This window comes from Collibacillus ludicampi (assembly GCF_023705585.1).
In the GTDB taxonomy this organism is placed as follows: Bacteria; Bacillota; Bacilli; order Tumebacillales; family BOQE01; genus Collibacillus; species Collibacillus ludicampi.
In genome coordinates, this window is sequence record NZ_BOQE01000001.1 from 2,302,486 (window position 1) to 2,360,156 (window position 57,671).

The following is a 57,671-nucleotide window of genomic DNA, read 5'->3' on the forward strand; positions in this document are numbered from 1 at the left end:
GGGCCACCGAGGGATTGCTTGAAAAATACGGATCGGCCCGCGTGGTGGATACGCCTTTGGCGGAATCAGGAATCGTGGGTTCAGCCATCGGACTTGCCTTAAATGGAATGATTCCGGTGGTGGAAATCCAGTTTCTGGCGTTCATTTATCCGGGATTTGAACAAATCGTTTCCCATGCGGCGAGGATGCGGTTCAGAACCCGTGGTCAGTTCCATGTACCGCTTGTGATTCGCACCCCATACGGAGCCGGTATTCGAGGGCCCGAACTTCATTCGGAGAGTGTCGAGTCGTTTTTTGTGCATACACCGGGACTGAAAGTGGTTGTTCCGAGCAACCCTTATGACGCGAAAGGGATGTTAATTTCAGCGATCGAAGACCCCGATCCGGTCATTTTCCTTGAACCCACCCGTACCTACCGCGCTTTCAAGGAGGAGGTTCCGGAAGAAATGTACAGGGTTCCTCTCGGCAAAGCCAGAGTTATACAGGAAGGAAACGACCTGTCTATTTTCGCCTGGGGAGCGATGTTGCGCGTTGCGATGAATGCGGCCAAACAAATCGAGCAGGAGAAAGGTTGGTCCTGTGAGGTGATCGACCTGCGTTCCTTGTATCCTTTGGATCGCGATACAATCATTCAATCCGTGCAAAAGACCGGGAGAGCCTGCGTGGTTCATGAAGCGCATAAAACGATGGGCGTGGGTGCTGAAATCATTTCTCTCATTAATGATGAAGCGCTTATGTATTTGAAGGCTCCCGTGAAACGGATCACCGGGTTCGATGTTCCGGTTCCGCAATTCACGATTGAAGACAGTTATCTTCCGACTGAACAACGCATCAAAGAAGGAATTGTCGAAACGATTTTGTTCTAAGGAGAGAAGGGTTTCATGGTTGAATTCAAACTACCGGACGTTCTTGAAGGGATGCACGAATGCGAAATTTCCAAATGGTTGGTGAAAGAGGGGGAACGGGTACAGTCTGATCAGCCGATCGTGGAGATTCAGACGGATAAAGTAAATACGGAAATCACTTCCCCAGTAACAGGAACTGTCGCAAAGATCCTCTTTGCCGAAGGGGATGTAGTCAAGGTAGGCTCTACTCTCCTTATGATTCTTCCCGAAGAGGAAACGGCGGCTTCGTTAGCTCCGGATGTGGAAGCCACGGTATCGCCGGTTCCAGAGGCGGCAGTGACGCAACAAGAAGCCTCTCCTCTTCCCAGACGTGTCATTGCCACACCTTATGTACGTCAGTTAGCGAGGAGGATGAATATTGATATAGAACAGGTGAAGGGAACGGGCCCTATCGGACGGGTGACAGTTGAAGATCTTCACCGCTTTGCCCAAGAGCAGCAAGGTGAAACGACCATTCGGCAAAATAAAAACAATTCCGTCTCCGTTGAGGATATCCCGTTCGCTAAAGGGGACGAATCTGTAAACGGTTCTGCCGACAAAGGGCTTGAGAGAAAACAAGTAGAACTCGAAACTGTTTCCTTGAGCGGTGCGGGTATACCATCAACTCTAGAAGCGGAAGAGAGGATTCCGTTAAGGGGGATCCGCAAGAAAATCGCCCAACATATGGTGAAATCCGTAACGATTATCCCTCATGTGACCCATGTCGATGAGCTGGAAGTGGACTCTCTCTGGGCTTTAAGGGAACGTTTGAAGGATTATGCGGAAGAACGTCAGGTCAAGTTGACTTTCCTACCCTTTTTCATCAAAGCGATTGTGATCGCTTTGAAGGAGTTTAAAACGTTGAATGCTTCGATCGATGATGATACGGGTGAAATCATTCTGAAACATTACTATCATATCGGAATTGCAACTGATACTGATGAAGGTTTGATCGTCCCCGTCATCAAACATGCAGACAGGAAGACGATCATCCAGTTAGCAGAAGAGATCAGCCAATTGTCAACTATGGCGCGGAATGGAAAACTCTCCAGGGATCAGGTCACTGGCGGCACATTTACGATCAGCAATGTGGGACCAATCGGAGGGCTTCATGCAACACCGATCATCAACCATCCGGAGGTAGCGATTTTGGCGTTACACAAGATGGAACAACGAATGGTTGTACGCAATGGAGAAGGTGTGATCCGATGGATGATGAATATGTCCCTGTCTTTCGATCATCGCTTGATCGATGGCGCGACTGCGGTACGCTTCACCAATCGGATCAAACAACTATTAGAGAATCCAGACCGATTATTAGCCGAGATGACCTAAGAGCGTTTTGGAAAAGAACTTGATCAACATTGATGAGATGCCCCCCTCAATTGGATGACCGTGAGGGGGAATTTTTTTGGAATTTTAGTAAGTGCCACTGTAAGGAACAAGCAAGAAGAACAGGACGAAAATAATGAGAAATACAACAGCCCAACGGGTATACGCACCGAAGCAACCGTACATGGAGGTTCCTCCTTTCATGTAGTCTCATCTTTAGTAAATGAAGCGGAAAGCGAGTAAGACACGTATATCAGACTAGGAAAATGGCGGATTGTTCCTTGACATGGCCAGCACGTAGCGAAGGGTACTTGCATTTTCTCTCTTCCATCATTCATATCCTCATGACGAAGGGAGATGTTGATAAGAAACACACTCCACTGATGATTTAGAAAATCACGGCTTTGACGTCTTGAACGAATCAACTAAAAGTTATATACTTATTAATAGTTAGTTTATAACATGATCGAAAGAGAATCGAAATAGGGGGATGACCCAATGCTTCCTTCATTTTTTCTTGCACACGGAGCACCAACGCTTGTTCTTGAGAACAACGAGTATACAAAATTTTTACGAGATTTAGCGAATGAATTACAGAGACCGAAAGGAATCGTGCTGTTTTCCGCTCACTGGGAAGAGCCCATTCAATCGATCAGCGGCGTTGAAACGTATGACATGATTTATGATTTCTACGGTTTTCCGGACGAAATGTATCAAATCACGTATCCGGCGACCGGAAACAAGCAAATGACCAAGGAGATTCAAGCATTATTGACGGCTCAGGGCATCCCTTCACGAATTGATGAGAAGCGCGGTTTAGACCACGGTGCGTGGGTGATCCTCCGTCTCATGTACCCGGATGCGGATATTCCCGTTACGACATTGTCGGTAAATCCGGCGCTTCCTCCTCAAGAGCAATATCAAATCGGGCGCGCGCTTGCTTCATTGCGTGATAAAGATATTCTGATTATTGGCAGCGGTGGCACCGTGCATAATTTGCGACGTTTGGAATGGAATGGCACGCACCCGAATGAATGGGCGGTTGCATTTGATCGTTGGCTAGCCAATCAGTTAGAAGAGTGGGACTTGGAATCATTATTCCAATATGAGAACAGGGCCCCGTACGCGAAAGATGCGGTACCGCGAAATGAGCACTTTATCCCTCTGCTAATAGCGATGGGTGCGGCCAATGACCAACGAAAAGCGAATCTTTTGTATCAAAATTATCAGTATGGAACATTGAGTCTCAGTTGTTGGCAATTTGGAGAATAGATTGAAAGATTCGAGTATCCTTACAAACGAGTTGCGCAAAATTCGTGAAATAGGGGATAATGAAGTAAGCTATGGTGAATAAAAGCGAAGGAGGCTCCTCTGGTGAGTGAAACGCAAAAGTCGATTGAACAACTCGCAATAGATACGATTCGCACCCTCTCGATTGACATGGTGGAACAAGCGAATTCGGGACACCCTGGTATGCCGATGGGGGCAGCTCCGATGGCATACACGTTATGGACCAAGTACATGCGTCATAATCCGAGTAATCCATCTTGGCCCAATCGTGACCGTTTTGTCTTATCTGCCGGACACGGCTCGGCGCTTCTATATAGCTTATTGCATTTAAGCGGTTACGATCTTCCGATGGAGGAGCTCAAAAGCTTTCGTCAGTGGGGAAGCCGTACGCCTGGACATCCGGAGTACGGGCATACACCGGGCGTAGAAGCGACGACGGGTCCTCTCGGCCAGGGCATTGCTATGGCTGTAGGTATGGCCATGGCAGAACGTCATTTGGCGGCAACATATAATCGTGATGGATTTCCAGTGATCGATCATTATACATATGTCATCTGTGGTGACGGTGACCTCATGGAAGGCGTTTCGGCGGAGGCATCATCATTGGCTGGCCATCTGCGTTTGGGAAAGCTGATCGTTCTCTACGATTCCAATGACATTTCATTGGATGGGGAAACTTCTTACACGTTTACGGAAGATGTCGCCAAACGTTATGAGGCCTACGGGTGGCAAGTGTTGCGCGTAGAAGACGGCAACGATATCGAGGAGATCGGACGCGCACTTGAGGAGGCGCGTGCAGATCAAGTCCGTCCGACCCTCATCGAAATCAAAACGACGATCGGTTACGGCAGTCCGAACAAAGCGGGCAAGTCGGCCGCCCACGGTTCTCCTTTGGGGGGAGATGAAGTCAAGCTGGCCAAGGAAGCGTATCAATGGCCCTATGAGGAACCTTTCTTCATCCCTGATGAGGTGCGTGAACATTTTGCCTCGTGGAAGAAACATGCCGAACAGGAAGAAGCTCGTTGGCAAGAGATGATGGCGAACTATAGGTCTGCTCACCCGGATTTGGCTCAACAGTTAGAGCTTGCCCTGAAGGGAGAATTGCCGCAGGGGTGGGACGCCGACTTACCTGTTTACGAAGCGGGAAGTGCGAAAATGGCTACCCGTCAAGCATCGGGAGCCGCGATCAACGCACTGGCCAAAAGAGTTCCGTTCCTTATCGGCGGCTCGGCCGATCTCGCATCTTCCAATAATACGACGATGAAAGGGATCCCCGTGTTCCATGCGGAAGATTACAGCGGGCGAAATCTCTGGTTTGGCGTTCGCGAGCATGCGATGGGTGCTGCGATGAACGGCATGTCCTTGCACGGCGGACTGCGCGTATATGGAGGTACGTTCTTTGTTTTCTCCGATTATTTGCGCCCAACTATGAGACTTGCGGCCTTGATGAAACAACCGGTGATTTATGTGTTCACACATGATAGCTTCGTCGTCGGGGAAGACGGTCCTACCCATGAGCCGATTGAACATCTCCCTTCTACGCGCGCGATTCCGGGCATGACTGTCATTCGACCGGCGGATGCCAACGAGACGATTGCCGCTTGGCGATATGTCATCAGTCACCAGGAAGGTCCTTACGCGCTTGTGCTGTCTCGACAGGGATTGCCGATCCTTCCGGGAACGGCTGAGAAGAGCCGCGATTCTCTTCCGCTCGGCGCGTATGTTCTGTCTGATCCTGCGGAAGGAAGTCCGGAAGCGATCCTGATTGCGACCGGATCAGAAGTGAGCTTGGCGATGGAAGCGCAGAAACAACTCGCAGAAAAAGGGATTCCCGTGCGCGTGGTCAGCATGCCAAGTTGGGAATTGTTCGAGAAACAACCGCAGGAGTACAAGGATTCTGTCTTGTTACCGCATGTCAAAGCGCGGGTGGCAATCGAGATGGCGAATCCTCTCGGCTGGGAACGTTACGTGGGCGAACAAGGGACGGTCATCGGCATCGCTCATTATGGCGCCTCCGCCCCGGGAGACCGCTTGATCAAAGAGTTCGGCTTCACTCCGGAACACGTAGTCACGGCAGTGGAAAATGTTTTGGGTAAGTGAGATCGTCTGTATAACGGAATACCGTTGATATTATAAAGGGGACTCAAAAGGTCGATACCATGCGACTTGATGAGTCCCTTTTATTACTGGTGTTTTTAAACAAATAAAATCAGCTTTATTGGTATGAACGATCGACTGGAACCTCCGCGAGAGTGTCCGAGCGCAGATGCGTATCACCGTAAAACGACTGCTCAAGAAGTACGGCTACCCGCCGGATCTGGAAAAGATGGCAATTGAAACGGTGTTGAAACAGGCTGAATTGATGTATCAAAATGAGGTTGAAGAGTTTACATATTGATCAGTATCTGGCGTAGTGACAGGATGGGGAAAGTCTGTGTATTACGCCTTTTGCTAATTAGCTGTTTTTCACGGACTTCTATTATTTTTGCTTTAATTTCCAATTATCATACAATTTATTCTATACAATGTCATACTCTTGTTTGCCCTTTACCATAATGAATTCTTCTACCGTTCCGCAGATATGGCATACAGCTTCGTACTTTCTGAACACTATCTCTTGATTGTTAGTAACAAATATCTCAAGCGAATCACCGACATCGATCTTGAATGTATCATGAAGTTTTTTCGGTAAAACAACTCTTCCTAAATTATCGAATATAAATATCCCCACGATTGCCGATCGTTTCCACAATGATCAACTGTCGGTCATGATCGACAAAAAATAATACCCGAAAGGTTCCAATACGAAGCCGGAACAACCCTTGTTCACCCTTGAGCTTTTTTATATCACCTTGGGGTGGAACATTTTTTAGCCCTTCCAGTGATTCCAAAATGCGCATTTGCAATTTCTTGTCCTGCTTCTTGATAAACTTAATGGCTGGTGGCTTTAAGATGAGATTATAGATTAAGCTCACTTTTTAAATCCTCCAAAGATATGGATTCGTCATCTTCTTTTGCACGAGCCAACTTTGCTTTCTCTTCATCGGTTAAAGGCTCATCCACCTCTGGAATATCATCCCATGCTTTTTTAGCTGCACGTGCAACCAGGTATTCCATGTAATCAAGTAAACTTTTTTTGTCCTGCTCAGGAAGCTGATTAAAAAGGTGATCAAATTGGTCCTTGGGAAGTGCCATTTTTATGCCTCCTCATATATCCGATAAGGTATTGGATAAGCTGAGAATACCCAACCACTGTCATACGGACAAAAATAACCCGTAGGTGTTTTTTCTATCGTTTTGTGTATAAGACATTACCTTTCTCAGAAAAACATAACATATCAAGGGTTTATTCGCAAAACTTAGCTGCGAAAGTTGAATAACTCACCTGAATCATTTGACTTTCAGTAGAATACACATTTTTCCATAAAAATAATTTCCGACGCTTTTCGACATAAAATTCTCCATAGCCCCAGTCCGATCAAGGATATTGTCGATTATTAACAAACTTCGACAACCGCGAAAGACATCTTGTGAGTCTGAAAGTTATGCTATAGAATAAGAGAGGGAAATGTACAAGGGTAAATTATTCGTGTACGGAAACATAGTGGTAAATGAAAGTTTTGATTCTCGATACGCATCGAAAAAGAAATAAGAGATTGTGAGATAAAAAAAGCCCCCTGAAAAAGGGGGTACAATGGGATTCTATCTCCTCGTTTTCACGAGAAGAAGAAACAAGGGATATCTCTATTATACATATAAACATTAGGAATTTTTATAGAGAAAAATTGGTGAATATAGAGATCGTTGTAAGAGACTAGTTGAATATACATTCTTTTTTCGATGCGTATCAAGGTGTCGATCAAACGAAACGAAAGTTAAACGATAATATCTTATGTGTATGGACACTTACTGATAACACCGGAATCCTTCTTGCCTGAAGGCATGGAGGATCCCGGTGTTTTTTATTTCCTTTTCGAAGCTACATCGAACCCAAGCGCAAAGCGATACACCCACCCAAGCACTAGTTCTCAAGATAGATTCTTTCGTATAACGAGGCACTCTCAATAGGGCTGTTCTGAAATATGAGAAACACAATATTTATGTAACGAGGAGCAATCAGGGAAAGATTACTTGAGGGAGAGCGGTACTCATGAGTGAGGAGGGGAATTATGGCTTGTAAAACAGGGGTTAGGTTTGACGCTCAAGTAACGGACTATAACTGGTCATGGCGGTACTGGAAAATGGACGAAAAAACCTGAATGTGAAAAAAACAGAACATATCTTACTTACGGATTTGACGCAATCACTTCTCGTTAGGAGGGGGAAGGTGTGGGAAGCAGCTTCTGGTTGCCGCAACCGATCACGGATCTGGCGAAAAGCGTGGATTCCCTTTTTTATATTATCACATGGGTCGCGGTCGTTATTTTTCTTTTAGTAGAGATTTTACTCGTCACTTTTGTCATTCGGTATCGCAGAAAACATCCAAAACAAGAGGGTCCCGCCATCCATGGAAACCATCGATTGGAGATTATTTGGACGGCGATTCCCGCACTGATTCTGGTCGTCATTGCCGTGATCAGTTTTCCTCTAGTAAACAAGATTCAAACTCCGCCTAAAGACTCAATGGAAATACAAGTAACAGGGCGTATGTGGTCATGGGAATTCCGGTATCCGAATGGGGTGACCACATATAATGAACTGCGTCTTCCGGTAGGAAAAGATCTATTGTTCCGCATCACATCCAGCGATGTGATTCACAGCTTCTGGCTTCCGGAGTGGCGTATCAAGCAGGATGCAGTCCCAGGAAGGGAAACGCAAATATGGGCACGTATCGATAAACCGGGAACGTACGAGGTAAAGTGCGCGGAGTATTGCGGTACGAACCATTCACAAATGCTCGCCAAAGTGATCACCATGAACGATTCCGAGTTCGATGCGTGGATGAATGAACAAAAGAAAAAAGCAGAATCTCAAGGAGTGAATGGTCAGCAATTGGTGCAGACACTCGGTTGTCTTTCCTGTCATTCGACGGACGGCAGCCAATCGGTCGGGCCCACGTGGAAAGGTTTATTTGGTTCGAAGGTGACTTTACAGGACGGAAGTACGGTGACAGCAGATGAAGCGTACTTGAAAGAATCGATCGTACAACCGGGAGCAAAAGTCGTTCAAGGATATTCCAATATCATGACGCCCGCCCAACTGAATGATCAACAGGTGAAGGCGATTCTCGACTACTTAAAGTCTCTCAACTAACAGTCAGATTGGGACGAGAGGAAGGAGTGAGAGTATGAATACATCAATGTCCCGGCGCTCGGTTATTCGCGAATGGGTATTTACTGTCGATCACAAAAAGATCGGTATCATGTACGGAGTGACAGCGCTATTCTTCTTTTTGCTTGGAGGGCTCGCCGCTTTAATTATTCGCACCAAACTTTTAACGCCGGGTCCGGACGTGGTGAGTGCCGATACGTTTAATCAAACGTTTACATTACATGGAACGATCATGATTTTCCTGTTTATGATTCCTATGCTCACAGGGTTCTTTGGCAACTATTTGATCCCTCTGATGATCGGTGCGCGGGATATGGCATTTCCCCGCATGAACGCTCTCAGTTATTGGCTTTTTTTGTTAGGGGGACTCATATTGATCATCAGTCCCATATTTGGAGCGATCCCCGACGCGGGATGGACGGCGTATCCGCCTTACAGTGTACGCTCCCCCGGTGCGGGAATCGACCTCTGGATATCAAGTCTTCATATTTTGGGAATTTCGTCCATTCTCGGTGCCATTAACTTTATCGTTACCATATGTACCATGAGGGCTCCTGGAATGACATGGAACAGACTTCCGCTCTTCGTCTGGTCATCCCTCGTTACCTCATTCATTCAATTGTTCGGTATACCTGCACTTGCAGGAGCGATTACAACATTGTTAGCCGATCGGCATTGGGGTACGGTCTTCTCTGTCCCGTCGGCAGGCGGTGATCCCATGCTGTACGAACATCTTTTCTGGTTTTACTCCCATCCGGCCGTCTATGTGATGATCCTGCCTGCGATGGGGATTGTTTCTGAAATTATACCTGTTTTTGCGAGAAAACCGATTTTTGGATATCGAGCGGTCGCTTATGCGAGTGTTGCGATCGGCTTCTTGGGATTTTTCGTCTGGGCACACCACATGTTTGTCGCGGGAATGAAGGTGGATGCAGGGACTCCTTTCGAAATCTCTTCCATGGTGATCGCTGTACCCTCCGCCATCAAGATTTTTAACTGGCTGGCTACAATGTGGCGAGGAGCGAACGTCTATACGACCCCCATGTTATTCGTCACGATTGGATTTTTGGGACTATTTACCATTGGTGGATTAAGCGGGGTCTATGCGGCAGCCGTACCTGTCGATATGCACGTGCATGATACGTATTTTGTGGTCGCTCATTTCCATTATGTTCTATTCGGCGGAAGCATGATGGGGGTTCTCGGAGGGATCTATTATTGGTTTCCAAAAGTCTTTGGCAAGAAATATAACGAAACATTAGGAAAATGGATCTTCTGGCTGTACTTCATCGGTACCAACCTGACATTCATGCCGATGCATTTCTTAGGGCTGGCCGGCATGCCACGGCGCGTATACACGTACGACCCGCACTATACCCTGTTCAATCAGATTGCAACCTTAGGGGCGTACATGCTGGCGGTTGCTGTCCTGATGATGATCTACAATTTTGTGCACTCGGCGTTGCGCGGAGAAGAGGCGGGGGCGAATCCGTGGGGCGATGCGCAGACATTGGAGTGGACGATTTCTTCACCGCCTCCTGCACATAATTTTGATACCATTCCTGTGGTCACCGCCAGCCCGTATGAATTCGGAGTATCGGAATGGGTAAAGAAGGAGCAGCATTCGATCCAGTAACCGCTAATGAGGGAGGGCTTTCGGTGGAACGCTTGTGGCCTCATCTGGAATCACTCTCGGGAGAGAAGGATAACAGCAACACAGAGGTTTCCGTTAAACCGACAACATGGAAAGATTATTTCCACATTACCAAAATCGGAATCACGCTTTCGAATTTGTTGAGTACGCTGACGGGAATCTCATTGGCATCAAGGGAGGGGTGGCAAACGGGGACAACAGTGCTCACGTTGGTGAGTACCGCGTTGGTCATCGCTTCGGGATGTACGCTCAATAATTATATCGATCGGGATATCGACTCACGGATGGCTCGCACTCAGAAAAGGGCTTTGCCCGATGGCCGTATGCAACCACAGAAGGTGTTATGGATCGGAATCACACTTGGAGTTTTGGGAATTTCCCTACTGGGACTCTTTGTGAATCTTCTCTCCGCGATGCTCGGGCTACTTGGGTTGTTCGTATACGTCTGGATCTATACCGCCTGGTTAAAACGAACCTCTACACTGAGTACGGTCATCGGCGGGATTTCGGGAGCGATTCCGCCCGTCATGGGGTATAGTGCGGTCTCGGGAACATTGGATTTGACCGCATGGATCCTCTTTATATTTATGTTTCTGTGGCAACCGCCTCATTTTCTTGCACTTGCCATGCGCCGGATTGAAGAGTACCGTGCCGCAGGCATTCCATTGCTTCCCGTCGTTCGCGGGTTTACTGAGACCAAACAACAGATGCTTCGCTATACGACGGCGATGGTTCTGACATCCTTCTTGATCTTTGAGGTGCATGCGGCAGGCAAAGGATATCTGACCATCGCCATCGGGATGGGGATTCTCTACATGGCCTTTTGTGTCGCAGGATTCTTCGCAAAGGATAACATCGTATGGGCACAGAAGATGTTTCGTTATTCATTGCTTTACTTAATCGCCATGTTTATCGGAATGATCGTGTCGAGATAGGAGGGGGGACGAGATATGTCATCAGAACATACGGTTCATGGGGTTATACATGAGCCCCTGGATCCGGAACTGATTCATCGCAACGCCAGACTCGCCGTGTGGTTGGGGCTCGTGTCATTTACCTTCTTTATTGCCACAGCTGTAGCATCCAATGTGTATTTGCGCAAATGGTCACCCGACAAATTCACCTTGCAACTAGCGGAAAGTCCAAAAGAAATGCTCTGGTTGAGTATCATCGTGTTGCTTGTTTGCGGAATTTTGCTCTTGTTGGCAGGCGGTTTTTTCCGCGCGGATAAATGGAGAAGTTTTAATGTGGCTATGTCGCTGATCACCCTTTGCTTTTTCGCATACGGGTTGCTTCAGATATGGTTCATCCGCTTTCTCGTGCAGCAGACTCCACAGATTTGGACCGCATATGTGGGAATTGCCGCCATTCAGGTTCTCCTGGCCGCTGTGAGCATCATCTTATTGATCTGGGCCGCGTTTTATACAGGATTTAAAAACAAACAACGGTTGCGAGCTTGGGTTCCCGTTGTTATGAACGTCTGGTTGTATACCGTGATCGTAGGAATCGTCGTGATTTTTCTGACCGATCTGATGACCGTGAGCGAGTTTGCTGATTATTGCGGAGTGAAGCTGAAACAATTGATTCGCTAAAATGAGGGAGGGATCGCGTTGGCGTTTATTCTTTTTGCCTTCGGTGTTTTCGTGTTTGTAGGCCTTTTGTACGGATTGTACCGGTATACCCATTATCTTTCTTCCGACAAATAAAGATCTAAAATCCCCCTATTCGCGAAAGGGGGATTTTTTGCGCACGTTATTCAGCAGAAGAGTTAATCAAAAATTGTCCCATACAACAGATAAGCATTGAGAACGGCGATCATGAAGGCAACTGTCCATGCCAGGAACTGCAGCCATCTCGGCGATACAAACTCTCCCATTTTACTTTTATCACTGGTGAATTGGACAAGCGGGATGACGGCGAAAGACAATTGCAAGGAAAGAATCACTTGGCTGAGAATCAGCAAACTCGTCGTTCCATGTTCCCCGTAGAGGCCAATGACGATCACGGCGGGAACGATCGCGATCAAGCGCGTAATGAGCCTGCGCAGCCACGGTTTTAAACGGATGTTAAGAAATCCTTCCATGACAATTTGCCCAGCCAACGTGCCTGTCAATGTGGAATTTTGCCCTGAAGCGAGCAAAGCAACCGCAAACATCACACTGGCAATTCCTGACCCTAACAGCGGGTTCAGCAGTTGATAAGCATCCTGGATTTCCGCCACATCCGTATGCCCGGTCGAGTGAAAAGTAGCGGCAGATAAGATTAAAATGGCCGCATTCACAAATAAGGCAAGCATGAGGGCAACGGTTGAGTCGATCGTAGCAAAAGTGATCGCTGATCTTTTGTCTGCGGATGTTTCATCATATCGGCGGGTTTGCACAATCGATGAATGGAGATAGAGATTGTGCGGCATAACGGTCGCTCCCAAGATCCCCAAACCGACATAAAGCATCTGCGGATTGGTGATCAATTGCGCGCTGGGAACAAAACCGTGCAACACTTCACCCATGTTCGGTTTCGCCAAAAACAGTTCGAATCCGAAACAGATCATGATCATCGTAATCAAGGAAATCACGATCGCTTCGATATAACGAAATCCTTTCTTTTGAAGAAGCAAGAGGAGAAGGACATCCAGGGCGGTGATCAAAACACCGTAGATCAAAGGAATATGAAAAAGCAATTGTAACGCGATGGCCGATCCGATCACTTCCGCCAAATCACAAGCGGCGATCGCAAGCTCACAAAGCAGCCAGAGACTGATCACGACCGGCTTGCTGTAATGGTCTCGACAAGCTTGGGCCAAGTCACGCCCGGTAGCGATCCCTAATCGGGCAGACAAAGCTTGAAGCAAGATGGCCATCAAATTGGAAATCAGGATGACAGATAAGAGTGAATATTGAAAAGATGAACCGCCAGCCAAATCGGTTGCCCAGTTCCCCGGATCCATATAACCAACAGCCACCAAGTAGCCGGGGCCAATAAATGCCAGTAATTTTCTCAGAAAGCTTCCTTTTTGAGGAACATGTATCGTTTTATAAACTTCTTGCAAGCTTGGATTTGTACGATTCTGTTTCCATCCTCGAAGCTGAGTGAATTCTTCCTTAGCCTCGATGTTCATGAGAGACCCTCTCTTTCCTTAGCGCAATATTTTTTCCTACAGGAAACATTCGGGTAAAATAAAAAGTACGGCTGTTCGATGAACCACATCTTTCTACCATACAATATGAGCATAATACAAAAATTGTGCATGAGCAACAAAAATTTTCCCTAGGGAAAATTTTTGTTTTCTTAGATGATGAATTTTGCAAAACATATTGAGGGTTCGTTCGGTTCGATCTCCGACGTTCACTTAAAACCGGAACGGCGGAGAGGATCACAACGGTCTGATAAGAGGGACAGACCGCGATTCTGCACTTCACATCGTTGAATGCTGCCTGTCCCCAAAATACTTCAGAACCCCGTGATAAATTCCGGATGCAAGCTTTTCTTGATAAGCGGGGAGGATACTGTTTTCTACCTCATCAGGGTTTGAGAGGAAACATCCCTCAATAAGAATGGAAGGTTGTTGATTGTGATGGAGAACATACAGTTCCTCCTGATTCATTTGCTCTTTTGATGCACGGCTTTGCAAGGAGGCAAGCGCCTGCTCTTCTATATCTTTCGCCAGTGCTTTTGATGAAGCCTCATCATAATAATAAGTGATCGTCCCTGTGACGGATCGATCTTCCGGATACATATTTTGGTGAATACTAATAAAGACGTCCGCATGATTGTCGTTCGAGATTTTGACACGATCGGCCAAAGAAACGAATTGATCATTGGTTGTGCGTGTCAGAATCACATGTGCACCCGCTGCTTCCAGCTTGCTCGCCAGTACGCGAGCAACAGCCAAGTTGATATCTCTCTCGTAAACCGGTAAAACTGTACCGATCGCTCCGGTATCGGCTCCTCCATGTCCAGGGTCGAGCACGATCGTCTTTCCCTGTAACGGTCGCTCTGTTTGCAAGGGTGGATCTGAGATGCTTGACGCTTGGATCGTAGGGATACTGACTGTACCATATCCCCAAACGACTGACTGGGCCGGCACCCAGACGGAACTTCCGGTATCTACGGTGAGTAAATGTACCCAATCCCCACATACTTCCCTGGGCAGATAGGTGAATGTAGGATTGGCAGTACCTGTTGAAGAAAAAGAAAGGTCTGGGCCTGCATACTTGGGTGTATTCCATTTCACGTCCACAAGTTGCAACTGTTGCGGGTTCTTTTGTTTTTGTACAATCCAATCCGCAATCCAACCTGTCTGTTCATTTCCCAGTCGGATTTGATCCCACTGTCCTTCATGTCCCAAAACGGGAAACCATGATTGTGCAGGGACTTGTAAGAGAATCGGTGCCGTCAGAGAAGGCTCTGTACGGATGTTTGATACGGAGTTTGTCATGATCCACTGATCATAACTTCTTATCGCATCCTGTGGTATGGGGTTCGTTTTTGGTGTGTCAGCCGGAAGCGATGCGTCGGAAGATTGATTCGTGGATGGATTTTGTGTAACCTGTTTCTGTGTATTTTGCGGTTGAATGTTTTGATTGGGAAAAACGATAAGTGAACCATGTACAGGAAAAATTGGATTGCCGAAGAAATGCAAGAGCATCGAGGATATCAATTCCATACCCGTCAACCATTTCATTTCAACCACTCCCAAAAAGACATAACTTCAATTCTAGATTTGACGAAAACTTCACTCGATAAACGTTCATGTTTCTCTTCTCCTCATTTTCATCGTGAAAACAAAGAGGAAATCATTTACTCTTATAGAATCTATCATGAGCAGGAGAATTGTCTCAGGAGCGGCACTCATACTAGGGATCCCTTTTAGATTTGCTATAATCAGCCTGGTAAAGGAGCGAAACGGATATGAAGCAATCCAATTTTGTCAGTAGAGAATGGCTGAAATCCCATCTTGAAGACCCGCAGGTCGTGATCGTTGATTGTCGGTTTGAACTGGGGAAACCTGAAGCAGGGAGACACCAGTATGAAAAAGACCATATTCCCGGTGCCGTTTATATGGATCTGGAAGAAGATTTATCCGGCCCAAAAGGAACGCATGGAGGCAGGCATCCCTTACCGGATTTGAATGAATTCGTCGAAAAAATCGGGAAAAAGGGAATTGATGAGACGGTAACAGTGATTGCATACGATGATGGCGGCGAAATGGCCGCAAGATTTTGGTGGATGTTACGCTTTCTCGGCCATTCGAACGTCAAGGTGCTCGATGGAGGATACCAAAACTGGGTAAAAAACGGCTTGCCCGTCACAGACGAAATCAGCGAACGGGCTCCGCGCAAATTTGTCCCGAATATTCAGAGCCATATGCTTGTAGATATGGAGTATGTGAAAAAGCGCGATCCAAAAAGCGTGCTCATCGATGCGCGTGCCGGCGAACGTTTTCGCGGTGACGTGGAACCGATCGATCCCGTAGCGGGACACATTCCCGGCGCCGTGAACTACTTCTGGAAAGAAGGTCTTCGTCCCGACGGAACATGGAAGACGAAGAAAGAACAGCAAGAACGCTTTCGCGATGTCGCGGCCGCTGATGAATTGATTGTCTATTGCGGTTCCGGCGTTACCGCATGTGCGAATGTCCTCGCATTGGAAGAGGCGGGATTGGAGAACATCAAACTATATCTTGGCAGTTGGAGCGATTGGTGTTCATACTCCGATAATCCGGTAGCGAAAGGTGAGAAGTAAAAAGATCAAGCGTAACGAGGAATGTCCACAAATCCTCAAGACTTTCTAGGAATCACCCTGCCGCTAGCAGTGCAGTTTTACGAGTGCGTAATGCTTTGCATGAGAAAGCGACTTTGAAGGTCGTCTCACAACAATTGTTTATTATTCCATGCGAGACGACCTCCACGGAGCGCGAACACAAAGCATACGCCCACCTAACACACATTTTCAACATAGCCCTTCAAGCCGCAAGCGGCGCCATCGAAGGATGAAAAGTTACTTGTACGGGAAGAGAGATTTAAGCTGCCTAATGCAACGAAGTGTCTTTTGGGTGGGTTGTATCGCTTTGCAGCGCAGAGGTGAGTTGAAGGTCGTTCCGCAACCTCTGTTAAGAATCCGGGCGGGACGACCTTCATCGAACCCAAGCGCAAAGCGATACGTCCACCCAAGCACTATCGTCTTAGAAGGAGGTTCATGATATGAAATCGCTGGAAACATTGGTGAACGAATTCAAGGAATACGTCAAGAAAATGGTTCATTATAATGAAGCGCTCTCTCTCATGTTCTGGGATCTGCGCACAGGGGCACCGAAAAAAGGTGTTGCTGCACGGGCAGAAGCGATCGGTACCCTTTCGACAGAAGTCTTCAAAATGGCTACATCCCCGCAAATGGAAGAATACCTCACGGCCCTTTCAGAACCAGGTGTCTATGAACAGTTAGATCGGATCACCCGGGGAATCGTGCGCGAATGCAAAAAAGAGTTTGACCGCAGCAAAAAAATTCCGCAGGATCGTTATCAAGAATACGTAGTATTGACGTCACAAGCTGAATCCGTTTGGGAGGAAGCGAAACATACGTCCGATTTCGCAATGTTTCAACCCTATCTCGAAAAAATCGTGGCCATGAATATCGAATTTATCGGCTACTGGGGTTATAAAGAGCACAAGTACGATACTCTACTGGATCAATACGAGCCGGGCATGACCGTTAAGAAACTGGATGCGATCTTCGGTGAGTTGAGACGCAATACGGTCGATCTGGTGCAAGCCATCGTCCATTCTTCGACAAGCAAACCGGACGTCCAACCGTTCCTCAAATTTTACGATCCGTTAAAACAGCGCGAATTCAGCCGATACATCCTCGAAAAAATGGGATACGACTTTCAGGCCGGACGGCTTGATGAAACGGTGCATCCGTTTGAGATCACATTGAATCAAGGAGATGTTCGTGTCACCACCAAATTCGATCCGCATGACCTGCGTTCCGCATTGTTCAGCACCATCCATGAAGGCGGCCATGCCCTCTATGAACAAAATGTGTCGCCGGAATTGGCGGGAACGCCGCTGAGTTCGGGAACTTCCATGGGCATTCATGAATCACAGTCCCGTTTTTGGGAGAATATCATCGGCCGCAGTTACGAGTTCTGGCAATGTTTTTACCGGGATCTTGTTCGCGCATTTCCCGCGCAGTTATCGGATGTCTCATTGGATGCGTTCTATCGCGGGATCAATGTCGTGGAGCCCTCTTTGATCCGCATCGAAGCCGATGAAGTCACTTACAATTTGCATATCATGATCCGATACGAGATCGAGAAAGGACTGATTCAGGGAGACATTCGCGTGGCCGATCTGCCTGAGATCTGGGCGGATAAGATGAAAGACTATCTCGGAATTGTCCCTAAGAACGACGCAGAAGGCGTCCTTCAGGACGTACATTGGTCGGGCGGCAGCTTCGGATACTTCCCGTCCTATTCGTTGGGGAATATTTACGCGGCTCAGTTTACACATGCGTTGGAAAAAGAAATGCCCGATTTCAAAGAACGGATCAAAAACGGTGATTTGCGGAGCATCAAAGAATGGTTGAGCGAAAAGATCCATAAGCATGGGAAACTCTTGACGCCATCCGAGATCATCCAAGCCGTCACCGGCGAGGAAATCAATGCGACGTATCTCGTCCGTTACCTCGAAAACAAGTTCAAGCCTTTGTACCATCTGAACTAGAGCGAAGAAGATTTTGCGCTCCCGTTGAGAAAGAAAAGCTTTCGCCGTTTCGGCGAAAGCTTTTTTCCTTTCTATTTTTTTCATATAATCAAAGTGTTTTCGCTTTCCACACATCATTTGTACATCAAGGAGGTTTTCATTTTTGAAAAGAGGGGTAAAGGGTTTATTTTCGTTCAATGTGAAAACAAGATTGATGCTATCTTTTGCCATCATCTTGGTGATCCCAAGCTTGGTGCTTGGATGGTTCTCTTATTACACGGCGAAAAATAAAATAGCGACACAGATACAACAATCAGCCGATGAAAATGTCAAATTAATCAATCAGACGTTGGATCAAATGATCAATGCGAAAATCCAGGATGTCAATTTCTTTTCCCAGAGGATCAAGGGGAATGAATTCAATGGACAGGAAAGCCCGCTTGTCCGCGAACAATTAAATGCCTATCAAAAGCTTCATCCTGAATTGCTTTCTACATATGTGGGGACGTCTACCGGTTTAATGATCCAGTCTCCCAAAATGGAGATCCCCAGTGGGTACGATCCCAGAAAAAGGCCTTGGTACCAAGAGGCGATGAAGCAAAAAGGGAGCGTTATCATAACAGAACCTTACGTGGATGCGATGACCGGTCAGATCGTGGTTACGATCGCCAAATCGCTTGAGGACGGATCGGGCGTCGCGGCGGTTGATCTCGAACTTCAACATTTGTCCGAGTTGGTCAAACAGGTGAAAATCGGGCAGAATGGATACGCTTTTATCTTGGACAAGATGAGCAAAGTGATCGTGCATCCGACCATGAAACCGGGAACCCAAGCTACGGGCAATCAGTCAGATGTAATGTACAAACAGGATTCCGGTGTGTTCGATTATCTTTATGAGGGTCAACAGAAATACATGGATTTCGTCACAAACCAAACGACGGGCTGGAAGATCGCTACCACATGGTTTGCGGACGAAATTACCGCAGCCTCATCGTCGATCCTGTACACGACACAGGCTGTCATACTTGTTTCGCTGTTGGCCGGTGCTTTGATTGTCTGGCTGATCATTCGCTCGATTTCGCGCCGCTTTAAAGAATTGAACGAAGCTGCCGAGAAAATCAGTCAAGGGGATCTTACAGAAACGATCCATGTCAAGGCGAATCATGAGTTTGACAAACTGGCCATGAGCTTCAATCACATGATCGCATCTCTCCGCGAGATTATCGCCCAAGTAAGGGAAACGGCTGACCATGTGGCTTCTTCTTCCGGCGAGTTGAGAGCGAGCGCCGAACAAACGAGCAAGGCGACGGAACAGGTCGCCATGGCGATTCAAGAGGTAGCCAACGGCACGGAGAATCAGACGCACAGTGCCGAAGAGAGCGCCAAAGCGATGGGGGAAATGGCCGCAGGAATCAGCAGGATCGCTGAAAGTTCATCGATCGTTTCAGAGGTAGCGTCTGAGGCGATGCTGCAGGCGGAAGAAGGTAACCGTTTTGTTCAAAACACGGTTAAGCAGATGAATTCGATCAGCACCTCCGTGAAACAGTCGGAAGAATCGATTTTGTTATTGGCGGAACGTGCGCAAGCGATTGGAAAGATCGTCGAGATGATCACGAACATCGCTGATCAGACCAGTTTGCTCGCACTCAATGCGGCGATTGAGGCGGCAAGAGCAGGAGAATCGGGCCGCGGATTCGCCGTCGTCGCCGACGAGGTGAGAAAACTCGCTGAACAGACGGCAGAATCGACGAGACAGATCACCCATTTAATTGAAGAAACGCAAAAAGACACGAAAGCCTCAGTGGAATACATGGGACAAGTGAAAAAAGAAGTCGAATCGGGTCTCTCTGTGGCACAGGAAACGGAACAAAAATTCTCACTCATCTTCGAATCGATGAACCGAATCGCCGAACAAATTCAGGAGGTTTCCACTACCGCGCAACAACTTTCGGCCGGATCGCAACAAGTTGCCGCTTCCGTGGAAGAGATGGCACGCGTATCGCAAGAAACGGCGGCACATTCGCAAAATGTAGCGGCGATCACGGAAGAACAGTTGGCTTCGATGGAGGAAATCGGTTCCGCAGCCGAAAGTTTGGAAACCATCGTGGAAGAACTACAAAACCTCATGCAGAAGTTCAAATTGTAAACAGGCGGGTATGTAACCCGCCGAACATATTTTTCAGAAAATAAAGATAAATGAGTCGCATCCTGTTTACGTATAAAAGGAAGAGGTAGGAAACAAGGTATTGACAAGGATACAATCTTGCCTTAGCATCACTTATGTTAAAAGTCCAATCAGGAAACTAGGAGATGGAGAAACATGAAGAAAACGTTCATGAAATTCGTTTTACCTTTGGCATTATTATTTACGTTAACCGCTTGTGGAACAAATAATCAAGCGGCACCCAAAGAGGATACGGGTAAAAATTTGCTTGAACAAATTCGTGCGGAAGGGACCATTCGCGTAGGTACGGAAGGTACGTATGCGCCGTTCACTTTTCATGATAAGGACGGTAAATTGACCGGTTTCGATGTCGATCTGATGACGGAAGTGGCCAAACGCATTGGTGTTAAGCCTCAATTTGTCGAGACGCAATGGGACGGCATGTTTGCCGGATTGGATTCCAAACGTTTCGATGTCGTAGCCAATGAAGTAGGGATTCGCCCGGATCGCCAACAAAAATACGATTTCTCCGAACCCTATATCGTTTCCAAAGCGGTCGTTCTCGTAGCGAAAGACAACAATACGATCCATTCGTTTGCCGATCTGAAAGGAAAAAAAGCGGCACAATCGTTAACCAGTAACTACGCGGACATCGCACGGAAAAACGGGGCGGAAATCGTAGGGACGGAAGGATTCAACCAGGCGATCGATTTGATTCTTTCCAAACGGGCGGATGCCACAGTGAATGACAGCCTGTCTTATCTTGATTTGAAGAAACAAAAACCGGATGTGCCTGTCAAAGTTGTAGCTGAACAAAGTGATGGCTCAAAAAGCGGTTTCCTCTTCCGGAAAGGGAACAAAGAACTCGTGGATGCTGTAAACAAAGCGTTGGAGGATATGAAGAAAGACGGCACGTATCTTAAGATCTCCGAGAAATGGTTTGGTACGGACGTATCAAAATAAGGGTGAACTAGATGTTTAGCGATGATCGGTCACAACGAATCATTGAAATTCTCACTCAATCGTTTGTTCCTTTATTGCAAGCGTTTGTCGAAGTTACCGTGCCCTTAACAATCATCTCGTTTGCTTTGGGATTGCTTCTCGCGCTATTTACGGCACTGGCTCGATTATCGAACATTAAACCGCTTGTAGGTATCATGCGGTTTTATGTTTGGATCATTCGGGGGACTCCATTGCTCGTCCAATTGTTCATTATCTTTTACGGACTCCCGAGTGTAGGAATCACCATCAATGCGTTCCCGGCTGCCGTGATCGGTTTTGTACTGAGTGTGGGGGCGTACAATTCGGAAATCATCCGTGCGGCCATCCTTTCGATCCCGAAAGGACAATGGGAAGCCGCGTACTCGATGGGCATGACGTACGCACAGGCATTGCGCCGGATCATTTTGCCGCAGGCCGCTCGGGTATCCATCCCGCCCCTGGCTAACAGTTTTATCAGTCTGGTGAAAGATACCTCTTTGGCCGCAACGATCACCGTGACCGAGATGTTCCGCGTGGCTCAGCAGATTACCGCCGTCACGTATGAGCCGCTGGTTCTGTATTGCGAGGCAGCCTTTGTCTATTTGATTTTCTGTACGATTCTTTCATCCGTACAGGCCCGGTTGGAAAAACGATTCGACCGCTATGTCGCGTAACGGGACGGAGGAATCATGATGATTACGATTCGCAATCTGCATAAACGATTCGATGATCGGGAAGTGCTCAGAGGGATCGACTTGCATGTCGAGGCGGGAAGCACGGTGGTGATAATCGGACCGTCGGGATCCGGGAAGACAACGCTTTTGCGGTGCATCAATCTTTTGGAGACCCCAACGAGCGGGACGATTACGCTTGGTGAGCATACGATCTCCTTTGATGAGAATCAAACGGTGAAGAAAGACGTTGTGATCGCTTTGCGCAAACAAACGGGAATGGTCTTTCAAAACTATCATCTGTTCCCGCATATGACCGCGCTGGAAAATGTGATGGAAGGCCAGGTCACTGTTCTCAAACGATCGAAAGAGTTTGCCCGTGAAAAAGCTCTTCAATTGTTGGACAAAGTCGGTTTGAAAGATCGCGCAGATATGTATCCCCATCAACTCTCCGGCGGACAGCAACAACGCGTGGGGATTGCTCGCGCGATGGCCATGGATCCTGCAGTACTCTTGTTTGATGAGCCAACATCCGCACTGGATCCGGAGCTCGTCGGCGAAGTATTAAAAGTGATGAAAGAATTGGCGCGTGAAGGCATGACGATGGTCGTTGTCACACATGAGATGAACTTCGCTCGCGAAGTTGCCGATCAAGTCGTATTTGTGGATCAAGGCGTCATCGTTGAACAAGGGACGCCGGAGCAGATCTTTCTTCACTCCAATAACGAACGTACGTTGCAGTTTCTAAACAAACTGAAACATTAAAGTAATGGAAGAACGCTTGGGCTTAGGCCCAGGCGTTTTCTTTTCTCGTGACCCTTGCTGATGGGAAACGTTCATTTTTACCTGGGTTTATTTATCAAATCATTTGCTATATTATTAAACTTGCACTCGCTCATGAGAGAAAGGGATAGAATACCTGAGAAGGAAGGGGGAGTCCAGAATGCGTCAAACGATCGTTTTTATTGCCGCACTCGTTCTATTCGTTCTACTTATTGTACTATTATTTTTCTTTGGTCGAACCATTAACAAAATGACATTGACCACACGGACGGTTGATCAAGAGAACGTGAAACCCAACGCTTATCATTTCGTCTTGATTTCGGAACAGTTTGACAACCCTTACTGGCGGTCTGTGGAACAAGGGGCTCAAGATGCCGCCAAGGAAAGGCATGTCACCTTGGAATACATGGGTCCTTTTCGCAGCAACATTGACGACCACTTGAAGATTCTCGATCAGGCGATCGCGGCGAAAGTGGACGGCATTCTCGTCCAAGGATTGAACGACTCGCTGTACGCACCGGTGATTAATAAAGCGATCGAGCGGGGGATTCCCGTAATTACCGTCGATACGGATGCACCGAGCAGCAGAAGACTGTCATATGTAGGCACCGATAATTATCAGGCAGGTCTCGATCTAGGAAAGGAAGTGGTACGAATCTTGCGGGGAAAAGGACGTATCGCCATCATAACGGGGACGTTTGGCACTACCAATCAAGAGATGCGCGTGAAAGGAATTAAGGACGCGGTGAGAGATGCGGATATACAAATCGTCAGCATTCGTTCTTCTCAGATTTCACGGATTCAGGCGACCGAACAAACGAACCAGATTTTGTCTGCTTATCCGGATCTTGATGCGATCGTCGGTACGAGCGCGACGGATGCTTTGGGTATCTATGATGCGGTGAAAGAGAGAAGCAATACGCACCTGAAAATCATCGGTTTCGATGATCTGACACAGACATTAACATTGTTGAACGAAGGCAAGATCGCTGCTACGATCATTCAGAAACCTTACTGGATGGGGTATCGGGCGGTGAACCTTCTCGCGGATGTGAAAGAAGGGAAGACGATTCAACCCAGGGTTTATACAGGCACGCAAATTTTAGAAAGAAAAGATGTGATTGGACGGTGAATATTCGCACGAAACTGTTGGTATTTATCCTATTGCTCGTGATCCTGTTAAACAGCGTATCTCTATTTCTGTATCAAAATGCGCGTTCGATTCAAAACGGATATAGCGAAATCATGGAACGGTTCGTCTTATTGAATCAAATTAGCAAATACGTAGATAATAATTTGCGAATATTGAATCTTTATGTTATTGAACGGAGCCAATCGGATCTTGTCCAATTCAAGACCAGCCAGGACCAATTGATCAATGCGCTGAAAGATCTGGATCGAATTGTGGAACGAAGTGACAATCAGCTGGCATTGGCAAACTTACGCCACATGATTGAGACTTTTATCCAAGAAGAGAATCGGACATTGCAGGCGATCATGAATAAACAAAACGAGTACACGATCCATTTTGAAGAAGCGGAAAAAGTGTCCGGCTACATACGCGAACAATCACAAAAGCTGTTGATGATCGAACTGGATGCGTATCACCCGATTTTCCAGACAATTGTCCAAAGCAATCTGCAATTGAACCGGATCGGTATCGGAATCTTTTTTGTGTCAACCATCCTTTCGATATTATTTGCCGTCTGGTTTTCCAAGGGAATCACCGATCCGATTCACCGCTTGGTCAAGGCGGCAAACCGCATCTCACGCGGTGAGCTTGAGTTCATCGACATGGATTTCAAGATCACGGCGAAAGATGAGGTGGGACGGCTCGCGGATGCTTTTCAGCGCATGCAGCGCAATATTCACGATTTGGTCATCGAGATCCAACACAAGGCGAACATTGAAAAAGAATTGAAGGAACAGGCACTCAAACATGCGGAAGTGGATCGCATGATTAAAGAGTTGGAGCTCAAAACGTTACAAAGCCAGATCAATCCCCATTTTCTGTTCAATACATTAAACTCTTTGGCAAAATTGGCTTATATTGAGGGGGCTGAACAAACCAGCGAGTTGACGACATCCGTGGCGAATCTGTTGCGTTACAACTTGCGCAAACTTGACCGTCCCGTGACCCTGCGGGAAGAAGTGCAGCATGTCAAAGAGTATCTTGCCATCCAGAAAGCGCGGTTCCGTGATCGGGTGACCTATGAAATCGACATCGACGAACGTTTTCTCGATGTGTTGATCCCTAGTCTTACACTTCAGCCCATTGTGGAGAACGCGTTTATTCACGGAATCGAAAGCCTTGAGCAGGGAGCCCGTATCCGTCTCGTGGTCACAGGCGGGGATGACAAGGTCGAGATGCGGGTGGAAGATAACGGGATCGGCATGGAAGAAGATGTGGTAAACCGCCTTCTTACGGATGTTGAAATCCAAAAACGTCATGGTCATTCCACTGGCCTTGGTTTGCAGAATGTATGGAAGCGTCTGCAGCTTTTTTATCAGCAGGAACCTTTCATTCGAATTGTAAGCAAAAGGGGAATGGGTACAAGTGTACAGATTACGATTCCGTACTCCAGAACAGGTGAGGTGATGGAACATGCTTAAACTTTTGCTTGTCGATGATGAACCATTGGAACGGGAAGGCTTGGAAATGATGATTAACAGGGAACTGCCGGGGGTATGGCAGTGCATTCACGCGGAGAACGGCAGGAGGGCCGTCGAATTGGCGGAAATACACCAGCCGGACGTGATTTTTATGGATATCCGCATGCCGGGTGTATCCGGTTTGGAAGCCTTGAAGTTCATCAAACAAAAATGTCCGGATGCGCGAATGGTACTGGTGACTGCGTATGAACAGTTTGAGTACGCACGTGAAGCGATTCGTATGGGGGTGAAAGAGTATCTCTTAAAACCGGCGAGAAAAGAGCAGGTATTGAGTCTTTTGCAGCGTTTGCGAGAGGAACTGTCTGAAGAGAGGCAGAGGCGCGATTCCGAACAACAAATGAAACAAAAACTAACGAATTTCATACAACTCGCGGAAAGTGAAATTGCATATGCGCTCATTTTTGACCCGTTGCAAGAAGAAAGAGGAAAGGAGCTTTTTGCTTATTTGGACCTTCCCGTTGCCGGCGGTTATGCGTTAACCTTGTCATTTCCCGCTACTCAAGGCGAATCGATGAGCTTCTTGAACGAAAAAAGGAAGCGCGTGTATCACAGTATAAAGAATTTTGTGAAAACGATGCATCAGGCAGTGGTCAGCCCGTTTGTCGGTAATCATGTGAGCTGTTTTGTTCTGGAACCTAACCTTCCCTACAGCGATTACCGTTCTCAATCGACGTACCTCGCCCGCGTCTTGTTGAATCGTTTGAAAACCGATTTCAACGTAACGGTCAATGTGGGAATCGGCAGACAAGCGACATCATACGAGGAATTGAGACGTTCTTATCTGGAATCGTTCGCTGCCTCTCAAGGGAATGTGAGCGGGCGTATTCGTTATTATGAGGCGATGGGAGCGCAGGATAAAGAGGCGATTCTTCCCGTAGAGGACATTCGACCTCTTGTGGATGCCTTGTTGCAAGGTGAACAGCAAAAGGCTGTCGACATCCTGTTAGACGTTTGGCATCGTCTCGGTTTCGATGAAATCCTTCATGCAGATAACGGATTGCGTTTTTTTATTGAGCTGTTTGCTATTCTGCAATGGCATTTATTCGAAATGGGAATCGTGATTGAGAAACCCCCGGTGTTCTCCCAAACAATGTCATCCGAACAATGGCTGATGATTGCGTGCCGGGAGATTCATGCATGGTGTCGTCTGATTCGATTGAAGAAGGAGGAGAAGCAGACCGATTGTATCGCGCGTATGAAAGAATACTTGGCCGAGAGCTATATGAAAGACCTTACGCTTGAACAAGCGGCCGAGTATGTGAATCTCAGTCCATACTATTTTAGCAAGCTGTTCAAACAACATACGGGAGAAACGTTCATCGACTATCTTACCCGTTTGCGCATCGAGAAGGCGAAAGAACTGATTCGCAATCCCGAAAAGAGTTTGAAAGAAATCTGTTATCTCGTGGGATACCGCAACCCGGCTTATTTCAGCCGTGTGTTTAAAAAATGGGTGGGGCAAACACCGAGTGAATACCGCGCCCGTTTTGAGTGATTAAAAAACAAAATAGTACAACACATCGCAAGATAATGTAAGCGTTTTAAAGTCAACGCCCTCACATTCGTTGATAGGATACAAGTAAGCGTTATCAAAACGAAAATATGGGGGCGAAAACACATGAACAACTGGAAGAAAAGGGCAACAAACGTTGTATTGACCACGATTTTAGCCGGAGGGTTGACGGCATGTTCGGTCGTAAATTCGGGTTCCAACGCGAAACCTGCCGATGCTCCGAAAGGCGATAACAAGAAAATTGTTGTCGGTTTTTCTATGGATACGCTGAAAGAGGAGCGCTGGCAAAAAGACAAAGAACTGTTTGAGAAAAAAGTGAAGGAACTTGGCGGGGAAGTGAAAACGCTCGCAGCTAACAGTGACAGTGCCACTCAATTGAGTCAGGCAGAACAATTGATAAGTGAAGGCGTCAACGTATTGGTCGTCGTACCTTATAATGCGGAAGCGGCGGCACAGATCGTCAAGAAAGCGCATGATGCGGGGATCAAAGTATTGTCGTATGACCGCTTGATCAAAAATGCGGATGTCGATCTCTATGTATCGTTCGACAACGTTCGCGTGGGTGAGATGCAGGCGAAAGCGATCGTGGAGAAAGCGCCGAAAGGGAACTACGTATACATCGGTGGAGCGGATACGGATAATAACGCAATCCTTTTCCGCCAGGGCGCGATGAACGTATTGAAGCCTCTGGAACAAAAAGGAGATATCAAGATCGTATATGATCAGTATTCGAAAGATTGGAAACCGGAAGAAGCGCTCAAAAATATGGAAAATGCTTTGACCGCCAATAAAAACAATATACAAGCGGTCGTCGCGGCTAATGACGGCACGGCAGGCGGCGTCGTTCAAGCGCTTAAAGAACAGAACCTTGCCGGAAAAGTTCCCGTTTCCGGTCAGGATGCCGAACTGGCAGCCCTCCAGCGTATCCTCGAAGGCACACAAACCATGACCATCTATAAACCGATCTCCAAAGAAGCGACATTAGCGGCAGAACTGGCAATGAAGATGGGGAAAGGAGAACCGGTGAATGAGGCGAATCAGAAGGTGAATAACGGCAAAACCGACGTACCTTCCGTGCTGCTTGATCCGATCGTTGTGACGAAAGATAACATTGTCGATACGGTAATCAAAGATGGCTATCAGAGATTGGAAGAAGTATACAAATATGTACCGAAGGATCAGTGGCCGAAGACGAACTGATGAGGCTTTCTTCAAGACCTATAAGGCGGGTGATGGGGGACATGTATGCACTGGAAATGAACGGGATAACGAAAGAGTTCCCCGGGGTGAAAGCGCTCAATCAGGTAAGCTTTAAAGTGCGTCCGGGGGAAATCCACGCATTATGCGGCGAGAATGGAGCGGGCAAATCGACATTGATGAAGGTGCTTTCCGGTTTATATCCGGCCGGAACGTACGAAGGGGATATCTATGTCTTTGGCGAACGCAAGGAGTTTCAATCAATCAAAGATGCGGAAGATGCCGGAATTGTCATTATCCATCAGGAATTGGCGCTCGTCAAAGAATTGACGGTAGGAGAGAATCTGTTCCTTGGCGCTGAACCTGGAAAATACGGACTCGTAGATTGGAATGAAATGTACGTCCAAACGAAGAAATGGCTTGAGCGCGTGGGGTTGCAAGTGAGTCCCGATACGAAAGCGGGAAGACTGGGCATCGGGCAACAGCAGCTTGTTGAGATCGCCAAAGCACTTGCCAAGAATGCGAGGATTCTCATCCTGGACGAGCCGACAGCCGCCTTGACTGAGAGTGAAGTGGAAACGCTGGTGCATATTCTTGACCAACTGCGCCAATCGGGTGTGGCGTGCATCTACATTTCTCACAAATTAAACGAAGTCTTTCGCCTGGCAGACACGATCACCGTCCTGCGGGATGGTCAATCGGTGGCGACCCATCCGGCTTCGGAACTTAACGAAGATCGGGTGATCGCCCTGATGGTCGGCCGTGAATTAACGGAGCGCTACCCGTATGTGCAAAGGAAAGCGGGGGACGTGGTACTCGAAGTCAGCGATTATGTCGTCTATGATGAACATGATCCGACAAAAAAACGGATCGATGGTGTCTCGTTCCGCCTCCATAAGGGGGAAATCTTGGGGATTGCCGGCCTCATGGGGGCCGGTAGAACGGAACTGGCTATGAGTCTCTTCGGTGCGTACGGGGGACAGAAGGAAGGCTCTGTCAAGGTTGAGAACCAATCGGTACGCATACACACGGTTTCCGATGCGATTCGTGCGGGCATCGCGTATGTGTCGGAAGACCGCAAACGGTTCGGCCTTGTTCTGGGTATGGATGTGAAGACGAATATCACGCTTCCGAACATGGATGAGATCAGCTACGCCGGAGTGGTCAACCATAACGAGGAGATCAAACATGCGCAACAGTACCGAGAAGATTTGCGCATAAAAACCGCTTCATTGGAAACGGCTGTAGGTACATTGTCAGGAGGAAACCAACAGAAAGTGGTTCTCAGTAAATGGCTGATGGCCAATCCAAAGATTCTCATATTGGATGAGCCTACACGCGGGATCGATGTGGGTGCCAAATACGAAATCTATAACCTGATGAATCAACTGGTAGAACAAGGTGTGGCTGTGATTATGATTTCTTCGGAACTTCCGGAAATTTTAGGAATGAGCGATCGGATTCTGGTGATGCATGAAGGAAAAATCACGGCAGAATTCTCGCGCGAAGAGGCCTCACAAGAAGCGATCATGGTGGCAGCAACGGGAGGGAGGTAAATGAAATCCATGAAAAACGCGGCGCAGACTGTCAACGTGGAGACAGTCCATGAGAATCGCTTCAGGTTTCAATTGGGCAAAATTGATATACGTGCATATACCATGGTTGCCGCATTATTGGTAATCTGGATATTTTTTGATTTGGTCGACAGTACGTTTTTGACGGCAAGAAATATGTCGAATCTCTTTACACAGATGTCCGTCACATCGATCCTGGCGATCGGTATGGTCTTGATCATAGTCGCAGGTCATATCGATTTGTCTGTAGGCTCTGTCGTCGGTTTGACAGGCGGCGTGGCTGCCATCCTGAGTACGTGGTTAGGGTGTTCTACACCCGTTGTCATCTTGGGTACTCTGGCAACAGGGTTGCTGATTGGTCTGTTGCAAGGCTCGCTGATCGCTTACCGGGGGATCCCCGCATTCATTGTTACGCTGGGGGGTATGCTCGCGTTTCGCGGTGTTCTCATGGGGGTTACGAAAAGTACGACGATCGCTGTTTCCGATCCCGCATTTCTCATGATCGGAAGCGCTTATTTTTCCCAAGGATTCGGTTTGGTGCTCGGTTTGATCGCGATCGCCGTCATCATTTATAGCATCTGGCGGAAGCGCACAGTCCGAAGCAAATATGGGTTTGCAGTATCCCCGCTTGCTTCCGATCTTTTGAGAATGTTGCTTTACAGCGGACTCGTACTTGCTTTTGTATTGACGATGAACGCTTACAAGGGAATTCCTTTTCCGATCACGTTTGTCATCATCGTTGCTCTGCTCTTTTCTTTCATCGCCAATCGCACCAAGTTTGGTCGTCATGTCTATGCGATCGGCGGAAATCCGGAAGCAGCGCGTCTTTCAGGGATTCATATCCAATCAAGAGTCCTCGTTCTCTTTCTTTTCATGGGGCTCTTATCTGCTGTCGCCGCGTTGATCCTGACTTCCCGCTTGGGATCCGCCACGATTACTGCCGGACAAAACTACGAATTGGATGCAATCGCCGCAGCGGTGATTGGCGGAACCAGCCTCATGGGCGGTTCGGGAACGATCGTCGGTGCCATTATCGGTGCGTTGATTATGTCCAGCCTTGACAACGGCATGAGCTTAATGGGACTTGAAACCTTTTGGCAATATATCGTGAAGGGGACGATTCTCGTAATTGCCGTATGGTTCGATATCGCCAGCCGGAGAAAGAACAGTGTACGGTAGATGTAAAATATCTTTGAAAAAATGTGCCCTATAAAGATGTTCCGATGACGAACATCTTTATAGGGCATTATTATTCGGCTGAGAAATGCTTTCACATAAATGTTCTACACATAAACGTTTTGATAACTTTATTATATATGTTTTTATCTATTTCGCAACTCTAAAATTTTGTCGAAAAACAAAAGTGCAAGAATGATAGACGTGGAAATACGGAGGATGAACGTGTCCGGTGAGTTCCCATGTGAATTCATGCTTTTTGAGGAGTGCTACATCAACTTCTTCAATTTCCGATACAACGTATTGCGCCCAATCCCAAGGATTCTTGCAGCTTGCGCTACGTTCCCTTCCGTTCTTTGCAAAGTCTCAAGAATCGCTTGGTATTCGATTTGTTTCAGGGAATCGCCCGTGAGGGGTGTTTGCGGTTTGCCATTCGAAAGAATGTAGCTTGGAAAATGGTGAACATCGATGGTTTCGCTGGTAGTTACAAAAGCCGCGTGGCGTAAGGCGGCGTTGAGTTCTCGGATATTGCCCGGCCATGAGTATGTTTCGATCAATTGTTGCGCATTGGGAGAAAGCGTGAAAGCGTTCTTGCCCAATTCGTGACGAATCTTCTTCAGAAGATGAACCGCCAGGTTCAACCGGTCTTCTCGTTCCCGCAGCGGTGGGATTTTAATCTGCACGCCTTGCAGGCGGAAAAATAAATCGGCACGGAAGCGGCCTTCTTGCACTTCTTGCCAGAGATCTTTGTGTGTAGCGGCAATGATACGGACATCGACAGGGATCGGCCGACTACCGCTTATTCGGGTGACAGTGAACTCCTGCAACACACGCAAAAGAGCGACCTGCATATCGAGCGGCATTTCTGCAATTTCATCGAGGAACAATGTGCCTCCGTGCGCCAATTCGATCTTTCCTGCATGGCCCGACTGTTTGGCTCCCGTAAAAGCCCCAGCCTCGTAACCGAAAAGTTCACTTTCTAATAATGTTTTCGTAATCGCCCCGCAATTGAGTGCAATGAAGGGACGATCCGCCCTCTTGCTTGCGTGATGGATCGCCTGGCTTACCATTTCCTTGCCTGTCCCGCTTTCTCCTGTCACTAAGATCGCATAGTCGGTAGCAGCCGCCCGTTTTGCAAACTCGAGAACAGAAAGGAAATATTTATCGTTCCCGAAAATATCGGAAAACGTATAGCGAACGGAATGGATCTGTTTTGCCTGTTTGCTTTTTGTCTCAGAAGGACTTACAGGAAAAACGGGAGGGCGCATATCCATCCATACCGACGCAAGCAACTTTCCTCGTCCATTCTTTTTTTTATGTACGGAATAATCCCGATGCTTACCGTGTGATCTCTGGATCAAGGGTTCTACGCCGGAGAGCAGGTCGGTAAGAGCGATTGGCTCTGCGGGATTCCATTCCAGCAATGAACGCGCTTCCCGATTCACTCCAGTTATGATCCCTTCTTCATCAACAGCGATGAGTGCACGGTGTGCTCTTTCTTCTTCAGCGTAGAGAGAGAGGATCAGTCGTTTTTCATTGTTGCGTATCAGGAGAGAATCTTCGATGGAACGAGCGATCACATCTACCATTCCAAGCAGCAACGGGTGGTGTTTTTCATGATAACCGCTAACGTCGAGGACGGCGACCAAGTCACCGAGGGGATTGAAAATAGGCGAAGCAGCACAGAAAAGAATGTGGTTCACTTCCAAATAATGCTCTTTTCCCATAACTTCCAGAGGATGTCGTTCCGCGATCACGGTTCCGATGGCATTCGTACCTCTCGCTTGTTCAGACCAGCAAGCGCCTTGATGTAAATGGATTTTCTCAACATCATGCAGAAACTCCGGGTCGCCCATGGATTCCAGGATATAACCTTGCGGATCTGCAAGCAATGCGATGGAACCGCTCGATTTCAGACCGTGAAACATCCTTTCGATCGTGGGCTTAACTTCTTGAAGGAACGATTGTTTTTGTTCGCGGTATTTCTTGAATTCGTCTGCTCCCAAAATTGCGTCTTTTGCGATTTGTGGATCAACACCATACATGGAACTGCGTTCCCAAGACTTTTTCAAAAAATCTTTGGTTGATCCCCGCATTCAACCACCCCAGTCTCAACGATTATTTCGAACTATTATGTTTGAATCATATGAAATTGAAACAATATTCATGAAAATAATACTCTTATTACTATACTATCCGAAATGGATGTATTTGTCCATGGAATTGTTCCGAATTGGAATACATGTATCACTTTGGAACGGTATTTCTGTAAAACGATCAGCGAAAGAGCGCATCTGTCAAGGTTCAACTGATTGGCATGGTTGTTGCTATATAAAGACGGCGGAATATACATCCCCACCTGCCATGTCGGTACCGGACGGGGATACACATCCTTCGAAGGGGGAGGGATCAACTCGTACAACTCCATGTAGGTGAACGGTAAAATCGCATGTTTTCACCGGCCTAGGACAACGGGCGCAATGAACTCGTCTCATCGGTTTCACAAATGATTGAAACAAATTCGCAAAGGAGGCTTTCTGTTATGCAAACACCGGTAGCCGTTCAACCCAGCGTATCTGCTTTCTTAAACAAACCGAAGAAATTGTTGATCGGAGGAGAGTGGGTCGAAGCGGCGTCAGGAAAGACGTTTGCCACATTAAACCCGGCAACGAGTGAAGTCCTGGCAGTGGTAGCGGAAGGTGACAAGGAAGATATCGACCGCGCCGTACGTGCAGCAAGAAAGGCGTTTGAAGAAGGACCATGGCCGAAGATGACACCATCCGAACGCGGTCGTCTCCTTTACAATCTGGCCGACTTGATCGAACGCAATGCAACCGAATTGGCGCAATTGGAAACACTCGATAACGGAAAGCCCATACGCGAGAGCCTGAATGCGGATATTCCGCTGGCAGTTGATCATTTCCGCTATTATGCGGGTTGGGCAACGAAAATCACGGGAGATACGATTCCCGTTTCCGTTCCAGGAAACTATTTCAACTACACGCGCCGTGAGCCTGTCGGTGTCGTCGGACAAATTATTCCATGGAACTTCCCGTTGCTCATGGCCGCATGGAAACTGGGCGCTGCCCTTGCATGCGGGAATACGGTCGTGTTGAAACCGGCAGAGCAGACACCTTTAACGGCATTGCGTCTGGGTGAGTTGATCCAGGAAGCGGGATTCCCCGATGGTGTCGTCAATATCGTCACTGGCTACGGAGAAACAGCGGGTGCCGCGCTTGCGCAGCATATGGATGTTGACAAGGTCGCTTTCACCGGTTCGACGGAAGTAGGGAAGAAAATCATGCAAGCGGCTTCCGGGAACCTGAAAAAGATCTCGCTTGAACTTGGAGGTAAGTCGCCAAATATTATTTTCCCCGACGCAGATTTCAGCAAAGCGATCCCGGGTGCTCTGATGGGGATTTTCTTCAATCAAGGACAGGTATGCTGTGCAGGATCCCGGTTGTATATCGAAAAGAGCGTATATGATCGCGTCGTCAGCGACATGGTCGATCATGCGACGAAGATCAAGCAGGGACCGGGAATCGATCCTTCCACACAGATGGGGCCACTTGTATCGAAGGAACAACTGGATCGTGTCACCGGATACCTGGAAAAAGGCGTTACCGAAGGAGCGGAAATATTGGTAGGCGGTGAGACTGCAGGCGGGGATTTGGAGAAAGGGTATTTTGTCAAGCCGACCGTTTTTGCGAATGTAACGGATCAGATGACGATCGCTCAGGAGGAAATTTTCGGTCCAGTGGTTGCAGCGATGCCGTTTGAAGATATCGATGAAGTCATCCGCCGTGCGAATCTGACTACATACGGACTGGCGGCTGGCGTATGGACAACTGATATCCGAAAAGCGCATCGCGTAGCCAATGCGGTCAAAGTAGGTACCGTGTGGGTGAACTGCTACAACGTATTCGACGCTGCATCTCCATTCGGAGGATACAAGCAAAGCGGTATCGGACGAGAAATGGGCAGCTACGCGCCTGAATTGTATACCCAAGTGAAAAGCGTATGGGTGAATTTGGACTAAAAAAGAATGAAACGATTGAAATAGAGGAGTATACAAAAAGGGACTCGCAGTTTTAAATTGCGAGTCCCTTTTTCAGAGTTTCGTAAAAAGCACTTCGACAAAGCTTTTTTTGCTTCCAATTGCTCCTTAGCTTTTGATGATGCTTCACGAAAAGTTAGCCTCTGCTCATTTTGTTTGTAATCACGCTTTAAAAAGAAACCGTTTCCACTTGAGGTTCCACATGAAAAAGAACATTTCCCCTCATGGCATTGGAAACCATGCAGTTGATTTCCGCATCTTTCGCCAGAGCAAGCGCAAGCCCCGATTGCTCGTTAGTCGGATTTTGAAGAATGATTTTCGGCCGATGAATAATGCGGTCATAACGGAGAACCGGATCGACCACGGCAATTCCTTCCGACTCCAGATGGATCGTTTGTACGGGCAGATTTCTCTTTTTCAACAAGATTCCTAATGTAATGAGGTAGCAACTGGCGGCTGCAGAAAGCAACAATTCTTCTGGATTCGTACCTTCACCCGGGCCTCTCATGTTTGCAGGGATAGAGATCGTTGACGAAAAACCGGTTGTTTGAATCGAGCCAGTGCCTTCACGTCCTCCCTGCCAAGTACCTTGAAGTGTAAAATGATGTTCGCTCATCGTAAACATCCTTCCGTTAATTTGTCTGCTTTTTATTGTACATGAATTAGGAAAATTGAAAAAGTACTTGACCTTAAGATTCGCTTTACGGTTACGTCCCGGAAAACGGATGTCAGGACGCAAGAATTGATATCAGTGCTTGAGATATTCTGCTTTATTTGAAGGAGAGACCAGGAATGATCCGCTTGTTGCGCGCAATCAAGATACGGTACCGATGGAATTATATTCGGGTGTTTTAGGTAGATTTGAAAGGACTAAATTTTCGGAGTAGGATGGGGGGATTGACTTTATGGAGTATCAAGGTAAAACACTTCTCTGCTAAGAATTAATTAATAAAGGGGAAAACACAGACATTGAATAATTATTATCTTAAGAAGTTTAATATCAGATAAGGGAGCACGAATTATGGATGACAATCATTTTTTATGGAAATTGTTCAAAATTTGGCTTTTAATCCCAAGGAGCATCCGTAGGGCTGTTTTGTGGTCATTCATACTTGGATGTTCATATTTGGGATGGATAAAACTAATAGGGAAATTATCCCTTAATAATGACCAGTAGCGAAACCGTGAAAATAAATCGCTGCTTTCAAGAAGGGGCTTGGGCGGGTGTATCTTTTTGCGCTTGGGTTCGATGAACGTCCAGCGGTCATTTACTTTGCGTTCATGCTCCGGGGAGATCGTCTCAGTGGGTATATGCTTTGCGCTCATGTTCCGTGAATGTCGTCTCGCATGGAAATATAATCAAATGCTGCGAGACGACATTCAAAGTCGCTATTACGCGCAAAGTATATACCCCATACCAAAAAGGAAGCGAGACGATCTCCAAAGTCGCTATCTCACACAAAGTATCGGACCACTTAACGGTTGGAAACGGAGCGATCTTCCACTCACCTCTGCGCTGCAGAGCGATACACCCAACCAAAAGCCACTTCGTGTCTGGTGGAAGACTCAAACTTTCTTTCCGCACAAGAAACTTTTCATCCTCTGATGGTGCCTTTTGCGGCATGAGTAACTATCATTAATACGGCTATACAGCAGAACAGTTTTTTAGCAATCGCGCAATGTTTCGGGCAGCAAGGAATAAATAGTGTTCCGCATTCTCCATCGCTTCTTCCAGGCTTATGGGTGCATGAACGATGGAATGGCAACTGATGAAATCTTCATACAGCGCTTCAAACCCTTTTCCCAATCCTCCCGAAAGCAGGAGAGTTTTGGCATTATATTTTTTTGCCAGTTTCGCAACATACGAAGGGACTTTGCCGTACAGTGTTTGAAAATCGCTTTGTCCTTCTCCTGTGATCACCCAGTCGGCTTGCCGGATTCTTTCCTCCAAGCTGGTCGCTTTGGCGATGACATGCGATCCTGAAACGATGGTTCCCCCAAGTACGAGCAAAGCGAAACCGAGTCCTCCTGCTGCACCGCTTCCCGGTATCTTTTGAAAACTGCGGTTGAGATTAGCTTCGATGAGCGTAGCGTATTTTTGCAAAGCGAGATCCAGGATTTTGATTTGCTCTTCAGTAGCTCCTTTCTGCCGCCCGAAGACGTAGGAAGATCCATTCGGACCGCATAATGGATTTTGTACATCGCTGGCGATCAGGATCTCACAATCAAAAATCCTTGGATCAATCGTACTGAGATCAACGGAAGCGACACTTAACAATGCGGCTCCGCACGTATCTGTAATCAGATTTCCTTCCTCATCCCAAAAACGTCCTCCCAATGCCTGCAGCATCCCCATGCCCCCGTCGTTTGTGGCACTGCCTCCGATTCCAGTGATAAATTTTTTGTATCCCCGATCGAGAGCATGCAGCAACAGTTCGCCAACCCCATAAGTGGTCGTGTTCATCGGGTTTCTTTTTTCTCTCGGAACCATGGGGAGCCCTGCCACATTGGCCATTTCAATCAAGATGGTTTCATCATCTCCCAGGATACCGTAGGATGTCTGGACACGCTCACCGAGAGGCCCGGTGGCCATTACTTTCACTTCTTTTCCTCCGGTTGCAAAAAGTAACGTTTCAAGTGTCCCTTCACCGCCATCCGCCATGGGAACCACCTCGATTTTCGCGTCGGGGATCTCCGATAAGAACGCATCGCGAATGGTAAGACCGACTTTCGTTGCCGATAAACTTCCTTTAAACGAATCGGGAGCAATGACGATGTTCATAAGTGCCTCCTGTATAAATTGTAGCGTTTGTTTAACCAGCCTTTCTTAAATATCAATTAGTCAAGTATTTTCATATCCCTTCTCAGAAAAAATTTTTAAAGAAGATTCCATAAATTTATAAACTGATATCTTTTTTTATTTGGCAATGAATATATTGACAAATATACTATATATTATAATATAAAAATTAAATACTATCTGGATAGTATTTAATTTTACATTCGGAGAAATTGTTGGGTGTACACCTTTTTTAAATCAATGCATTTGTTAATTTCAATAATAAAATGTAGTGTTTTGTTTTTACAATGTGGGGGGATTTAGATGAAGAAGAAAAAAGCTCTCTTGAAAGCATTCACTGTACCTATATTTGTTTCGGCTTTTTCTTTCACTTCTTTAGCTTCCGCCAATCAAAGCGATACGAATGTGCAAATAACCCAAGAACAAAAAGATGAGTGGAAGAAGAATCATAATATTCCCAAGACGCCACTTCCGCAAGACCCTAGAGGTCCTATTCCCAACTTTCAATCTCTCGCTGAATATGAACAATGGGCCAAGACCCATCCCGATATAAGCGTGAAAAGTCAAATCAATACTGTATCTGCGCAATCACAGAAAAAATTTCCGATGTCTTCACTTAGTGATGGTGACCTAGTATTCGGTGCAAAGCCGTATGATCTTTCGAGCGGTAGCAGTATTCCATATGGCTACTTCCGTCACGCCGGAATGTATGTGAATGATAGAGGTAAATTCATATCTGCAATGCCTGGGAAAGGCGTGCGATGGGAAACTGTAGACTGGTGGGAGACAAACTATGCCGATGTATCGCTGAACTGGGTTCCATCTACTACATCTTCTCAAAGAACATCGGTTGTACAAAATGCATCCTATCATATTGGAGAACCCTATGACTGGGGGACTAATAAATATAAAACGAACAAATGGTATTGCTCCAAATTGCCTTGGTTTGAATATAATAAATGGGCCCAAATTGACCTTGATTCTAATGGAGGATATTGGGTTACACCTGATGACATTTATAACTCAAACTATGTCAAACAATATTGGAGAGGATGAGCAATAACAAATAAGGGGGGAGTTTTCCTCCCTTATTTGTTGAAAAAGGGGGAATAAAGGAATGAGGAGACTATGGCGTATTTATTTAATATTTCTACTAATGGGGATCGTCCTTATTGGCTGTTCAAATTCAAAAACACCAATAAACTCGAATACGACTCTAGATCCAGACAAGATATTGATCAGCGATGGTCATAAAGTAGAAGTATTCGACCTTAGTAATGATCATCATATCACATGTTTGTGGCGGAATCATTTTGCAGGATGTGGCGGCAACGATTTATACACAAAAACTGAGTAAATATACCGAGCTTGATATGGAGAAGCGGGCATGTTAGGCTGGCTCATTGCCAAAGGTGTCCCGTACTGGCCCTATGAACCTGTTACATGCCCGTAGAGGCTCCATGTCAAGCGACCTTCATTGTTTGCATAAGCATCCATGTGGCGGTATATTTTGTGGCCGCCATACTCTGTATTTCTCGACCGCCAAAAACATCACATCCATAAACAACAAAATTTCTCTGGAAAGCTTAAATTATGATAAAAGCCGTAAACAAATTGTTTGTACAGGGTATTCGCCCGAATCCGGATTTTCTGGATTACTTATTTTTAATGGAAATCATACAGAAAGAGATGAAATAAAAGAATCTAGTTTTTCCCCAATTCAACTTTATCAATATGAAAATACTTATTTAATGAACTCAGCTCAAGTACTGAGTGACGGGCAGTCGTATTTAACTGAGTTGGGTTTCTATGATACAAATCAAAAGAAAATAATAAAAACGGTACGTATTCCCGGGGGGGTGGAATATATTTCGGGAAACGGGCCGAAAGCGTATGTATCCAGCTATCAGTTTCCAAATAAGGGTCAAGATAGTATACTAAAAAAATCCAATATTTATGAATTTGATCTTGTTACAAAGGAATATCGAAAAATATTTTCAGAAGATCAAGATTATGTCCCTTTCTCGGTTGAGTATCATGATGGTTACTTATATGGGGTGTATCAAAGTGCGCTGAATGTACCGAAGGATGCACCACAGAATCTTTTTGTAAAAATTGACCTTAAAACAGGAAACATTGTTAAGAAAGTACAATTATCGGAGTATGCGAGGGATCTCGTCTTTTCTGCAGACGGAAACTATGCATACGTAACACACTTTTACGGATTGTTTCAGGACATAACCATGAAAAATCCGATCACCCGAATCGATCTACATACATTCGAAGCGAAAGATTACCCCGGTGACTATCGTGCAGTGTCCATTCTCGAACAAAACGGAAAGCTCTGCATCGGAGACGATTTAACCTCTAAATTAACAGTACTTAACGAACAAACATTAGAGGTCGAAAAAACGATTCAACTCGATATCGCTCCAATATTTTTGGCGAACGAATCCCGCAGCGGGAAGGAGCATGTGCAGTAATTTCGTTTTCACCTGTCATCCAATGAAGATAAACCACTTGTTCTCTCATTCCTTTGTTTTTCCATCAAAGGAATGAGAGAACGATTGTACCCTTGACGTAATAAAAGGAAGGGGATCAGGTTTAAGTATCATCCGCTCCGATGTTAATGAGAACGATGAAATGATGCTATAGTCTTGGTTTGACGGTAAGAACATCGGGCGTATCTGACCTGCTTTACTATGTTCCAGACGTACCGCGCGGGAGATAACATCCGTAAAGGGATTGCCTATCTAAATTTAAACGGTACAATTTTTTAGGCAATGCAGTGATAAATTTAGGGAATATTGGTACATCCCATCATGCAGTAGAGGAGCTTTCCATAATGAGGGCAATTCCGAATACAATTTCTGAAAATCCAATGCCCGGTTAAACTATAAGATGACAAAATACCCAATCCCAGTAGTTTACACAGGGCAAGAATCATTCGATATTGACATTCCAAGTGAATCGGGCACTTGTAAAACTTATCAAAATCAACTGGCAGAACGCGTGAACGCAATGTAACAGTTTTCCCCGTGCATGCATATTTCATGTATGCGCGGGGAAAAGTACTTGTATCATCCAGTACCACACAAGACACAAAAGCAGGAATTTGATGTTTGATCGAGAAATAATCATACGACATATGTCGAACAAATGTGTTCATAAAAGCTCACGAGCTAATTGGTTTTTTATCGTATCTACAGACGATTAAAAAAGTTTTTCGGGGAGCCTTGAGATGACCGATTCTTCATTTTCGAGTCTATCCCCCTTTTTGAAACAAATTAGTAATCCTCGAAAAAATCACTTATTCATACCGCGGACAGAATTCATGCATCCCGCACCTCGCTTGAGTTTTACCCTCGTCTGCGAATGCGGTAACATTGATGACCCGAGTAACTAGGGGACTGAAAGGTCCGTTACGATCCTTGAGGCCGGTGTATTGCATGAGTAACATTGATGACCCGAGTAACTAGGGGACTGAAAGAAAAAGGTACAACACCTTTTGGACAGCGGCTTTTTTGAGTAACATTGATGACCCGAGTAACTAGGGGACTGAAAGATGAGCAGATATGAAACATGAATTGTGAATTATAACAGTAACATTGATGACCCGAGTAACTAGGGGACTGAAAGTGTCTTTTTCTCGTAATTGGTCAGATTGACTTTGGGGTCGTAACATTAATGACCCGAGTAACTAATGACTAAAAGCCTATACATTACTGTTCAGAGAATTTAAAGATTTAAACTTGAAAATAAAGAATCAGACTGAGGGCAAGGTTTATTTGAACAAAAGGTAAATTTGCACAATTGTTGAAATCTTACAATAGATCGCGTTTTTTGGATCGGGGGAGAAATGATGCAGAAAGAATTTGAAATTATTAATGGAATCAAAAGCTTTATCCGTTCAGATGAAATAAACGGGAATAACAAAAAGTATTAAAAGATGTACGATAAGATTGCTCCTTTTTATAATTTCTCGAACAAAATATACTTTTGGTTGAAGTTTGGCGGGGAGGCTAACTATCGTAATCAGTTTTTAAGTGAATTGGAAGTAAAAGAAGGGGATAAAGTATTAGAAGTCTCTTGTGGTACGGGTGATAACTTTCCTTTTCTACCCAAAAACGTTGAATTGCATGGTTTAGATATTTCAATGGGTATGTTAAAACGTTGTCAAAAACATTTGAAAAAATGGGGAATTGATGCTTCTCTTTATCATGCTTCTGCCGAGGAACTACCTTTTGACAATGCGACGTTTGATGTGGTCTATCATGTAGGAGGGATTAACTTTTTTAATAACAAGAAACAAGCGATAGAAGAAATGATTAGGGTGGCAAAAAAGGGAACAAAGATTGTGATTGTCGATGAAACGGAAAAATTAGCAAAAGGGACTTATGAAAAAACACCGTTAGTAGGCCGTAGCATCAAAAATCGAGATACGATTCATATCCCAATTGACCTTATTCCGGAAGGAATGCAAGACATTCGAGTGAAAGAGGTATGCGATGGACTCATGTACTGTTTAAGTTTTAGAATTCCTTATGAAAAAATTTAAAGTTTTGGCTCTTTGAAACTATAGTATACATGTTTTCAAATATTGAATTTGAAACTTTAACAGTGAGTCGTCTTGGATTGCCGGATCTTATCCAAAAGATTTTAATCATCCAACCTCATTGTATCTACCCATATCACATTGTGATGGATGTCGAACCGCCGAATCGGGCGGTTATTTGTTTACGGTGTACAGACGGCCTCTTTCTCTATGGGCTTCTTCTCCATCTGCAACTTGGTAACGATTTCAGGCAATCGCTCTTTCGTATAATGATATCCTACCTCTACACAATGGACGGATTGGCGGAATGAAAGCGCACCGACTTGACCGACATCCGGGTGCAAGACGATGTCGGCATGTTTATGTTCCCGTTTCATTTGTTGGTAAAGATTCAAATTGATCACATGAAACAAAATGGACAGACTCGATTGAAACCGATTCTCTCTGTTTTCCACAAACGGGGTGATCGTATCCACCGTGATGACGTGAGTGGCTCCGAGATTTTTAACGATCTGTACCGGACAGTTACAGCTGATTCCCCCGTCGACGAGTAGATAGGAACCATACGGCACCGGTTGAAAGATGAATGGAATCGAGAAACTGGCTTGTACGGCTGTCGCGATCGGTATGTCATGGAGACAGGTTTGATGGGGTAAAGCATAGGGTGTGCAAACGACCGCTTCCCCGTTTTTCAGATCGGTGGCGATGATCCCGCAGGGAATGCGAAAACGGGAAACGGAAGCGCCGTCCGTCAATTCCTCGATCCATCCGTGAAGCCGTTTTCCCTTGATCCAACCATTCCATGTACTCTTTCGCAAGAACAAACGGGAGAAAAATGAAAAGAAATCATAGTCCAAATTTCTCCAAGTTAATTGTGGAAGCAAATTGCATAGTTCTGCAGGAGTATAACCATAACCGTACAAGGCAGCCACTACGGCGCCTGAGCTCGCTCCAGCGATATGAGTGATTTCAATGCCTGCTTCTTCTAAAGCCTGAATCACTCCGATCGCCGCAAACCCCGATACGCCTCCACCTGCGAGCGCAAGACCTGTCTTCATGGGTACCTCCTTTTTTATCTTTCTAGTTTATAGACTCTTCCTTCATCTCTCGATGCTAAGTATAATGAAAAGAATATGATAGAGGTGAGGGGTGCTAGATGGAGACATTTCGTGAATATCTCGAACACCACATCGTGATTGGCGACGGCGCGATGGCGACATTGTTGTATCAACACGGGATTCCAGTAAATTCTTGTTATGAACATTTGAACGTCACGCGTCCCGATGTTGTGCAACAGATTCACCGATCGTATTTGGATGCGGGAGCAACGCTTCTGACGACGAATACGTTCGGCGCGCATCGCGACAAACTGAGCCGTTACGGTCTTACGGATCAGTTGGATGCGATCAATCGGCACGGTGTTCGTCTGGCTAGGGAAGTTGCACAGGGACGCGCTTATGTGGTAGGGAGTATCGGACCGATCCGTGCGGGCCGTCAAATGTATATGGATGAAGAGACGCTTCGCAAACAGTTTTCTGAACAGGCAACAGCACTTCTTACGGAAAATCCGGACGGATTGATCCTCGAAACCTTTTTGGAAGCGGAAGAACTGTTCATCGCGTTGGATGTGATACGTCCCTTAACCGATATTCCGATGATCTGTCAACTGAGCATTCAGGAACGAGACACGACCCTGGACGGATACCGACTTGACGAAGCATTTCGCCATCTCATGGACGCAGGAGCGGATGTCATCGGTTTAAATTGTCGAGTAGGTCCTTATGGGATACTCCGAGCGCTTGAACAGGTGCATGTATCTGAAGATGCGATCCTGTCCGCTTTTCCAAATGCAGGTTTGCCCGAACTTGTCGATGGTGAGTATGTATATCAATCCACTCCGGAGTATTTCGGTGACAGCGCGCGTATATTCCAGAAAAACGGCGTGCGTGTGATTGGTGGTTGTTGCGGAACCACGCCTGCACACATCTCCGCAATTGCCAAGGCGGTGGGGGGATTAACCCCGGCACCTATTGTACCGTCTGTGCAGCAACAAAAGGAGACTTCGACCATCATTGTGGAAGAACCTCCTACTGAGGAAACGCTCGTCGATCTGGTCAAAAAACGCCATACGGTGATCGTCGAATTGGATCCTCCCAAAGATTTGAATATCGAGCCATTTATAGAAGGAGCCAAAGCACTGAAGCAAGCGGGAGCCGATGCTATAACATTGGCCGATAATTCGCTGGCAACCACCAGAATGAGCAACATGGCTCTCGGAAGACTTATCAAGGAACAGATACAGATCCGACCTCTCTTGCATATGGCGTGCCGGGACAGAAACCTGATCGGCCAACAATCCCATTTGATGGGACTTTATGCATTGGGACTGGATCATGTGCTTGCGGTAACCGGCGATCCATCGCGTTTCGGCGATACCCCGGGGGCAAGTTCCGTTTTTGATCATACTTCGTTTGATCTGATTCGCATGATTAAACAATTGAATGAAGGCATCTCTTATTCCGGCAAACCGTTGCAACGAAAAGCGAATTTTGTTGTAGGTGCCGCTTTTAACCCAAACGTCCGCCATCTGGATGCCGCAATCAGACGGCTGGAGAAAAAGGTTGAGGCCGGTGCGGATTTTATCATGACACAACCCGTCTATGATATGAACTTAATTGAGGAGATCTATCAAGCGACCAAGCATCTCCCGATTCCGATCTTCATTGGTATTATGCCGCTCGTCAGTGCACGCAATGCAGAGTTTTTGCATAACGAAGTGCCAGGGATCTCTCTGCCTCTCGAGGTACGTCAGCGCATGGCCGCTTATGAGGGGGAACGTGCACGGGAGGAAGGGATCGCTATCGCTTCCGAGTTATTGGAACAAGGGATGCGATTTTTCCATGGTATCTATTTAATGACTCCCTTCATGCGTTATGAGATGACGGTGGAACTTTGCAAACGGGCGGTTGAAAGAGCATATGCGGCTGAAAAAATGTAGGGCAAGACAACGTATTTGTTAAAAACATCAAGGAGTACGTGATTATAAGTATATGGCAACATGATTATGATTTCTCCTATATTCATATAATTTTGGATATAGGAGATTTTTATTTTGGACAAACACAATTTATATAATTTTTACAAATCTTTAATAAGGCGATCACATTTCTGCTGTGAAGCAGGAGTATACTCATCTGCAGCTACATAGGTAGAGGTGGACAATGTGAGTAGTATCATGTGGAATGGGTTTCGTGATTTCGCCTGGAAATTGTTCAATCATATAACGGATGATTTGCATTTGGGTGTCATCTATATAGATTTAATGGGATTCAGCCAATTGGAACGCACCTATGGCATGTCTTCTGCGCAAAAGATCCTGCAACTGACCAGACATCATCTGCAACAAGTGACTGGAGTGTTTGCCGAACGAAACGGGTTGAAGGCTTCTTCCTATTATGTTTGGGATGATTGTTTCGCTGTTCTTCTTACCTGTTCACAAGCGGGAAGATTGTCCGCGCTTTCTCATCTGGCTGCAAAAATTGTATACGAACTGGAACAAGAATTGGCGAAACGGAAAAGGGAACTTCCAATTGTTCAGGAACTTTGTTTTCGCGTGGGGATACAAGTGTTTCAACGAGGGGAAGAAGAAGACCTGGAACAAGTCTCCTTACGCTTTTATGAAGCATTTGTACGAGCCTCGCGTCAGGCGAAACAAGCGGCCGGCGCTGTTCCTTATTTTGACATAATCGAGTTTGAGCAGATCTTACAGGAGAAGTCAGTCACCTCTCTGTTTCAGCCGATCGTGGATTTGAAAGATGGCACGGTTTTTGGTTGGGAGGCTCTTTCCCGTGGGCCGGAGGGCAGTCGTCTACATTCACCCGCCCGTCTTTTTGCTACGGCTGAAAAGTTAGGGCAGTTATTTGTCCTAGAGCGGATTTGCCGTGAATCGGGAATCAAGTCTTTTGGCAAGGAAATCAATAAAAATCCGCTGTTTCCCCCTGATGACAGGCCTCACCTATTTATAAACGTGCATCCTCAAACGATTCATGATCCTAACTTTATCTCTGGACAAACGATGAAGATGGTACAACGGAACGGTCTTCAGCCTTCACAAATCGTTATCGAGATCACGGAACATCAGGCGATTCAGGACTATCCGACTTTTCTGGAGTCGATCAACCATTACCGTCAACAAGGGTACCGGATCGCTATTGATGATACAGGTGCGGGGTATGCCGGTTTGCAGACGATCGTTGAATTGATGCCTGATTTCATCAAGCTGGATATGCATCTGGTACGCCATGTGGATAGGGACGAGAGAAAGCGGATCATGGGAGAGACCATCGTGAATTTGGCCAATAAACTGGGGGCACAGGTTATTGCAGAGGGGATTGAGACGCCTGAAGAACTGGAGATGATGAAATCGTTGGGAGCCCACTATGGACAAGGGTATCTCTGGGGGAAACCGGATTCGGTCATTGATCCGTTTTGTGCTTGGACAAGCCCAGCTGTTCGTCTGGAAAGGTGCTCTTTGTTTCAGTCTTTAAAGGAATATCATTTGTAACATTGCGTTGGAGAAAGGTTTCAATAAAGGGGAATCAGAGGGGGAGGGTATATGAAGGGGATCCATACATCACGCGTTTGTGTGATCTGCATTTGCAACCGGGCTATACCGTCCATGCGGATGAACGGGTTGAAAATCTTATGCAAATGATCAAATCGCAAAAGTCAACTCATCATACATTTGTCGTGATGGAAAGATCTCGTCCCGTGGGTATTATTCGCAGCAGTGACATGTTTCGCATCCTGGGGACACGATACGGGGTCGCTCTGAATTATAAGAAACGTTTGCGTGAAGTGATGGATCCGGATTTTCTTGTCGTAGATGGGTCAACACCGGTTGAAGATGCATCCAGAAAAGCATTGGCACGGTCTTATAAGTCGATCTACGACGACATCGTTGTTACAAATGAAGGGAACTATGCAGGTGTATTGCCCGTTTATGTTTTGTTTACATTTATGACCGAATGGAAAGTGCGGGAAGCCGCCCAAAGTAATCCGTTGACTGGTCTCCCCGGAAATGAACGGATCAGGGAAGTACTGGATCGTAAGATAAAAAGTCTAAAACCTTTCACGATGATTTATACCGATATTGATCATTTTAAGTCGTATAATGATGTATACGGCTTTAAAAACGGGGATGATGTATTGAAATGGATCAGTGGACTTTTACAAGAACCTTCTGTCCCTGATCTTTTTGTTGGACATATTGGCGGGGATGATTTTATTACCTGTCTTTTGCCCGATGAACCCATCTCCTACTGCCAGCATGTCATCAGTCGTTTCGAACATGGCAAAAGCACATTTTACACAGAGGAAGATGCGGCGAGGGGGGTTCTCGTATCTCTCGATCGTGATCACCAATTGAAAAAATTCCCGTTGATTTCCTTGTCGATGGCGATTGTTGATATCCATCCCTCGGAACGTATGAATGTCGATGAAGTTTCAGTAATGGCTGCTGGAATCAAGAAACGGGCCAAACAGATACAAGGTAGTATTTATTATCGGGAATGCTTGAACGATTGCTTTTCAGAAAAGAAGACAAGATAAAAAAGCGTAGCCAAAAAGAAAGAAAAAAATTCCAAAATCGTTGATGGAGGCGTATGTGGCAGGTTAGGGATGGAATAGGTGATTGTACGATGCGAGATTCGAGGAAGTTTGATACGATAATAAAAAAGTCAAGGGATGGATAGCATCGTTTAGGGATACAGTCAGCCACCTGTGATGGGTGGTTTTTGTTTTGTGTGTGGGTGGATCGTTCCCACCTGCGCACGTTTTTATAGTCTGTATATCCATTTATACCTGACTGAATTTGCGTAATTATGCTCAGTTATGGATACAAATGTAGCATTGGTGATAGTCCCTTTTCCTCTGTGTTCATAAGTGCTTTTACAGGCGATTAGGGTTCAATGAGATATATTTTTGATCAATATCAAACTTTTTTACCTATTGAAATATCAGAAAATATCAAATATAATCATGAATGAGCATAATCAATCAGAAATGACGGCAAGTGGGTGAATGATTTGAGTAATGTTTTGTTTGGCGAAGAAAGAAAGATGATGATTCTTAAATACATACAACAGCACTCGAGAGCATCCGTTCAGGAACTGAGTCGGGTTCTTAATGTTTCAGAATCGACTGTGCGAAGAGACCTCAAGGAGTTAGAAGATGAAAAAATGCTTCATAGAACCCATGGGGGAGCCGTTTCTCTTCAGGGTGTAAATTTTGAGCCCACTTTTATGGAAAAGGGCGTTAAGTATCAGAGAGAAAAGGTAGCCATTGCAAAAAAAGCTGCGGAGTTAATTGATGATGGGGATACCATTTTGTTGGATTCCGGTACTACAACGTTTCATCTACTTTCCGAGCTTCATAGATTTTCCGAGCTTACAATTGTTACAAATTGTCCGTTGTTTGTTGAATATATCCAAGATCGCCCTACTATAGAATTGATTGTAGTTGGAGGAATATATAGGAGGGGGACGGCGGCATTAGTGGGTCCCATTACCGAGCAGTTGATTCGCTCTGTCAAAGTGGACAAAGCTTTTATCGGAATGAATGGTATAGATTTGCATGATGGTTTAACAACCCCCAATATTATGGAAGCGTCCACAAAAAGGCAAATGATCAAATCTGCCAAACAGGTAATTCTATTAACTGATCATAGTAAGGTAGGAAAAGTATCGTTCGCTAAGGTTGCCGAAATCAGTGATATTGATATATGTGTTATCGATAACGGAGTGCCTCTAGAATTTGTTAAAGGACTGGAGGAACAAGGTGTAGAGGTCCATGTAGTCGATCCGTAGTTCCGCCGAATTTTCTAATTAGGACCTACTTTCATGATAAACACAAAGATAACTTGAAAGGGGGGATGTCATCGAGTGCTGAATGCGCTTGTGATTTGTATGGTTTCTGATTCATCTTGAGAATTGGCATCAAATAGACGTTTAGTAAGAGTGAGCGATTGAGGTGAGTGAAGGTTCCGTTAACCGTGTATGAAAAGAAAATCCATATGTATTTTTCTAAAATTTAACTCGTGAACAAAATACGAATCAATCGGAGGGAAATGAAATGAAAAAAGGAAGCAAAATGATTGCTTGTTTAGCAATGGGCTTGACAGTATTCGCATTATCGGCTTGCGGAAGTAGCGGAACGCAACAAGTTTCAAACGGAAGTGGGGGCTCATCTGAAGGACAGACCGCGAAGAAGATTAAAATTGGCTTAACGGTCGGCACCCTAAGCAACCCGTTCTTTGTCTCTATGGGAAAAGGGGCGGAAGAGGCAGCCAAGAAATACAATGCCGAAGTGTATACAGTGAGTGCGGATTACGACTTAGCCAAACAAACGTCACAGATCGAAGATTTTATCACCAAAAAAGTGGATCTCATTCTCCTCAATGCCGTTGATTCCAAGGGAATTGCCGGAGCTGTACAGGAAGCAAAAGCTGCCCACATCCCAATAATTGCCCTTGATGTAGCGGCTGAAGGCGGTGTAGATGCTACCGTTACTTCTGATAATGTACAGGCGGGGAAAATTGTGGGTGAATATCTGGTCAAACGATTAAACGGAAAAGGGAACATTGCGATTCTTGACGGTCCTCCTGTAAGCGCTGTCACCGATCGTATACAAGGTTTTGAAGAAGCGATTAAAGGAACGGGAATCAATGTTGTGGCCAAACAGAATGGAGAAGGAAACAAGGAAAAGGCATTAAGTGTGATGGAGAACATTCTGCAAGCCAAGCAAAAAGGACAACTGGATGCCGTGTTTGCCATTAACGACCCGGAGGGACTCGGGGCTAAAATTGCTGCTGAACAAGCCGGACGTGATAAAGATTTGTTTATTGTGGGAGTGGATGGATCTCCCCAGGCTACGGATGCGTTAAAAGAAAAAAAGAGCTTTGCTGCAACGGCTGCTCAACATCCGGATGAAATGGTGAAGACGGCGGTAGATCTTGGGGTGAAAATTATTAAAGGAGAAAAAGTGGATCCGGTGGTGAAGGTACCCGTTGAATTAGTTACCCAAGATAATGTCAACAGCTACAGAGGTTGGTAAGCGGGAAGGGATCATGACAACTTTCCAGAAGGAGGGGAGAAAGTCCATGCAACAACAAGTGGAGCATAAGGAGCTTGACCATTCAACGGTTATTCTTCGAATGGAAGGGATCAGCAAGCAATTTCCCGGTGTGAAAGCCCTTGAACGCGTACAGCTTACTTTGCATCGAGGGGAAGTACATGCCCTTATGGGGGAAAATGGGGCGGGTAAATCCACGCTCATGAAAATTTTATGCGGTGTTCATCGGCCGGATGAGGGGACGATTCTATACAAGGGTAAACCTGTCGTTTGGACAAACCCGCTGGAAGCCAGAGAAAATGGAATCAGCGTTATTCATCAGGAACTAAATCTATCTCCCAATTTGACCATCGGAGAAAATATCTTTATGGGAAGCAAGCTGCCTCGCAATCGATTGGGGATGGTGAAATGGAATGAAATTTTTGAAAGTGCCGCTAAGATTTTAAAGTCCATTGGCTCAGATCTGGATCCGCGTGCATCGGTATCAACATTGAGTGTAGCTCAACAGCAGATGGTCGAAATTGCCCGTGCCCTCTCTTTTCATGCCGAAGTATTGATCATGGATGAACCGACGGCGGCGTTAACAGATAAGGAAATTGATAAACTCTTCTCGATCATAAAAAATCTCAAAGAAAAGGGAGTTGCGATTATCTATATTTCCCATCGGATGGATGAAATATTTAAAATCTCCGATCGTTGTACGGTTTTTCGGGATGGAAACTGGGTGGCGAGCATGCCGATTCGGGAAACAAATCCTGAGCACTTAGTACAGTTGATGGTGGGTAGAGAATTGAAGGATCTTTTTCAGCGGCCGAAGGAGACGAGTGTAAACCTTAAGGGGAAGACACCCGTCCTTGAGGTAAAGGGACTCACGGACAAGAAAATACTCAAAAATGTAAATCTGAAAGTGTATCCCGGAGAAATCGTCGGGGTTGCCGGCCTCGTTGGAGCAGGAAGGTCGGAATTGGTTCGAGCGATTTTTGGAGTTTCAGAGCTTATTCAAGGGGAGATCAGGATAGAGGGAAAAAAGGTTGCGATCACTTCCCCCATTCACGCGATTGCGCAAGGTATCGCTTTAGTTCCTGAAAGTCGAAAAGAGCAAGGTTTATTTTTGGATCTGTCGGTAAAAGAAAATCTTTTGATGGCTGTGCTCCAAAACTATCGGAAATCGGGGGTCTTGCAGTGGAAGAAAATCGATCAAGGAGCGGAGGGGTATATTCAAAAATTGGGGATCAAAGTATCTTCACCTGATCAAAAAGTGGTCAACCTGAGTGGCGGGAATCAACAGAAGGTCGTTCTCGCTCGTTGGTTATCGATCCAACCCAAAGTTCTGATGCTCGATGAACCTACACGCGGAGTAGATGTGGGGGCAAAGACGGAGATTCATAAAATCATCCATGAATTGTCCCAAACCGGTCTTGGTGTTCTGGTTATTTCGTCGGAACTTCCCGAAATTCTGGCCGTGAGTGATCGAATCCTTGTCATGCATGAGGGAAGGATTAAGGCTGAATTATCAAGCAAGGAAGCAACACAAGAAAAGATTATGTACTATGCAACGGGGGGAAAGGCATGAGAACAAGAATACAAGCTTCGAACCGAGTTGAATTCAGGTGGAGTACAGGTAGTTTGAAAACGTTATGGAACCGTTTAGGGATGTTCTTGATCTTAGCTCTTCTTTGTATCGTTCTCTCTTTTCTTTCCCACAACTTTTTAGAAACGACCAATCTTTTAAACGTGTTAAAACAAATCTCCATTATTGCCATTTTGGCCGCTGGGATGACGTTCATTATTCTTACGGGAGGGATTGATCTCTCCGTAGGATCGACGTTGGCCTTATCCGGGGTGATTTCAGTCATGCTAATTGGGAAAGGGGTGAATTCAGTTCTCGGACTATTGATAGGAATGGGCGTGGGAATTATGGTCGGAGTCCTGAATGGATTCTTAACGGCAAAAACCAAACTACCCCCTTTTATCGTCACATTAGGGAGTTACACGTATGTTCGCGGATTGGCCTATGTCATTAGCGGAGGATATCCGATTGTATTGAATTCGCAATTTATTAAATTTTTGGGATCAGGGAATATCGCAGGGATTCCAACGCCGATTTACATAATGATCCTGATCTACGGAATTTCCTATTTTGTCTTGAAATACACGATGTTTGGACGTCACGTATATGCGATTGGCGGAAACGAAGAGGCAGCCAGATTAACGGGCATTAAAGTGGAAAGAACGCTCATCTGTGTATATGCGATCAGTGGGTTGCTATCCGGTCTGGCGGGCGTGGTCTTAGCGGGACGTTTATTTTCCGGACAGCCGACAGCCGGAATCGGTTTTGAATTGGATGCCATCGCAGCGGTTATCTTAGGCGGTACGAGTTTTACCGGTGGAGTCGGAACCATTCAAGGAACGATTATTGGGGCACTCATCATGGGAGTATTAAGCAACGGTCTGACCTTATTGGATGTTAGCTATTACTGGCAGTTGGTCGTCAAGGGCGTCGTGATTATTATTGCGGTTCTCCTCGACTATTTACGTAAATAAATCCGGATCTACATGTCTTTCAGGTGATAGTGGGAAATAGTAAAATGTGACGGAGGCAGTCCAGAACTTTATTTTTACGTTCTGGACTGCCCTTTTGCTATGTAGCTACCGATGCCTCGGGCGGCGTATAAGAGGATGAAAAGTTTCATGTGTGGAAAAGAAGTTTGAGGCTGTCACAGATATCGGAATGGCTTTCGGATGTGTTGTATCGCTATACTGCTTACCAACATGAATACATATATCATAAGTTGAAATGAGCAGTTCATAGCCCACTGCCTATCAATCCTCGCATGCGTTTGACTAGTGAACTATGCGAAAGGATGTTGTTTTGTCCCGATTGTTCGTCATGTACCATACGTGCTACACTTGGAAATATGCGATGAGACGGAAGAGGGGTTTATCATGAACATTGGGTATATTTATGCCATTTTGGCGTATACGGCTTGGGGCGTGTTGCCGATTTATTGGAAAGTATTCTCAAGTGTAGGAGCATGGGAGATCTTGTCTCACCGGATTCTTTGGTCCGCTCTATTTGTTTTGGTATTGATCGTATGCAAGAAGAGAGGACGTGAAATCAAACAACTTTTATCAGATAAGAAAAATCGATTCACATTGACGATCAGTTCACTCCTTATCAGCGCAAACTGGGTGACTTATATTTGGGCGGTGAATAACGGATACGTGATTGAAGCAAGTCTCGGTTATTATATAAATCCTCTCGTCAATGTCATGCTCGGTGTTTTGTTTTTACGAGAACGGTTAAAAGGCCTGCAGTGGGGAGCCGTTACGTTAGCAATGATCGGCGTGATGATCCTTACGATAAGCTACGGACACTTTCCATGGATTTCGATTTCCTTGGCCATTTCGTTTGGATTGTATGGACTCGCCAAAAAGAAAGTTCATGTAGATACTACTGTGGGATTAGCGGTTGAAACGTTACTGGTTCTTCCTATTGCTCTCATATACTTGATCGTGTTCGAGCAAGGCGGTCAGGCATGGCACATGTTATCTGGATGGAGACTCTTCGTACTTTGCCTCTCGGGGGTGGCTACAGCCCTACCCTTATTGTGGTTTACGGAGGCCGCGAAGCGTCTGCCATTGTCCGTTTTGGGATTTATTCAATACCTTGCACCGACAATCATGTTAATCCTGGGGGTAGTTGTGTATCATGAACCGTTTACAGACATGGGAATCATCAGTTTTGGTTTCATTTGGAGTGCATTGATCGTTTATACGATTCATTTGACAAAAAACCGGGAAAGCCAAAACAAACGTGCCGTACAAACATGACCTACGAATTGCTACTTTAAGAAATAATGGGGCCGTTTCTGGGCAACTTAGAGTAAAAGCTTCTTTTGTGAGGTGGAATCAAGTGAAGGAGCATGAAGAAAGAGACTATATAACAATTGAAGATGAAGAAGGAAAAGAAAAGGCGTATGCAGTCGAAGCATTATTCGACATGGATGATCGCTCCTATGTACTCCTGTCGTCAGAGCATGAGACCCTTCTTATGCGTGTGGAAGGGAACGGTGGAGATCAATATCTTGTCGGCATCACAGACCCCGTGGAACGAGAATCGATCCTAAATGCCTACGAGATTGCGGTTGATGCCGCACCGGCAGATTAGGATGAAACTTTCTATCTTCAATAACGTTTGAGAGTAAGTTATGAATTTGGTCATTATCAGTATCCTTTCAATTTGAGGGAGCTGACAATGACTTTTTTTGTTTTTATCTTATGTTGCATACATAGAACCTTCTTCCTGAGGTAACCGCTTTTTTGCAATTCCCTTTCTACTCGATTGACCAGGAATCTGTTTCGGTCATCTTTTACCGTCTTCAAACATAGGGTTTGGTTAAGGGAGGCAAGAAAAGGGGGTTCACTCGTGAAGCTGATTCGTCAACGACAGGCTGCACCGATTCTCATCGTTGGAGTTATCTTCCTTGTGGTTGCTCTGTTCTTTTCCGTTCAAGTGTTTCGTGCGCTATTGCCTTTTTATACATGGAACCCGTTTGTGAACATGATCACCATTGGACAAGATGTCATCGGAAAATGGCAATACGGGGGAGTGGACGATCAAGGAAGGATGCAATTTTACAACGGCTTCCAAACGGTGAAAATCCCCGGCACTTCTCCCACTTTTGATGCGGAAGGGAGCTATGTCGTTATCAAGGATCATACGCCGAATACACTCACCATCCAGTATCCGAGGGCGGTGATCCTTCAATGGGTGATCATCTTCATCGCGATCACCGTTTTTTTACTTGGTACGATTAAACTGATTGTTCTAGCGAAGTGGCCGTCTGGAAAAACGGGAATCTCTAGACGAAGATGGAAAAAACGAATGCGTATTCCCATGAGAGTGAGGCGTATGTTTTGGCGGAGATAGAGAAGTAAAAAGATGGAATCTTCTATTTGATCGTTCTTTCTTAGAACTTAGGACAAGCTACTTGAATAGTATTTTTTAGGTTGAAATAACATAGATTGGTATGCAATACTTATCTTATACATCTTGGGGAGGGGGGATGTGCAGTGAGTTGGTGGATCTGGTTGATCATTGCTGTCTTTGCTGGAATCGTAGAAATCATGTCTTTAACATTTTTTCTTTTGTGGGTAGCAATCGGTTCCCTGATCGGTATGATCTTATCTCTTTTCCAGGTTTCCTGGCTCTGGCAAATCATTTGTGCGAGTGTGGCAACGGTAGGCTTGTCTTTTTTCATAAAACCGCTTTTAAAAAATTGGAAACAGCGAAAAACGTATGTGTCTCGTGTAGAGACGATTGTTGGACGCCGAGGAATAGCGGTATCGATCATTGAACCGGGGCGCATGGGGATGGTGCGCATCGATGGGGAAACATGGAGTGCTGTCGCGGATACAACGGTGAAAACGGGAACGCCGATTCTTGTCCGGGAAGTGAGAAGTTCGATTCTCGTTGTCGAACCTGATCTCAAGGAGGAGAGATGAGATGTTGTTTTCTTTGATTTTTGCAGTGTTGCTGATCGTTTTGGTGCTCATTACCATAGCGAAAATGATTCGTATCATTCCACAGCAACGTGTGGCGATCGTGGAACGATTGGGGAAGTACCATTCGACATTGACGGCAGGTGTGAATATTATTGTACCATTTATCGACAATGTGAAAAGCATTCTCGATTTACGTACGCAACAAGCGGAAGTTCCTCCTCAGATGGTCATTACCAAAGATAATGTGCAGATCCAAATCGACACGATTTTCTTTTATACAGTGATTGATCCGAAACAAGCCACATATGGAATCCAAAATTTCGTACAGGGAATCCAAAACATCACGGCGGCAAACATCCGCCAGGTCGTCGGTAAAATGGAACTCGATGAAACATTGTCAGGACGTGACAAGATCAGTATGGAATTGCGTAACGCTCTGGATGAGGTAACCGAAACTTGGGGGGTACGCATCGATCGAGTGGAAGTGATCGATATCAAACCACCTAAGGAAATTCAGGATGCCATGGAAAAACAGATGAAAGCGGAACGGGAAAAACGGGCGGCGATTCTGCAAGCGGAAGGTGCAAGACAAGCGGCGATCTTGCGTGCCGATGGCGAAAAGCAGGCGATGATCTTACGCGCAGAAGCGGAGAAAGAAGCGAACATTCGCATCGCGGAAGGGAAAAAAGAATCGCTCGAGCTCGAGGCCAAAGGAAAAGCGGAAGCGATCCGCCTGGTCGCCGAAGCGGAAAAAACGAGGATCGAGGCGCTTCGGGAGGCAGGGCTCGACGCGCAAGTGTTAGCTTATAAATCGTTTGAAGCGCTCGGTGAGGTTGCCAACGGTCAAGCGACGACGATCATACTTCCGTCCGATGTGGCGAATGTGCTCGGGAGTGTCGGAGCGATCGCGAAAGTGTTTGAGACACCAAAAGAGAAAAGTCAATCTATTCGTCAAACATAACAGCAGGCTGTCATCAGGCGGGGGTTCAACATCCCCGCCTAAGCTTGTTTATATGGTGAAGAGAATCTCACATGAAATACTGAGAGCAATTATCTATCTATGTACTCAGGTTTGTCAGGAACTTATTAAGCGTTGTCATGAAATCAAATATGACAAATTTGAGCAAGTAGTCACACTATTTCGTATACTAACCAGGTATAATGGACATCAGAAAGTCCAAATTTATATTTGTCCTGATGTAAGTGGTGTCGTAAAGGCTTACATCCGAACGGAATTTAAAGGGGGGTTATGAATGAAGATGAAAAAGAGATGGTTGAATGTTTTAAGCGCACTAACCTTAACTACTCTGGCGCTGACGGGGTGCGGATCTTCCGGTTCATCAGCTAATAATGCTGCACCAGCGAACGGAGGTGGATCCGGTGGCGATGGGGGGAAGGGATCCATTACCATTGCTACTGTAAACAATCCAGACATGATGATCATGAAAAAATTGTCGCCGGAATTTGAAAAAGAAACCGGCATTAAAGTCAACTGGGTGGTTCTTCCTGAAAACGATCTTCGGAAAAAGGTAACTGAGGATGTGGCCCTCGGGGCTGGAAAATTCGACATTGTGACTGTCGGGATGTATGATACCCCAATTTGGGCGAAAAACAAGTGGTTGGAGCCGTTGACTCCATATTTGGACAAGATGTCCGCGGATGAAAAAGCAAAATATGATCTGAATGATATATTCCCAGCTTTAAGAGATGCTCTCTCCTATAACAATCAGTTGTATGCAGCACCATTTAATGCTG

At 45.9% G+C, this 57,671-nt stretch carries 46 protein-coding genes and 1 pseudogene (2 of these 47 only partly in view); 38 read left to right on the top strand and 9 right to left on the bottom strand.

Translation table 11 applies throughout. The features are described from left to right. The 5 genes and pseudogenes from DNHGIG_RS11690 to DNHGIG_RS11710 form a co-directional block, all read left to right on the top strand. Positions 1-866, top strand: the 3' portion of a protein-coding gene (locus DNHGIG_RS11690) for an alpha-ketoacid dehydrogenase subunit beta (RefSeq protein ID WP_282199742.1). It extends 118 nt beyond the left edge of the window; 866 of the gene's 984 nt are visible here — the last part of the coding sequence; its start codon lies off the left edge, out of view; its stop codon occupies positions 864-866. A 15-nt stretch (positions 867-881) separates the two neighbouring features. Further along, positions 882-2,219, top strand: a complete 1,338-nt coding sequence (locus DNHGIG_RS11695; RefSeq protein ID WP_282199743.1) for a dihydrolipoamide acetyltransferase family protein — start codon at positions 882-884, stop codon at positions 2,217-2,219. 495 nt (positions 2,220-2,714) lie between these two features. Next, entirely contained in the window at positions 2,715-3,488 is a 774-nt protein-coding gene (locus DNHGIG_RS11700) for a dioxygenase family protein (RefSeq protein ID WP_282199744.1), read from the top strand. 102 nt (positions 3,489-3,590) lie between these two features. Further along, complete coding sequence (gene tkt / locus DNHGIG_RS11705) at positions 3,591-5,606, top strand: transketolase (protein WP_282199745.1); 2,016 nt, start codon at positions 3,591-3,593, stop codon at positions 5,604-5,606. A 127-nt stretch (positions 5,607-5,733) separates the two neighbouring features. Beyond that, positions 5,734-5,904, top strand: a pseudogene (locus DNHGIG_RS11710) (type I restriction enzyme endonuclease domain-containing protein); the annotation flags it as partial. Between the two features lie 120 nt (positions 5,905-6,024). On the opposite strand, the gene DNHGIG_RS21045 reads toward DNHGIG_RS11710, so the two are convergent. The 3 genes from DNHGIG_RS21045 to DNHGIG_RS11720 are packed head-to-tail and all read right to left on the bottom strand — an operon-like array spanning position 6,025 to position 6,701. Next, complete coding sequence (locus DNHGIG_RS21045) at positions 6,025-6,237, bottom strand: AbrB/MazE/SpoVT family DNA-binding domain-containing protein (protein ID WP_369414708.1); 213 nt, start codon at positions 6,235-6,237, stop codon at positions 6,025-6,027. Next, positions 6,215-6,481, bottom strand: coding sequence for a type II toxin-antitoxin system RelE family toxin (locus DNHGIG_RS11715; RefSeq protein WP_282199746.1), 267 nt, complete (start codon positions 6,479-6,481; stop codon positions 6,215-6,217). Before DNHGIG_RS11715 ends, DNHGIG_RS21045 begins: the two co-directional genes overlap by 23 nt. Next, complete coding sequence (locus DNHGIG_RS11720) at positions 6,465-6,701, bottom strand: hypothetical protein (protein WP_282199747.1); 237 nt, start codon at positions 6,699-6,701, stop codon at positions 6,465-6,467. Before DNHGIG_RS11720 ends, DNHGIG_RS11715 begins: the two co-directional genes overlap by 17 nt. Positions 6,702-7,835: 1,134 nt before the next feature. Between DNHGIG_RS11720 and coxB the strand changes: the two genes are divergently transcribed. The 4 genes from coxB to DNHGIG_RS11740 are packed head-to-tail and all read left to right on the top strand — an operon-like array spanning position 7,836 to position 12,023. Next, positions 7,836-8,759 (top strand): cytochrome c oxidase subunit II, encoded by a 924-nt coding sequence (gene coxB / locus DNHGIG_RS11725; RefSeq protein WP_282199748.1) that lies wholly within the window; start codon positions 7,836-7,838, stop codon positions 8,757-8,759. Between the two features lie 34 nt (positions 8,760-8,793). Then, positions 8,794-10,413, top strand: a complete 1,620-nt coding sequence (gene ctaD, locus DNHGIG_RS11730; RefSeq protein WP_282199749.1) for a cytochrome c oxidase subunit I — start codon at positions 8,794-8,796, stop codon at positions 10,411-10,413. 23 nt (positions 10,414-10,436) lie between these two features. Then, positions 10,437-11,366: a heme o synthase gene (gene cyoE, locus DNHGIG_RS11735; RefSeq protein WP_282199750.1), complete on the top strand. Its 930-nt coding sequence runs from the start codon at positions 10,437-10,439 to the stop codon at positions 11,364-11,366. A gap of 15 nt (positions 11,367-11,381) precedes the next feature. Further along, the gene (locus tag DNHGIG_RS11740; protein WP_282199751.1) at positions 11,382-12,023 is read left to right on the top strand and encodes a hypothetical protein; all 642 of its coding nucleotides are present in this window, start codon (positions 11,382-11,384) and stop codon (positions 12,021-12,023) included. Between the two features lie 176 nt (positions 12,024-12,199). Here the strand turns inward: DNHGIG_RS11740 and DNHGIG_RS11745 are convergent, their stop codons facing one another. Both DNHGIG_RS11745 and DNHGIG_RS11750 read right to left on the bottom strand, forming a co-directional pair. After that, complete coding sequence (locus tag DNHGIG_RS11745) at positions 12,200-13,549, bottom strand: Nramp family divalent metal transporter (protein WP_282199752.1); 1,350 nt, start codon at positions 13,547-13,549, stop codon at positions 12,200-12,202. 297 nt (positions 13,550-13,846) lie between these two features. Then, complete coding sequence (locus tag DNHGIG_RS11750; protein WP_282199753.1) at positions 13,847-15,115, bottom strand: N-acetylmuramoyl-L-alanine amidase family protein; 1,269 nt, start codon at positions 15,113-15,115, stop codon at positions 13,847-13,849. Positions 15,116-15,342: 227 nt separating this feature from the next. Between DNHGIG_RS11750 and DNHGIG_RS11755 the strand changes: the two genes are divergently transcribed. The 12 genes from DNHGIG_RS11755 (at position 15,343) to DNHGIG_RS11810 (ending at position 30,869) form a co-directional block, all read left to right on the top strand. Beyond that, a complete protein-coding gene (locus DNHGIG_RS11755) occupies positions 15,343-16,176 on the top strand; it encodes a sulfurtransferase (RefSeq protein ID WP_282199754.1) in 834 nt (277 codons plus the stop codon). Positions 16,177-16,634: 458 nt separating this feature from the next. After that, positions 16,635-18,155: a carboxypeptidase M32 gene (locus tag DNHGIG_RS11760; RefSeq protein ID WP_282199755.1), complete on the top strand. Its 1,521-nt coding sequence runs from the start codon at positions 16,635-16,637 to the stop codon at positions 18,153-18,155. A gap of 142 nt (positions 18,156-18,297) precedes the next feature. Then, positions 18,298-20,280, top strand: coding sequence for a methyl-accepting chemotaxis protein (locus DNHGIG_RS11765; protein WP_282199756.1), 1,983 nt, complete (start codon positions 18,298-18,300; stop codon positions 20,278-20,280). A 174-nt stretch (positions 20,281-20,454) separates the two neighbouring features. Further along, positions 20,455-21,261: an amino acid ABC transporter substrate-binding protein gene (locus DNHGIG_RS11770; protein WP_282199757.1), complete on the top strand. Its 807-nt coding sequence runs from the start codon at positions 20,455-20,457 to the stop codon at positions 21,259-21,261. Between the two features lie 11 nt (positions 21,262-21,272). After that, on the top strand, positions 21,273-21,953 hold the full coding sequence (locus DNHGIG_RS11775) for an amino acid ABC transporter permease (RefSeq protein WP_282199758.1): 681 nt from the start codon (positions 21,273-21,275) through the stop codon (positions 21,951-21,953). An 18-nt stretch (positions 21,954-21,971) separates the two neighbouring features. Further along, positions 21,972-22,715, top strand: a complete 744-nt coding sequence (locus DNHGIG_RS11780; RefSeq protein WP_282199759.1) for an amino acid ABC transporter ATP-binding protein — start codon at positions 21,972-21,974, stop codon at positions 22,713-22,715. A gap of 178 nt (positions 22,716-22,893) precedes the next feature. Then, positions 22,894-23,865, top strand: coding sequence for a sugar-binding protein (locus DNHGIG_RS11785; RefSeq protein ID WP_282199760.1), 972 nt, complete (start codon positions 22,894-22,896; stop codon positions 23,863-23,865). Further along, on the top strand, positions 23,862-25,346 hold the full coding sequence (locus tag DNHGIG_RS11790) for a sensor histidine kinase (RefSeq protein WP_282199761.1): 1,485 nt from the start codon (positions 23,862-23,864) through the stop codon (positions 25,344-25,346). Before DNHGIG_RS11785 ends, DNHGIG_RS11790 begins: the two co-directional genes overlap by 4 nt. Beyond that, the gene (locus DNHGIG_RS11795; RefSeq protein ID WP_282199762.1) at positions 25,339-26,901 is read left to right on the top strand and encodes a helix-turn-helix domain-containing protein; all 1,563 of its coding nucleotides are present in this window, start codon (positions 25,339-25,341) and stop codon (positions 26,899-26,901) included. The genes DNHGIG_RS11790 and DNHGIG_RS11795 overlap by 8 nt, the downstream gene beginning before the upstream one ends. A 123-nt stretch (positions 26,902-27,024) precedes the next feature. Further along, on the top strand, positions 27,025-28,119 hold the full coding sequence (gene xylF, locus DNHGIG_RS11800; protein ID WP_282199763.1) for a D-xylose ABC transporter substrate-binding protein: 1,095 nt from the start codon (positions 27,025-27,027) through the stop codon (positions 28,117-28,119). Positions 28,120-28,160: 41 nt separating this feature from the next. Next, a complete protein-coding gene (locus DNHGIG_RS11805; RefSeq protein WP_282199764.1) occupies positions 28,161-29,672 on the top strand; it encodes a xylose ABC transporter ATP-binding protein in 1,512 nt (503 codons plus the stop codon). Then, complete coding sequence (locus tag DNHGIG_RS11810) at positions 29,673-30,869, top strand: sugar ABC transporter permease (RefSeq protein WP_282199765.1); 1,197 nt, start codon at positions 29,673-29,675, stop codon at positions 30,867-30,869. 266 nt (positions 30,870-31,135) lie between these two features. Here DNHGIG_RS11810 and DNHGIG_RS11815 read toward each other — a convergent pair whose 3' ends face one another. Next, positions 31,136-32,962: a sigma-54-dependent Fis family transcriptional regulator gene (locus DNHGIG_RS11815; RefSeq protein ID WP_282199766.1), complete on the bottom strand. Its 1,827-nt coding sequence runs from the start codon at positions 32,960-32,962 to the stop codon at positions 31,136-31,138. 446 nt (positions 32,963-33,408) lie between these two features. On the opposite strand from DNHGIG_RS11815, the gene DNHGIG_RS11820 reads away from it, so the two are divergent. Continuing rightward, positions 33,409-34,905 carry an aldehyde dehydrogenase family protein gene (locus tag DNHGIG_RS11820; RefSeq protein WP_282199767.1) on the top strand — a complete coding sequence of 499 codons (1,497 nt, stop codon included), beginning with the start codon at positions 33,409-33,411 and terminating at the stop codon, positions 34,903-34,905. A 187-nt stretch (positions 34,906-35,092) separates the two neighbouring features. Here DNHGIG_RS11820 and DNHGIG_RS11825 read toward each other — a convergent pair whose 3' ends face one another. Together DNHGIG_RS11825 and DNHGIG_RS11830 are read right to left on the bottom strand one after the other, a co-directional pair. Further along, positions 35,093-35,539, bottom strand: coding sequence for an OsmC family protein (locus DNHGIG_RS11825; RefSeq protein ID WP_282199768.1), 447 nt, complete (start codon positions 35,537-35,539; stop codon positions 35,093-35,095). Between the two features lie 1,029 nt (positions 35,540-36,568). Then, positions 36,569-37,705, bottom strand: coding sequence for a glycerate kinase (locus DNHGIG_RS11830; protein ID WP_282199769.1), 1,137 nt, complete (start codon positions 37,703-37,705; stop codon positions 36,569-36,571). A gap of 321 nt (positions 37,706-38,026) precedes the next feature. Between DNHGIG_RS11830 and DNHGIG_RS11835 the strand changes: the two genes are divergently transcribed. The 3 genes from DNHGIG_RS11835 to DNHGIG_RS11845 all read left to right on the top strand — a co-directional run bounded on the left by DNHGIG_RS11835 (position 38,027) and on the right by DNHGIG_RS11845 (position 42,281). Further along, a complete protein-coding gene (locus tag DNHGIG_RS11835; protein WP_282199770.1) occupies positions 38,027-38,779 on the top strand; it encodes a YiiX/YebB-like N1pC/P60 family cysteine hydrolase in 753 nt (250 codons plus the stop codon). A 404-nt stretch (positions 38,780-39,183) separates the two neighbouring features. Then, a complete protein-coding gene (locus DNHGIG_RS11840) occupies positions 39,184-40,206 on the top strand; it encodes a YncE family protein (protein WP_282199771.1) in 1,023 nt (340 codons plus the stop codon). A gap of 1,466 nt (positions 40,207-41,672) precedes the next feature. Next, on the top strand, positions 41,673-42,281 hold the full coding sequence (locus DNHGIG_RS11845) for a class I SAM-dependent methyltransferase (RefSeq protein WP_282199772.1): 609 nt from the start codon (positions 41,673-41,675) through the stop codon (positions 42,279-42,281). A 179-nt stretch (positions 42,282-42,460) separates the two neighbouring features. On the opposite strand, the gene DNHGIG_RS11850 is transcribed toward DNHGIG_RS11845, so the two are convergent. Then, the gene (locus DNHGIG_RS11850) at positions 42,461-43,336 is read right to left on the bottom strand and encodes a patatin-like phospholipase family protein (protein WP_282199773.1); all 876 of its coding nucleotides are present in this window, start codon (positions 43,334-43,336) and stop codon (positions 42,461-42,463) included. 98 nt (positions 43,337-43,434) lie between these two features. Here DNHGIG_RS11850 and DNHGIG_RS11855 point away from each other — a divergent pair, with 98 nt between their 5' ends. From DNHGIG_RS11855 to DNHGIG_RS11915, 13 genes are all read left to right on the top strand, one after another. Beyond that, positions 43,435-45,276, top strand: coding sequence for a bifunctional homocysteine S-methyltransferase/methylenetetrahydrofolate reductase (locus DNHGIG_RS11855; protein ID WP_282199774.1), 1,842 nt, complete (start codon positions 43,435-43,437; stop codon positions 45,274-45,276). A 225-nt stretch (positions 45,277-45,501) separates the two neighbouring features. Beyond that, positions 45,502-46,842 carry an EAL domain-containing protein gene (locus DNHGIG_RS11860; protein ID WP_282199775.1) on the top strand — a complete coding sequence of 447 codons (1,341 nt, stop codon included), beginning with the start codon at positions 45,502-45,504 and terminating at the stop codon, positions 46,840-46,842. A gap of 92 nt (positions 46,843-46,934) precedes the next feature. Further along, positions 46,935-47,888, top strand: a complete 954-nt coding sequence (locus tag DNHGIG_RS11865; RefSeq protein ID WP_282199776.1) for a GGDEF domain-containing protein — start codon at positions 46,935-46,937, stop codon at positions 47,886-47,888. A gap of 467 nt (positions 47,889-48,355) precedes the next feature. Beyond that, positions 48,356-49,144 carry a DeoR/GlpR family DNA-binding transcription regulator gene (locus tag DNHGIG_RS11870; protein WP_282199777.1) on the top strand — a complete coding sequence of 263 codons (789 nt, stop codon included), beginning with the start codon at positions 48,356-48,358 and terminating at the stop codon, positions 49,142-49,144. A gap of 265 nt (positions 49,145-49,409) precedes the next feature. Continuing rightward, on the top strand, positions 49,410-50,390 hold the full coding sequence (locus DNHGIG_RS11875) for an ABC transporter substrate-binding protein (RefSeq protein ID WP_282199778.1): 981 nt from the start codon (positions 49,410-49,412) through the stop codon (positions 50,388-50,390). Between the two features lie 46 nt (positions 50,391-50,436). Then, a complete protein-coding gene (locus DNHGIG_RS11880; RefSeq protein ID WP_282199779.1) occupies positions 50,437-51,981 on the top strand; it encodes a sugar ABC transporter ATP-binding protein in 1,545 nt (514 codons plus the stop codon). An 80-nt stretch (positions 51,982-52,061) separates the two neighbouring features. Then, on the top strand, positions 52,062-52,952 hold the full coding sequence (locus DNHGIG_RS11885; RefSeq protein WP_282201412.1) for an ABC transporter permease subunit: 891 nt from the start codon (positions 52,062-52,064) through the stop codon (positions 52,950-52,952). Between the two features lie 402 nt (positions 52,953-53,354). Next, the gene (gene rarD / locus DNHGIG_RS11890) at positions 53,355-54,242 is read left to right on the top strand and encodes an EamA family transporter RarD (protein WP_282199780.1); all 888 of its coding nucleotides are present in this window, start codon (positions 53,355-53,357) and stop codon (positions 54,240-54,242) included. Between the two features lie 82 nt (positions 54,243-54,324). After that, on the top strand, positions 54,325-54,579 hold the full coding sequence (locus DNHGIG_RS11895; RefSeq protein WP_282199781.1) for a DUF1292 domain-containing protein: 255 nt from the start codon (positions 54,325-54,327) through the stop codon (positions 54,577-54,579). 258 nt (positions 54,580-54,837) lie between these two features. Further along, positions 54,838-55,341: a hypothetical protein gene (locus tag DNHGIG_RS11900; RefSeq protein ID WP_282199782.1), complete on the top strand. Its 504-nt coding sequence runs from the start codon at positions 54,838-54,840 to the stop codon at positions 55,339-55,341. 143 nt (positions 55,342-55,484) lie between these two features. Further along, positions 55,485-55,916, top strand: a complete 432-nt coding sequence (locus tag DNHGIG_RS11905; RefSeq protein WP_282199783.1) for an NfeD family protein — start codon at positions 55,485-55,487, stop codon at positions 55,914-55,916. 1 nt (position 55,917) lies between these two features. Continuing rightward, positions 55,918-56,877, top strand: coding sequence for an SPFH domain-containing protein (locus DNHGIG_RS11910; RefSeq protein WP_282199784.1), 960 nt, complete (start codon positions 55,918-55,920; stop codon positions 56,875-56,877). Positions 56,878-57,169: 292 nt separating this feature from the next. Beyond that, a protein-coding gene (locus tag DNHGIG_RS11915) for an ABC transporter substrate-binding protein (protein WP_282199785.1) crosses the window boundary here: on the top strand, positions 57,170-57,671 show its 5' portion. The gene runs 902 nt beyond the window's last position; only the first 502 of its 1,404 coding nucleotides appear in the window; the start codon lies at positions 57,170-57,172; its stop codon lies beyond the right edge, outside the window.

Coding starts and splice junctions, on each gene's coding strand:
- DNHGIG_RS11745 (WP_282199752.1), bottom strand. CDS start 13,549: ATGAACATCGAGGCTAAGGAAGAATTCACTCAGCTTCGAGGATGGAAA.
- rarD (WP_282199780.1), top strand. CDS start 53,355: ATGAACATTGGGTATATTTATGCCATTTTGGCGTATACGGCTTGGGGC.
- DNHGIG_RS11750 (WP_282199753.1), bottom strand. CDS start 15,115: ATGAAATGGTTGACGGGTATGGAATTGATATCCTCGATGCTCTTGCAT.
- DNHGIG_RS11770 (WP_282199757.1), top strand. CDS start 20,455: ATGAAGAAAACGTTCATGAAATTCGTTTTACCTTTGGCATTATTATTT.
- DNHGIG_RS11875 (WP_282199778.1), top strand. CDS start 49,410: ATGAAAAAAGGAAGCAAAATGATTGCTTGTTTAGCAATGGGCTTGACA.
- DNHGIG_RS11830 (WP_282199769.1), bottom strand. CDS start 37,705: ATGAACATCGTCATTGCTCCCGATTCGTTTAAAGGAAGTTTATCGGCA.
- DNHGIG_RS11820 (WP_282199767.1), top strand. CDS start 33,409: ATGCAAACACCGGTAGCCGTTCAACCCAGCGTATCTGCTTTCTTAAAC.
- DNHGIG_RS11775 (WP_282199758.1), top strand. CDS start 21,273: ATGTTTAGCGATGATCGGTCACAACGAATCATTGAAATTCTCACTCAA.
- DNHGIG_RS11825 (WP_282199768.1), bottom strand. CDS start 35,539: ATGAGCGAACATCATTTTACACTTCAAGGTACTTGGCAGGGAGGACGT.
- DNHGIG_RS11740 (WP_282199751.1), top strand. CDS start 11,382: ATGTCATCAGAACATACGGTTCATGGGGTTATACATGAGCCCCTGGAT.
- DNHGIG_RS11780 (WP_282199759.1), top strand. CDS start 21,972: ATGATTACGATTCGCAATCTGCATAAACGATTCGATGATCGGGAAGTG.
- DNHGIG_RS11795 (WP_282199762.1), top strand. CDS start 25,339: ATGCTTAAACTTTTGCTTGTCGATGATGAACCATTGGAACGGGAAGGC.
- ctaD (WP_282199749.1), top strand. CDS start 8,794: ATGAATACATCAATGTCCCGGCGCTCGGTTATTCGCGAATGGGTATTT.
- DNHGIG_RS11700 (WP_282199744.1), top strand. CDS start 2,715: ATGCTTCCTTCATTTTTTCTTGCACACGGAGCACCAACGCTTGTTCTT.
- DNHGIG_RS11885 (WP_282201412.1), top strand. CDS start 52,062: ATGTTCTTGATCTTAGCTCTTCTTTGTATCGTTCTCTCTTTTCTTTCC.
- DNHGIG_RS11785 (WP_282199760.1), top strand. CDS start 22,894: ATGCGTCAAACGATCGTTTTTATTGCCGCACTCGTTCTATTCGTTCTA.
- DNHGIG_RS11910 (WP_282199784.1), top strand. CDS start 55,918: ATGTTGTTTTCTTTGATTTTTGCAGTGTTGCTGATCGTTTTGGTGCTC.
- DNHGIG_RS11720 (WP_282199747.1), bottom strand. CDS start 6,701: ATGGCACTTCCCAAGGACCAATTTGATCACCTTTTTAATCAGCTTCCT.
- xylF (WP_282199763.1), top strand. CDS start 27,025: ATGAACAACTGGAAGAAAAGGGCAACAAACGTTGTATTGACCACGATT.
- DNHGIG_RS11810 (WP_282199765.1), top strand. CDS start 29,673: ATGAAATCCATGAAAAACGCGGCGCAGACTGTCAACGTGGAGACAGTC.
- DNHGIG_RS11845 (WP_282199772.1), top strand. CDS start 41,673: ATGTACGATAAGATTGCTCCTTTTTATAATTTCTCGAACAAAATATAC.
- DNHGIG_RS11850 (WP_282199773.1), bottom strand. CDS start 43,336: ATGAAGACAGGTCTTGCGCTCGCAGGTGGAGGCGTATCGGGGTTTGCG.
- DNHGIG_RS11815 (WP_282199766.1), bottom strand. CDS start 32,962: ATGCGGGGATCAACCAAAGATTTTTTGAAAAAGTCTTGGGAACGCAGT.
- DNHGIG_RS11855 (WP_282199774.1), top strand. CDS start 43,435: ATGGAGACATTTCGTGAATATCTCGAACACCACATCGTGATTGGCGAC.
- DNHGIG_RS11835 (WP_282199770.1), top strand. CDS start 38,027: ATGAAGAAGAAAAAAGCTCTCTTGAAAGCATTCACTGTACCTATATTT.
- DNHGIG_RS11695 (WP_282199743.1), top strand. CDS start 882: ATGGTTGAATTCAAACTACCGGACGTTCTTGAAGGGATGCACGAATGC.
- DNHGIG_RS11805 (WP_282199764.1), top strand. CDS start 28,161: ATGTATGCACTGGAAATGAACGGGATAACGAAAGAGTTCCCCGGGGTG.
- DNHGIG_RS11840 (WP_282199771.1), top strand. CDS start 39,184: ATGTCAAGCGACCTTCATTGTTTGCATAAGCATCCATGTGGCGGTATA.
- DNHGIG_RS11755 (WP_282199754.1), top strand. CDS start 15,343: ATGAAGCAATCCAATTTTGTCAGTAGAGAATGGCTGAAATCCCATCTT.
- DNHGIG_RS11880 (WP_282199779.1), top strand. CDS start 50,437: ATGCAACAACAAGTGGAGCATAAGGAGCTTGACCATTCAACGGTTATT.
- DNHGIG_RS11760 (WP_282199755.1), top strand. CDS start 16,635: ATGAAATCGCTGGAAACATTGGTGAACGAATTCAAGGAATACGTCAAG.